At 37.4% G+C, this 57,671-nt stretch carries 55 protein-coding genes, 1 tRNA gene and 1 pseudogene (2 of these 57 cut by a window edge); 50 read left to right on the plus strand and 7 right to left on the minus strand.

The window, feature by feature from the left end; translation table 11 throughout:
* From mraY to ileS, 12 genes are all read left to right on the plus strand, one after another.
* Positions 1-420, plus strand: partial view of a phospho-N-acetylmuramoyl-pentapeptide-transferase gene (gene mraY, locus OS138_RS06580; RefSeq protein WP_002286639.1) — the 3' portion only. 543 nt of this gene lie to the left of the window's left edge; the window shows 420 of its 963 coding nt (coding positions 544-963); the start codon falls outside the window, past its left edge; the stop codon is at positions 418-420.
* A 13-nt stretch (positions 421-433) separates the two neighbouring features.
* Positions 434-1,795: a UDP-N-acetylmuramoyl-L-alanine--D-glutamate ligase gene (gene murD, locus OS138_RS06585; protein ID WP_087626507.1), complete on the plus strand. Its 1,362-nt coding sequence runs from the start codon at positions 434-436 to the stop codon at positions 1,793-1,795.
* Between the two features lie 25 nt (positions 1,796-1,820).
* The gene (gene murG, locus OS138_RS06590) at positions 1,821-2,909 is read left to right on the plus strand and encodes an undecaprenyldiphospho-muramoylpentapeptide beta-N-acetylglucosaminyltransferase (protein ID WP_002325465.1); all 1,089 of its coding nucleotides are present in this window, start codon (positions 1,821-1,823) and stop codon (positions 2,907-2,909) included.
* Between the two features lie 14 nt (positions 2,910-2,923).
* Positions 2,924-4,144, plus strand: coding sequence for a cell division protein FtsQ/DivIB (locus OS138_RS06595; RefSeq protein WP_127821270.1), 1,221 nt, complete (start codon positions 2,924-2,926; stop codon positions 4,142-4,144).
* 155 nt (positions 4,145-4,299) lie between these two features.
* The gene (gene ftsA, locus OS138_RS06600) at positions 4,300-5,625 is read left to right on the plus strand and encodes a cell division protein FtsA (protein ID WP_002286631.1); all 1,326 of its coding nucleotides are present in this window, start codon (positions 4,300-4,302) and stop codon (positions 5,623-5,625) included.
* Positions 5,626-5,647: 22 nt separating this feature from the next.
* On the plus strand, positions 5,648-6,889 hold the full coding sequence (gene ftsZ, locus OS138_RS06605; protein WP_002286629.1) for a cell division protein FtsZ: 1,242 nt from the start codon (positions 5,648-5,650) through the stop codon (positions 6,887-6,889).
* 16 nt (positions 6,890-6,905) lie between these two features.
* Positions 6,906-7,583: a YggS family pyridoxal phosphate-dependent enzyme gene (locus tag OS138_RS06610; protein WP_002324421.1), complete on the plus strand. Its 678-nt coding sequence runs from the start codon at positions 6,906-6,908 to the stop codon at positions 7,581-7,583.
* A 13-nt stretch (positions 7,584-7,596) separates the two neighbouring features.
* Positions 7,597-8,196, plus strand: a complete 600-nt coding sequence (locus OS138_RS06615; RefSeq protein WP_002286627.1) for a cell division protein SepF — start codon at positions 7,597-7,599, stop codon at positions 8,194-8,196.
* Positions 8,197-8,219: 23 nt separating this feature from the next.
* Positions 8,220-8,498: a YggT family protein gene (locus OS138_RS06620; RefSeq protein ID WP_395994511.1), complete on the plus strand. Its 279-nt coding sequence runs from the start codon at positions 8,220-8,222 to the stop codon at positions 8,496-8,498.
* Between the two features lie 48 nt (positions 8,499-8,546).
* On the plus strand, positions 8,547-9,329 hold the full coding sequence (locus OS138_RS06625; protein WP_002286624.1) for a YlmH family RNA-binding protein: 783 nt from the start codon (positions 8,547-8,549) through the stop codon (positions 9,327-9,329).
* Between the two features lie 20 nt (positions 9,330-9,349).
* Positions 9,350-10,057: a DivIVA domain-containing protein gene (locus tag OS138_RS06630; RefSeq protein ID WP_002286622.1), complete on the plus strand. Its 708-nt coding sequence runs from the start codon at positions 9,350-9,352 to the stop codon at positions 10,055-10,057.
* 261 nt (positions 10,058-10,318) lie between these two features.
* Positions 10,319-13,117: an isoleucine--tRNA ligase gene (ileS, locus tag OS138_RS06635; RefSeq protein WP_002286621.1), complete on the plus strand. Its 2,799-nt coding sequence runs from the start codon at positions 10,319-10,321 to the stop codon at positions 13,115-13,117.
* Between the two features lie 48 nt (positions 13,118-13,165).
* Here ileS and zwf read toward each other — a convergent pair whose 3' ends face one another.
* The 3 genes from zwf to OS138_RS06650 all read right to left on the minus strand — a co-directional run bounded on the left by zwf (position 13,166) and on the right by OS138_RS06650 (position 15,880).
* Positions 13,166-14,692 (minus strand): glucose-6-phosphate dehydrogenase, encoded by a 1,527-nt coding sequence (gene zwf, locus OS138_RS06640; protein ID WP_325069864.1) that lies wholly within the window; start codon positions 14,690-14,692, stop codon positions 13,166-13,168.
* A gap of 14 nt (positions 14,693-14,706) precedes the next feature.
* Positions 14,707-15,354 (minus strand): metal-dependent transcriptional regulator, encoded by a 648-nt coding sequence (locus OS138_RS06645; protein ID WP_002286616.1) that lies wholly within the window; start codon positions 15,352-15,354, stop codon positions 14,707-14,709.
* 184 nt (positions 15,355-15,538) lie between these two features.
* On the minus strand, positions 15,539-15,880 hold the full coding sequence (locus OS138_RS06650; protein ID WP_043902469.1) for a DUF4828 domain-containing protein: 342 nt from the start codon (positions 15,878-15,880) through the stop codon (positions 15,539-15,541).
* A gap of 164 nt (positions 15,881-16,044) precedes the next feature.
* Here OS138_RS06650 and sfsA point away from each other — a divergent pair, with 164 nt between their 5' ends.
* From sfsA to OS138_RS06705, 11 genes are all read left to right on the plus strand, one after another.
* Positions 16,045-16,773, plus strand: a complete 729-nt coding sequence (sfsA, locus tag OS138_RS06655; RefSeq protein ID WP_002286614.1) for a DNA/RNA nuclease SfsA — start codon at positions 16,045-16,047, stop codon at positions 16,771-16,773.
* A 15-nt stretch (positions 16,774-16,788) separates the two neighbouring features.
* Positions 16,789-17,802: a Gfo/Idh/MocA family protein gene (locus tag OS138_RS06660; RefSeq protein WP_325069865.1), complete on the plus strand. Its 1,014-nt coding sequence runs from the start codon at positions 16,789-16,791 to the stop codon at positions 17,800-17,802.
* Positions 17,802-19,079 carry a DEAD/DEAH box helicase gene (locus OS138_RS06665; protein ID WP_325069867.1) on the plus strand — a complete coding sequence of 426 codons (1,278 nt, stop codon included), beginning with the start codon at positions 17,802-17,804 and terminating at the stop codon, positions 19,077-19,079. The genes OS138_RS06660 and OS138_RS06665 overlap by 1 nt, the downstream gene beginning before the upstream one ends.
* A gap of 62 nt (positions 19,080-19,141) precedes the next feature.
* A complete protein-coding gene (locus OS138_RS06670; RefSeq protein WP_325069868.1) occupies positions 19,142-21,844 on the plus strand; it encodes a sigma 54-interacting transcriptional regulator in 2,703 nt (900 codons plus the stop codon).
* 151 nt (positions 21,845-21,995) lie between these two features.
* The gene (locus OS138_RS06675; RefSeq protein ID WP_002286606.1) at positions 21,996-22,313 is read left to right on the plus strand and encodes a PTS sugar transporter subunit IIB; all 318 of its coding nucleotides are present in this window, start codon (positions 21,996-21,998) and stop codon (positions 22,311-22,313) included.
* A gap of 29 nt (positions 22,314-22,342) precedes the next feature.
* Entirely contained in the window at positions 22,343-22,663 is a 321-nt protein-coding gene (locus OS138_RS06680; protein WP_002286604.1) for a PTS lactose/cellobiose transporter subunit IIA, read from the plus strand.
* 107 nt (positions 22,664-22,770) lie between these two features.
* The gene (locus OS138_RS06685) at positions 22,771-24,231 is read left to right on the plus strand and encodes a PTS sugar transporter subunit IIC (protein ID WP_002286601.1); all 1,461 of its coding nucleotides are present in this window, start codon (positions 22,771-22,773) and stop codon (positions 24,229-24,231) included.
* 67 nt (positions 24,232-24,298) lie between these two features.
* Complete coding sequence (locus OS138_RS06690; RefSeq protein ID WP_325069870.1) at positions 24,299-24,520, plus strand: hypothetical protein; 222 nt, start codon at positions 24,299-24,301, stop codon at positions 24,518-24,520.
* Between the two features lie 30 nt (positions 24,521-24,550).
* Entirely contained in the window at positions 24,551-24,733 is a 183-nt protein-coding gene (locus tag OS138_RS06695; RefSeq protein ID WP_002286596.1) for a DUF3188 domain-containing protein, read from the plus strand.
* Positions 24,733-25,146 (plus strand): DUF3284 domain-containing protein, encoded by a 414-nt coding sequence (locus OS138_RS06700; protein WP_087626515.1) that lies wholly within the window; start codon positions 24,733-24,735, stop codon positions 25,144-25,146. The genes OS138_RS06695 and OS138_RS06700 overlap by 1 nt, the downstream gene beginning before the upstream one ends.
* Before the next feature lie 122 nt (positions 25,147-25,268).
* Positions 25,269-26,450 carry a GNAT family N-acetyltransferase gene (locus OS138_RS06705; RefSeq protein WP_002286589.1) on the plus strand — a complete coding sequence of 394 codons (1,182 nt, stop codon included), beginning with the start codon at positions 25,269-25,271 and terminating at the stop codon, positions 26,448-26,450.
* Between the two features lie 70 nt (positions 26,451-26,520).
* On the opposite strand, the gene OS138_RS06710 is transcribed toward OS138_RS06705, so the two are convergent.
* Positions 26,521-26,685 (minus strand): hypothetical protein, encoded by a 165-nt coding sequence (locus OS138_RS06710; RefSeq protein WP_002286676.1) that lies wholly within the window; start codon positions 26,683-26,685, stop codon positions 26,521-26,523.
* Between the two features lie 153 nt (positions 26,686-26,838).
* Here OS138_RS06710 and OS138_RS06715 point away from each other — a divergent pair.
* A tRNA-Arg gene (locus tag OS138_RS06715) sits at positions 26,839-26,912 on the plus strand.
* A gap of 68 nt (positions 26,913-26,980) precedes the next feature.
* On the opposite strand, the pseudogene OS138_RS06720 reads toward OS138_RS06715, so the two are convergent.
* Together OS138_RS06720 and OS138_RS06725 are read right to left on the minus strand one after the other, a co-directional pair.
* Positions 26,981-27,178 (minus strand): annotated as a pseudogene (locus OS138_RS06720) (tyrosine-type recombinase/integrase); the annotation flags it as partial.
* 381 nt (positions 27,179-27,559) lie between these two features.
* Positions 27,560-28,792, minus strand: a complete 1,233-nt coding sequence (locus tag OS138_RS06725) for an aminopeptidase (RefSeq protein ID WP_002297964.1) — start codon at positions 28,790-28,792, stop codon at positions 27,560-27,562.
* 255 nt (positions 28,793-29,047) lie between these two features.
* Between OS138_RS06725 and OS138_RS06730 the strand changes: the two genes are divergently transcribed.
* Positions 29,048-29,617: a TetR/AcrR family transcriptional regulator gene (locus OS138_RS06730; RefSeq protein WP_325069872.1), complete on the plus strand. Its 570-nt coding sequence runs from the start codon at positions 29,048-29,050 to the stop codon at positions 29,615-29,617.
* Positions 29,618-29,794: 177 nt separating this feature from the next.
* Here the strand turns inward: OS138_RS06730 and OS138_RS06735 are convergent, their stop codons facing one another.
* The gene (locus OS138_RS06735; protein ID WP_002327156.1) at positions 29,795-30,235 is read right to left on the minus strand and encodes a flavodoxin; all 441 of its coding nucleotides are present in this window, start codon (positions 30,233-30,235) and stop codon (positions 29,795-29,797) included.
* A 157-nt stretch (positions 30,236-30,392) separates the two neighbouring features.
* Here OS138_RS06735 and map point away from each other — a divergent pair, with 157 nt between their 5' ends.
* From map to OS138_RS06860, 25 genes are all read left to right on the plus strand, one after another.
* Positions 30,393-31,157, plus strand: a complete 765-nt coding sequence (map, locus tag OS138_RS06740; protein ID WP_002292891.1) for a type I methionyl aminopeptidase — start codon at positions 30,393-30,395, stop codon at positions 31,155-31,157.
* A gap of 31 nt (positions 31,158-31,188) precedes the next feature.
* Complete coding sequence (locus OS138_RS06745; RefSeq protein WP_002286461.1) at positions 31,189-32,112, plus strand: YihY/virulence factor BrkB family protein; 924 nt, start codon at positions 31,189-31,191, stop codon at positions 32,110-32,112.
* Between the two features lie 75 nt (positions 32,113-32,187).
* Entirely contained in the window at positions 32,188-33,327 is a 1,140-nt protein-coding gene (locus tag OS138_RS06750; protein WP_002286457.1) for an MraY family glycosyltransferase, read from the plus strand.
* Positions 33,320-34,120, plus strand: coding sequence for a glycosyltransferase (locus tag OS138_RS06755; RefSeq protein ID WP_104884956.1), 801 nt, complete (start codon positions 33,320-33,322; stop codon positions 34,118-34,120). The genes OS138_RS06750 and OS138_RS06755 overlap by 8 nt, the downstream gene beginning before the upstream one ends.
* Positions 34,120-34,947, plus strand: a complete 828-nt coding sequence (locus OS138_RS06760) for a glycosyltransferase (protein WP_325069874.1) — start codon at positions 34,120-34,122, stop codon at positions 34,945-34,947. Before OS138_RS06755 ends, OS138_RS06760 begins: the two co-directional genes overlap by 1 nt.
* A 4-nt stretch (positions 34,948-34,951) precedes the next feature.
* Positions 34,952-35,659 (plus strand): glycosyltransferase family 2 protein, encoded by a 708-nt coding sequence (locus OS138_RS06765; RefSeq protein WP_002286451.1) that lies wholly within the window; start codon positions 34,952-34,954, stop codon positions 35,657-35,659.
* A 99-nt stretch (positions 35,660-35,758) separates the two neighbouring features.
* On the plus strand, positions 35,759-36,625 hold the full coding sequence (gene rfbA, locus OS138_RS06770) for a glucose-1-phosphate thymidylyltransferase RfbA (protein WP_104884958.1): 867 nt from the start codon (positions 35,759-35,761) through the stop codon (positions 36,623-36,625).
* Between the two features lie 13 nt (positions 36,626-36,638).
* Positions 36,639-37,211 (plus strand): dTDP-4-dehydrorhamnose 3,5-epimerase, encoded by a 573-nt coding sequence (gene rfbC, locus OS138_RS06775; protein WP_002286442.1) that lies wholly within the window; start codon positions 36,639-36,641, stop codon positions 37,209-37,211.
* Positions 37,212-37,232: 21 nt separating this feature from the next.
* Positions 37,233-38,261, plus strand: a complete 1,029-nt coding sequence (gene rfbB, locus OS138_RS06780) for a dTDP-glucose 4,6-dehydratase (RefSeq protein WP_002294532.1) — start codon at positions 37,233-37,235, stop codon at positions 38,259-38,261.
* Positions 38,262-38,358: 97 nt separating this feature from the next.
* Entirely contained in the window at positions 38,359-39,210 is an 852-nt protein-coding gene (gene rfbD / locus OS138_RS06785; RefSeq protein WP_002294531.1) for a dTDP-4-dehydrorhamnose reductase, read from the plus strand.
* A gap of 34 nt (positions 39,211-39,244) precedes the next feature.
* A complete protein-coding gene (locus tag OS138_RS06790; protein ID WP_104884959.1) occupies positions 39,245-41,278 on the plus strand; it encodes a DUF7657 domain-containing protein in 2,034 nt (677 codons plus the stop codon).
* Between the two features lie 43 nt (positions 41,279-41,321).
* A complete protein-coding gene (locus tag OS138_RS06795) occupies positions 41,322-42,602 on the plus strand; it encodes an EpaQ family protein (RefSeq protein WP_104884960.1) in 1,281 nt (426 codons plus the stop codon).
* Positions 42,603-42,811: 209 nt separating this feature from the next.
* Positions 42,812-43,618, plus strand: coding sequence for an ABC transporter permease (locus OS138_RS06800; protein ID WP_002289081.1), 807 nt, complete (start codon positions 42,812-42,814; stop codon positions 43,616-43,618).
* Between the two features lie 11 nt (positions 43,619-43,629).
* The gene (locus OS138_RS06805) at positions 43,630-44,850 is read left to right on the plus strand and encodes an ABC transporter ATP-binding protein (RefSeq protein WP_002289079.1); all 1,221 of its coding nucleotides are present in this window, start codon (positions 43,630-43,632) and stop codon (positions 44,848-44,850) included.
* On the plus strand, positions 44,840-46,426 hold the full coding sequence (locus OS138_RS06810) for a class I SAM-dependent methyltransferase (RefSeq protein WP_104884961.1): 1,587 nt from the start codon (positions 44,840-44,842) through the stop codon (positions 46,424-46,426). Before OS138_RS06805 ends, OS138_RS06810 begins: the two co-directional genes overlap by 11 nt.
* A 38-nt stretch (positions 46,427-46,464) precedes the next feature.
* Positions 46,465-48,603 (plus strand): glycosyltransferase family 2 protein, encoded by a 2,139-nt coding sequence (locus OS138_RS06815; protein ID WP_104884962.1) that lies wholly within the window; start codon positions 46,465-46,467, stop codon positions 48,601-48,603.
* 293 nt (positions 48,604-48,896) lie between these two features.
* A complete protein-coding gene (locus tag OS138_RS06820) occupies positions 48,897-50,288 on the plus strand; it encodes a sugar transferase (RefSeq protein WP_104884934.1) in 1,392 nt (463 codons plus the stop codon).
* Between the two features lie 19 nt (positions 50,289-50,307).
* Entirely contained in the window at positions 50,308-51,348 is a 1,041-nt protein-coding gene (locus OS138_RS06825; RefSeq protein WP_002323492.1) for a glycosyltransferase family 2 protein, read from the plus strand.
* 179 nt (positions 51,349-51,527) lie between these two features.
* A complete protein-coding gene (locus OS138_RS06830; RefSeq protein WP_002326485.1) occupies positions 51,528-52,400 on the plus strand; it encodes a LicD family protein in 873 nt (290 codons plus the stop codon).
* Entirely contained in the window at positions 52,397-53,098 is a 702-nt protein-coding gene (locus tag OS138_RS06835; protein WP_002297058.1) for an IspD/TarI family cytidylyltransferase, read from the plus strand. The genes OS138_RS06830 and OS138_RS06835 overlap by 4 nt, the downstream gene beginning before the upstream one ends.
* A 7-nt stretch (positions 53,099-53,105) precedes the next feature.
* On the plus strand, positions 53,106-54,173 hold the full coding sequence (locus tag OS138_RS06840) for an NAD-dependent epimerase/dehydratase family protein (RefSeq protein ID WP_104884935.1): 1,068 nt from the start codon (positions 53,106-53,108) through the stop codon (positions 54,171-54,173).
* A complete protein-coding gene (locus tag OS138_RS06845) occupies positions 54,166-55,143 on the plus strand; it encodes a glycosyltransferase family 2 protein (protein ID WP_104884936.1) in 978 nt (325 codons plus the stop codon). Before OS138_RS06840 ends, OS138_RS06845 begins: the two co-directional genes overlap by 8 nt.
* 11 nt (positions 55,144-55,154) lie before the next feature.
* Positions 55,155-56,546: an O-antigen ligase family protein gene (locus tag OS138_RS06850; RefSeq protein ID WP_104884937.1), complete on the plus strand. Its 1,392-nt coding sequence runs from the start codon at positions 55,155-55,157 to the stop codon at positions 56,544-56,546.
* Positions 56,546-57,370, plus strand: a complete 825-nt coding sequence (locus OS138_RS06855) for a LicD family protein (RefSeq protein ID WP_104884938.1) — start codon at positions 56,546-56,548, stop codon at positions 57,368-57,370. The genes OS138_RS06850 and OS138_RS06855 overlap by 1 nt, the downstream gene beginning before the upstream one ends.
* A gap of 46 nt (positions 57,371-57,416) precedes the next feature.
* Positions 57,417-57,671: the 5' end (the start) of a lipopolysaccharide biosynthesis protein gene (locus tag OS138_RS06860; RefSeq protein WP_104884939.1), read on the plus strand. The gene runs 681 nt beyond the window's last position; 255 of the gene's 936 nt are visible here — the first part of the coding sequence; its start codon is at positions 57,417-57,419; its stop codon lies off the right edge, out of view.

Genomic DNA, 57,671 nt, shown 5'->3' on the forward strand with positions numbered 1-57,671 from the left:
GGAAGTATCTCTTTTGCAGCTTACGGTCTAATTGCTTGGCATCAGCATCAGTATGATGTATTAATCATTTGCTTAAGTGTTTTAGGAGGTTTACTGGGTTTCTTCGTCTACAACAGAAAACCTGCCAAGATTTTTATGGGAGATGTCGGTTCATTAGCGTTGGGCGGACTTTTAGCGGCAATTTCTATAATGCTAAACCAAGAATGGACATTGCTTTTGATTGGTTTGATCTATGTTATGGAAACAGCAAGTGTGATGCTTCAAGTTACTTCCTTTAAGCTTACAGGAAAACGAATTTTTAAAATGTCTCCAATTCATCATCACTTTGAAATGTGCGGATGGTCGGAGTGGAAGATTGATACAGTTTTTTGGTTGATCAGCATTGTTACTTCGTTGATCACATTATGGATCGTTTGGTAGGAGATGACGGGAAATGAAAAAAATATCAACATATGAAAATAAGAAAGTGCTTGTCTTAGGACTCGCAAAAAGCGGAGTAAGTGCGGCCAAATTATTACATGAATTGGGCGCACTTGTCACCGTTAATGATGGAAAACCTTTTGACGAAAATCCGGAAGCACAAGAGCTGCTTTCTTTAGGGATAAAAGTAATAACAGGTAGTCATCCAATCGAATTGTTGGATGAAGAATTTTCATTGATGGTCAAAAATCCAGGGATTCCCTACAGTCATCCTTTAGTAGCAAAAGCCCAAGAAATGGGTATTCCGGTAATTACGGAAGTTGAGCTAGCTTACGAAGTAGCGGAATGCCCAATTATTGGGATTACAGGAACGAACGGAAAAACAACGACAACAACGATGACAGGACTACTACTGAATGCAGGAGCAGATCAAGGAATTGCACGTTTAGCAGGAAATATTGGGTATCCAGCAAGTGGTGTAGCGCAAGAAGCAAAATCAGAAGATAAAATTGTGATGGAATTGTCTAGCTTCCAACTCATGGGAATCACAGATTTCCGCCCTCATATAGCAGTGATTACCAATATCTATGAAGCACATATTGATTATCATGGTACAAGAAAAGAATATGTCAAAGCTAAATGGAACCTTCAAAAAAACATGACAGAAAAAGATTATCTGATCCTTAACTGGAATCAGTCAGAACTACAAGAATTAGCGCAAAGAACAAAAGCACGCGTACTGCCTTTCTCGACAAAAGAAGTGTTGGAAGACGGTGTGTATGCTGACGATTACTCAATATACTATAAAAAAGAAAAAATAATGGAAATATCTGAACTTGGCGTACCAGGTAAGCATAATGTAGAAAATGCACTAGCTGCTATTTCTGTAGCAAAATTGTATGGTATATCAAATGAAGCTATACGAGAAACGTTGCATTTTTTCCATGGCGTACCACATCGTACGCAATATGTAGGAGAAATCCAAGGCAGAAAATTTTATAATGATTCAAAAGCAACCAATATTTTAGCGACTAAAATGGCTCTAAGTGGATTTGAAACGACTAAGGTCGTGTTATTGGCTGGCGGATTAGACAGAGGAAATACATTTGATGAATTAATTCCTTCATTAAAAGGAATCAAAGCAATGGTCGTATTTGGCCAAACAAAAGAAAAGTTGATGGATGCTGGAAAAAAAGCAGGCATCGAGACAATAGTAACAGCCGATTCTGTAGAACAAGCAGTTCCTTTAGCATTAGAAAACAGTACAGATGGTGATGTAGTTTTATTATCACCAGCGAATGCCAGCTGGGATCAATACCCAAATTTTGAAACTAGAGGAAACAGATTCATGGAAGCTGTGAACCGATTAAAATAGAAAAAGTAGAAGCGAGCGATAAAAAATGAAAATTTTGGTTACAGGCGGAGGAACAGGGGGACATATTTATCCAGCTCTTGCCTTTGTCAATTATGTAAAGACTCAAGAACCGAATGCTGAATTCATGTATGTGGGAGCAAAACGAGGTCTAGAAAACAAAATCGTCCCTGATACAGGAATGCCTTTCCATACCTTGGAGATTCAAGGATTTAAACGAAAAATTTCCATGCATAACATCAAGACGGTCCGATTGTTTCTTAAGAGTATCCGTCAAGCAAAAAAAATCCTCAGTGATTTTCAACCAGATATCGTTATCGGTACTGGAGGATATGTTTCCGGAGCGGTAGTGTACGCTGCAGCCAAAATGGGTATTCCAACAATTATCCATGAACAAAACAGTGTACCAGGTGTTACCAATAAATTTTTAAGCCGATATGTGGATCGGATCGCTCTTTCATTTAAAGATGCGGCTTCCTTTTTTCCTGAAAACAAAGCAGTTCTTGTAGGTAATCCTCGAGCACAAGAAGTAGCAGATACTAAAAAATCAGATATTTTGAAAACATTTGGTTTGGATCCAGAAAAGAAAACAGTCTTGATTTTTGGCGGTAGTCAAGGAGCACTTAAAATCAATCAAGCAGTATCAGTTTTTTTAAGTGAATATATTCCTTCTTCTTACCAAGTTTTGTATGCTTCAGGAGATAGATATTATGAAGAGATCCTAAATAAAATAAATCCTGAAATACAAAATATTAGTGTCCAGCCTTATATCAAAAATATGGCAGAGGTCATGGCTTCCAGTGATCTGCTGGTGGGGCGTGCTGGTGCAACTTCGATCGCAGAATTCACAGCTCTGGGGTTACCGGCAGTGTTGGTTCCCAGCCCATATGTTACGAATGATCATCAGACTAAAAATGCAATGAGTCTTGTTCACGCAGGAGCAGCAAAAATGATTGCAGATAATGAACTAACAGGTGAATCACTAAGTCAGACAATCAACGAAATCATGGGTGATGAAGAATTGCAAAAGCAAATGTGCCGAGCTTCTAAAGAACAAGGAATCCCTGATGCTTCAAAACGTCTTTATGACTTAGTAAAACAAATAATCAAAAAATAAAGGCGGTGGTCTTAGTGAGTAAGAAAAAAGAACCAAAAAAATTGTCTCATCCGTCTTCTGATGAAAACAATTTGACTCCTTGGCAAAAGGCTAACCGAAAATATCTGGCAGAACAAGAGATGAAAAACCAAGAGCCAAAAAAAGAAGACATAACATTAGATGCACCCCTTTCAGATTCTGAAGAAGAAAAAACGGTTCAAGAGGAACACCAAGAAGAAAGCCAGTCCGAGAAAAAAATCGAATTTTTTGAAGAGATCAAGCAAAAGAAAAACGGTGGACCATATAACGGTTCTTTTTTGAACCGTCTGCCCAATTTAAAAAGTCAACGGCACAAAGTACTATTTCGTCGGTTAGCTTTGATCATCACTATATTGGGTATACCGCTGATTTTTTTGATCTATTATGTTTCTCCTTATAGCAAATTACAAGCAGTTGCAGTATCAGGCAATAAGACAGTCAACAGCCAAAAAATCATCTCTGATACAAAATTGTCATTAGGAGAAAATGTCTGGGGACAGTATTTTCATCGATCTACTTATATCGATCGGCTTAAAAAAGCACAGCCAAGAATCGAAACAGCAAGTATACATTTCAAAGGGATGAATGAATTCGATTTGGATGTGACAGAATATAAAGAGATTGCTTTGATCGCAAAAAATAATCAGTACTACCCAGTGATTGAAAATGGAACAGTATTAGATGAAAAAGTAGCAAATCCTACAAAAAATCTCCCTATCTTGGAAGAGTTCAAAGACTCTGCAAAAATCAAAGAATTAACAAAGCAATACAATCAGTTATCATCAGAATTGCAAAAAGCAATTTCTGAAATCAAGTACACGCCAAGAGCAAGCAATAAAAATCTGATCCAATTGAATATGAATGACGGCAATCAAGTTATTGTAAATATCAATAATCTTGCGAACCAAATGAAATATTATTCGCAAGTAGCCAAAGATATGGATGAAAAAGGTGTGATCGACATGGAAGTTGGTATCTTCTCGCATCCTTACGGTAGCACTCAAGAAACGGAAGAATCGGGCCAATCGGAAGAAACAACTGAAAGTGAAGAAAATGCGGATCAAACAAACGAATCAAGTGAAGAGGCAGAAACGCAAGAAGCACAAACACCTGGATCGTCTAGCACAAACGGATCATCTGATTCAAATGATTCAAGTGAAACAAGTCAAATAGAAGATAACCCAAGTACAACTCCGTCAAGTTTAAATGAAAATTGATAAAACAACTTTAAAAAGTAAGAATGTACTTTCTAAAAACCAGTAATTTATGGTAGAATTGGAAGCAGTGAATATATCTATTAATAAGTATATTTTAAAACGGACGCTAGTTGTTCGCTTGTATATGGAATAGTAAGTAGGAGGGAATCCCATTCATGGCAAAAACAGGAATGTATGTAGGCCTTGATATTGGAACGACATCTGTTAAAGTTGTCGTGGCTGAATATATCGACAGCCAAATGAATATTATTGGAGTAGGAAACGCAAAATCAGAAGGGATTAACCGAGGCATTATCGTTGATATCGATAAAACGGTCCAAGCGATACAACGAGCAGTACGACAAGCAGAAGAAAAAGCAGGTATCCAGATCAAAGGCGTAAGTGTCGGTTTGCCAGCAAACATGCTTGAAGTAGAAAATTGCCAGGGAATGATTGCAGTTAACGGAGATTCAAAGGAAATCACCGATGAAGATGTCAGAAATGTGGCTTCAGCTGCCCTTGTTCGTTCAATACCTCCTGAACGTCAAATCGTGTCAATATTGCCACAAGATTTTACTGTCGATGGGTTCGAGGGAATCAAAGATCCTCGTGGAATGATCGGCGTAAGATTAGAAATGTACGGTCTGTTGTTTACAGGACCTAAAACGATCATCCATAACATACGTAAATGCGTGGAAAATGCCGGATTAATCGTCAACGAAATGGTGATTACTCCTTTAGCGCTGACTGAATCAATTCTTTCTGACGGAGAAAAAGATTTTGGTACGATCGTCATTGATATGGGTGGTGGCCAAACAACAACGGCTGTTATGCATGATAAGCAATTGAAGTTTACCAATCTTGACCAAGAAGGTGGCGAATTTGTCACTAAAGATATCTCTATTGTATTAAATACGTCATTTAACAATGCAGAAGCGTTGAAAATAAACTACGGTGATGCATACCCAGAACGGACATCACCAGATGAAGAATTTCCAGTAGATGTGATTGGTCAGTCAGAACCAGTGAAAGTCGATGAACGCTACTTGTCAGAAATTATTTCAGCTCGAATGGAACAGATTTTCAACAAAGCAAAAGATGCATTGGACCAAATCGAAGCATTAGAGTTGCCAGGTGGCGTCGTATTGACAGGCGGAGCTGCTAGTCTTCCTGGTGTTGTGGACTTGGCACAAGAAATCTTCGGCGTAAATGTAAAATTGTATGTTCCAAATCACATGGGGCTGAGAAACCCGGTATTTACAAATGTAATAAGTATCGTGGATTATTCAGCAAACTTGAGTGAAGTGTATCAATTGGCAAAAATTGCTGTTACGGGTGAAACCTCAGCAGCTCGTCAAATGGTAGTTGAACAAGAAACAACAAACACATATGAGAGCTATGAAGCACCTGAAGAAACAATCTACGATGAGCCGGAACCAAAAGAGTCCGGAGAAAATGTAAAAAATAAAATCAAGGGTTTCTTTACAAATATTTTTGATTAATTCATCCTGGGAGGAATAAGATATGGAATTCTCAATTGATAATAATATCAATGACGGCGCAGTAATCAAAGTCATCGGAGTCGGTGGTGGCGGTGGAAATGCTGTAAACCGAATGATTGAAGAAAACGTTAAAGGTGTTGAATTCATTACAGCCAACACAGACGTGCAAGCATTAAAAAATTCAAAAGCTGAAACAGTTATCCAATTAGGCCCCAAATATACTCGTGGTTTAGGTGCTGGTTCTCAGCCAGAAGTTGGACAAAAAGCGGCAGAAGAAAGTGAACAATCCTTACGCGAAGCTTTAGACGGTGCAGATATGATTTTCATCACTGCAGGAATGGGTGGAGGAACCGGTACAGGTGCTGCACCAATCGTTGCAGGTATCGCGAAAGAATTGGGCGCATTGACTGTTGGTGTCGTAACACGTCCATTCACTTTCGAAGGACCGAAACGTGGCCGTTTTGCTGCAGAAGGTATCGCTCGTTTGAAAGAAAATGTGGATACATTATTGATTATCTCAAATAACCGTTTATTAGAAGTTGTAGATAAAAAGACACCGATGCTTGAAGCTTTCCGTGAAGCAGATAATGTTTTACGACAAGGTGTACAAGGTATCTCTGATTTGATCACAGCGCCAGGTTACGTTAACCTTGACTTTGCTGACGTGAAAACAGTGATGGAAAACCAAGGTACAGCATTGATGGGGATCGGTGTGGCTAGTGGAGAAGATCGCGTAGTAGAAGCAACGAAAAAAGCAATCTCCTCTCCATTGCTTGAAACATCTATTGATGGAGCTGAACAAGTACTTCTTAACATCACAGGCGGTTTGGATATGACATTGTTCGAAGCACAAGATGCTTCAGATATCGTAGCAAATGCAGCAACTGGCGATGTAAATATCATTCTAGGTACATCTATCAATGAAGAAATGGGCGATGAAATCCGTGTGACGGTCATCGCAACAGGTATCGATGAATCAAAAAAGGAACGCAAGTCTAGCCGACCAGCTAGACAAGCACAAATGCAATCACCTGCTCAAAAGACTGTATTAGATATGGATCAAGCTAAACCAACTTCTTCAGAAGAAGAAAACAGTTTTGGCGATTGGGATATCAGACGTGAACAAAATGTTCGTCCTAGAGTTGATGATTCCAATTTTGACAATATCGAAAAAAAAGAATTTGATACATTCAACCGCGAAGAAACAAAATCTCATGGCGATGATGAATTAAATACGCCACCGTTTTTCCGTCGTAAAAAATAAAGGAGAGGAAGAGCACATGATTGCTGACAACTTGCAGAAAATCAAGCAAGAAATTCAGGATTCGTGTGCTCTTGTTCATCGTGATCCGAAAGAAGTTACATTAGTAGCTGTAACAAAATCTGTTGAATCCGCTCAAGCTGAAGAATTGGTTAGAGCTGGCGTTATGAATTGTGCAGAAAACCGAGTAGATAAACTATTACAAAAGAAACAAGATTTATTTGATTTTCCTGAAATAAAGTGGCATTTAATTGGTAATTTACAGCGCAGAAAGGTAAAATTGATTGTAAATGAAATTGATTACTTTCATGCGTTGGACAGTTTAAGATTAGCAGAAGAAATCCAGAAGCGGTTAGAGAAAGAATTATCCTGTTTTATTGAAGTAAATGTTTCTGGTGAGGAATCAAAACATGGAATTTCACCAGATGAGCTTTTACCGTTTGTGGAATCTTTAGCTGCCTGCACAAAAATCAAGGTTGTTGGGTTAATGACTATGGCGCCTAAAGAAGCTTCTGATGAGCAAATCCATAAAGTGTTTGGTACGCTGAAAGAATTGCGTGATCTTGTTCAAGCAAAAGGTTATGCCCATGCACCATGTAGTGAATTAAGTATGGGGATGAGTCAAGACTTTCAAATTGCGATTGAAGAAGGTGCAACATTTATCCGTGTAGGAACAGCGCTATTCAAAGACGAATAAAGGAGGAACAAAAATGCCGCTTTTAAACAGAGGAGCAATTGCTAATTTTTTCGGATTAGCTGATGAGGAAGAGTACGAATACCAAGATTATCCTGAAACAACAAAAAAGGCTGTACAGCCAACTAAAAAAAATACAACACAGAATCAATCAACTCATTCTGTATCTGCTGCGAATACTCATGAAAAACAAAAAACGGCGACTTCACGTCCTGTAACGCATGAAAGTATTCAGCCGGCTGAAAAGAAAAAAGTAATTGAACTACATCAATCACCTACAAAAACTGTAGCGAAAGAAAGAACAGCTTCAAGAACCTCTACACAGCCTAAAGCAAATCTTGCTGGAAAAATCACTGTAATGGAACCAAGAGCTTATTCTGAAGCTATGGCGATTGCTAAACGAATCATTGCTGGAGAAGCAACCTTAGTGAATTTTCATTTAGTAGAAGAAAAACAAGCGAGAAGAATCGTTGATTTTCTAACAGGAACAGTTTATGCACTAGATGGAGATATTAAACGTGTTGGAGATGAGATTTTTCTTTGTACACCGACTGGGATGGAGATTGACAGTTCAACCGCTCAATCTTTTGCAGATGCGAATTTGTTTGATCTGTAAGAGGAGGAACTACGATTTATACTATTGCACTATTACTTCATTTACTTCAACGGGCAGCCTATTTCTATAGCATTATCTTGATGGTATATGCATTGCTCTCTTGGTTTCCAGGCGGGTATCAATCAGGGCTAGGACGATTATTAGCTAAGATCTGCGAACCGTATATCGGTTTGTTCGATCGTCTGCCTTTGAGGATTGGACCCTTGGATTTCACAATTTTAGGGGCAATCCTGATATTGAACTTAGCCGTACAAGGTTTAGCACAGATCGTTATATGGATAACTGTCCATTTAGTTTATTGATTGAAGCAACAAAATCTTTATTCTCAGAATAGATAGGAGGGGGAAATTTTGGATGCAAATGTATACCAGCACTTTCGGGCAGATGAACGTACATTTATCGATTCGGTAGGCGATTGGATTGAACAAGTTCAAGGACAATATGCACCCTATCTGACCGAATTTCTTGACCCAAGACAATCCTATATTTTAGAAACACTGATTCGACAAAGCAGTGATTTGCGTTTCATGTTTTATGGCGGATATGAACAGGCAGAAAGAAAAAGATGTTTGATTTTCCCCGATTATTACGAACCTGTAGAGGAAGATTTTGAAACAGCATTGTATGAAATCCATTATCCTAGCAAATTTGCCAGCCTAAGTCATGGGAAAATCCTTGGAACTTTAGTGGGAACGGGGATCAAACGCTCTTACTTTGGCGATATCATCTCGGACGGTGATCGCTGGCAAGTATTTATTGCAAATGAGGTGGATCATTTTGTTGCTGCACAAGTAACAAAGATTGGAAAGGTTGCTGTACGCTTGGAACCAATCAAATACACAGAAATGATTATGCCGAAAGATAGCTGGACACAAGAAAGAGGAACAGTTAGTTCCATGCGACTAGACAGTGTGATCTCTGAGATTTATAATATTTCCAGACAGCGGTCCAAGCAGCTGATCGAAGCTGGTAAAGTAAAAGTGAACTGGACAGAAAATACAAGACCTGATTTTGTACTTGAACTATTAGATATTATTTCAGTCAGAGGTTATGGCAGAGTCCAGATCCAAGAACTTGAGGGGAAGACGAAAAAAGAAAAGTACAGGGTACTGTTCGGTGTATTACGTAAATAAAATAAAAAGGTGGTTTACTCATGGCTTTAACTCCATTAGATATCCAAAATAAGACATTCCCGACAAAAATGCGGGGATATAATCAAGACGAAGTAGATGATTTCTTAGATTTAGTTGTTCGTGACTATGAGGAATTGACTCAAAGAAATCGAGAATTAGAAAAAGCAGTCAAACATTCTGAAGAAAAACTTGAGTACTTCAATGAATTAAAAGATGCTTTGAACCAATCAATCATCGTAGCTCAAGATACGGCTGATAAAGTAAAAACAAGTGCAAGCAAGGAATCCGAAGTGATCGTTACTTCTGCACAAAACAAAGCAGATGAGTTAGTTGCGAACGCTGAAAAACGTGCACATCAATTAACAACTGATGCAGAAGAAAAAGCAAGAAAAATCTTGACAGATGCAACAGAAAAAGCAAGACAGCTTGCGACAGAAACTGAAGATCTTAAGAAAAAAACACGAGTATTCCATCAACGTATCAGCTTGATGCTTGAGTCTCAATTAGAACAAGTGAAAAGTCCGGAATGGGATGAAATTTTACAACCATTCTCCAGCTACGTGACTGACAGCCATGAAGTGATCAAAGAAGTTTTAGCAAAACAGCTTGACAATGAAAATGATACTGATGTAAACTCAGACACAGGAGTCATAGAAGCACCTATGACGGCATTTGATACACAGGCTATTGATATCTCGATCGTGCCTGGTGAAAATGAAAACGAGTAGAACAGAAAAGCACTTTGTTATTCTTAAAGCGAGCCGATGAGAGTGGAAGTTCGGTAAGACACTGCATGGTGAAAGATCCTCTACTTGAGACCTGCTTTTCCGAAATTAAAGTAAGAAGCAGCGGCTGACCTCGTTATTGGTCACAGAGAGTTTGCACTAGATAGATGCAACTAAATTTGGGTGGTACCACGGCATGTTCGTCCCTTGCGGCTGAACATGCTTTTTTGTGTCCGGAAAATAAATAAAGGAGTGTATGGTTGAATGAAAATGAAAGAAACCTTGCAATTAGGAAAAACAAAATTCCCTATGCGTGGTAATTTGCCAAACCGAGAAGGCGAGTGGCAAAAAGAATGGGAAGAAAATCGAATCTACCAAAAAAGACAAGAGTTGAACGAAGGAAAACCTAGCTTTGTTCTTCATGATGGACCTCCATATGCCAATGGTAATATCCATTTAGGACATTCATTGAATAAAATCAGTAAAGACATTATCATTCGTTCAAAATCAATGTCTGGCTATCGTGCACCATATGTTCCAGGATGGGATACACATGGATTGCCGATTGAACAAGTATTGGCTAATAAAGGCGTGAAACGTAAAGAAATGTCCATGGCAGAATACTTGGAAAAATGTCGTGAATATGCACTTTCCCAAGTAGATAAGCAACGAGCAGATTTCAAACGCCTAGGAGTTGCAGGAGATTGGGAACATCCTTATGTTACATTAGATCCTTCTTATGAAGCTGCACAAGTACGCGTATTTGGTAAAATGGCTGAAAAAGGCTATATTTACAAAGGATTGAAACCAATTTACTGGTCTCCGTCAAGTGAGTCTTCTTTAGCGGAAGCTGAAATTGAATATAAAGATGTAAAATCTCCATCTATTTTTGTAGCTTTCAATGTCAAAGACGGCAAAGATATTCTTGATGAAGATACAGCTTTTGTCATTTGGACGACAACACCATGGACATTGCCAGCAAACCAAGGTATTGCTGTAAATCCAAAATTTACGTATGTATTGGTGGAAGCCGATGGCCGTAAGTTTGTCGTAGCGAAAGATTTGCTAGAAACAGTCCAATCAGAAATCGGTTGGGAAAATGTAACAGTTCTAAAAGAATTTGCTGGACAAGAAATGGAATATATGACTGCAAGTCATCCATTCTATGAACGTGAATCACTTGTGATTTTAGGCGATCATGTTACTTTAGACGCTGGTACTGGATTAGTCCATACTGCTCCAGGACATGGGGAAGATGACTATATCGCTGGTAGCAAATATAAACTATCTGTAGTGTCACCTGTAGACTCAAAAGGATTGTTTACAGAAGAAGCACCTGGATTTGAAGGAATCTTTTATGACAAAGCAAATCCTATGATCACTGATCTATTAAAAGAAAAAGGAGCTTTGCTGAAGCTAGATTTCTTTACTCATAGTTATCCTCACGATTGGCGGACGAAAAAGCCTGTGATCTATCGGGCAACTCCACAATGGTTTGCATCTATCGATAAATTCCGTCAGAATATTTTGGATGAAGTAGAAAAAGTAGAGTGGGTTATCCCATGGGGTAAAACACGTTTGTATAATATGATCCGTGACCGCGGCGATTGGGTAATTTCCCGTCAGCGTGCATGGGGAGTACCACTTCCGATTTTCTATGCTGAAAATGGAGAAGCAATCATCACACCAGAAACAATCGAACATGTGGCAAAATTATTTGCTGAACATGGATCAATTATCTGGTTTGAAAAAGAAGCGAAAGAACTTCTTCCTGAAGGATTTACCCACCCAGGTTCTCCTAATGGCGAATTTACAAAAGAAAAAGATATCATGGATGTCTGGTTTGATTCTGGTTCTTCTCATGAAGCTGTTTTACGTCAGCGACCAGAATTATCATTCCCAGCAGATATGTATTTAGAAGGATCAGACCAATATCGTGGCTGGTTCAACTCAAGTATCACGACTAGTGTGGCTATCAATGGTGTAGCACCATACAAATCAGTTATTTCTCAAGGATTTGCTTTAGATGGTGAAGGCCGTAAGATGAGTAAATCTTTAGGAAACATCATTGCACCAGAAAAAGTGATCAAACAATTTGGTGCAGATATCCTTCGCTTATGGGTATCTAGTGTAGATTATGAAGCAGATGTTCGTGTTTCTATGGATATCTTAAGTCAAGTGGCAGAAGTATATCGTAAAATCAGAAATACGATGCGTTTCTTATTAGCGAATACAGAAGATTTCGATCCTAAAAAAGATACTGTTTCGTACAATGATTTACGTTCTGTAGACAAATATATGACCGTTCGATTGAACCAAGTAATCAAAGAAATCCGAGAAGAAGGGTACGACAAATATAACTTCATGCATATTTACCGTACAGTTATGAACTTCTTGACGGTTGATCTATCGTCATTCTACCTGGATTTTGCTAAAGATGTAGTTTATATTGAAGCAGAAGATGATTATCAACGTCGTTGCATGCAAACTGTTTTCTATCAAACAGCTGTAGCTTTGACAAAATTATTGACTCCTATCATTCCGCATACAGCAGAAGAAATCTGGTCATTCCTGAAAGAAGAAGAGGAGTACGTTCAGTTAAGCGAGTTTCCTGGTTATGAAGAGTTTGCAAACCAAGAAGAATTGATGGATACCTGGACTGCTTTCATGGACTTCCGTGATAATGTCTTAAAAGCATTGGAAGAAGCAAGAAACAGCAAATTGATTGGTAAATCTTTGGAAGCAAAACTAACTGTTTATCCAAAACAACAAGTTCGTGAAATGTTAAAAGCTTTGGATGCAGATATTGCACAATTATTGATCGTTTCACCAGACTACTTTGAAGTTATGGCAGCAGATGAACAAGTGCCAGATAACGCTATGGTATTTGATGATGTTGCTATTACAGTGGAAAAAGCAGACGGGGAAACTTGCGATCGCTGTCGCCAAGTTCGTAAAGATGTAGGAGTAGATGAAAAACTTCCTCATCTATGCGGTCGTTGTGCAAAAATCGTTGAAGACTTCTATCCCGAAGCTGTAGCTGAAGGATTCGAAGAAAAGTAAAAGGGAAAAGGGGGTGTGACATGTTCTTTGTCACACCCCCTTTTGTTATCAATCGTTTAATTTTCCACGTTCACGATACCAGTTATCTGGTTGCCAGATCCATTCGAATCCGTCTTTTTCAAGTAGTTCGAAAGCTGCTTTAGGTCCCATTGATCCAGCTTTGTAGTTGGGAAAATCCGGTTGTGTTTGGTCCCAAGCTTTTCGAATGACATCCACGATATGCCAAGATTGAGCGACTTCTTCCCAATGAGAGAAGTTCGTTCCATCACCATTCAACGCATCTAATAGTAATTTTTCGTAAGCTTCTGGGCTATTTTCAACCATTTCTGCACTATTTCTAAATTCCAATTTGATTGGTTCCGTTTCAAATCCTTGCCCTACTTCTTTCCCATTCAAGGATAAAGAAAATCCTTCAGTTGGCTGAATATAGATCGTTAGAACATTAGGTGGAAGTGTCGTATCGTCACATGGTTCATCGACAGATGTTTTGAATACATTAACAGGAACTTGTTTGAATACGATGTTGATCCGAGTCCCTTTTTCAGTCAAACGTTTGCCTGTACGTACATAGAAAGGAACACCTGACCAACGGAAGTTGTCGATAGTGAATTTGCCTGCGACGAATGTTTCAGTCTCTGATTGAGCATCCACTTTGTCTTCTTCGCGATAGCCCTTGAATTGTACACCATCCAATTCACCTTGAGCATATTGCCCGCGAACGAAGTTTTCTAACACTTCTTCTTCGTTATAAATGCGGATAGCTTTCAATGCTTTGATCTTTTCTGTACGGATTTCTTTTTCGGAAAATGCTACTGGCGGTTCCATTGCAAGTAATGCTACAACCTGTAAAATATGATTTTGCACCATGTCTTTAAGTGCGCCACTATGATCGTAGTAGCCCCCGCGATCTTCTACACCGAGGTTTTCGCCAAAAGTAATTTGGATATTGTCGATATAGCGATTGTTCCATTGAGCCTCAAAAATATTATTGGCAAAACGGATAGCTGAGATGTTTTGGATCATTTCTTTTCCTAAATAATGATCAATCCTAAAAATATCTTGTTCTGGGAATACTTCTCTGATTTGCTGGTTCAATTCAAAAGCAGACTGGTAATCAGAACCGAACGGTTTTTCTATGATCAAACGATTGAAGCCATTTTTTGTCATAATATTTTGTGATTTCAAATGAGAAACGATCGTTCCAAAAAATTGAGGTGCCATAGCCAAATAATAGACACGATTACCGTTTAATTGATAGTGTCCATCTAATCGGTCAGACAATTCTTTTAATGTCTGATAATGCGTTGAATCATTTACATCATGGGATTGATAGTAAAAATGGCTTGCAAAGGTAGTTGCTTCTTCATCTGAAGGATTCAATGCGCGGATTGTTTCTTTGATAACTTCACGGTAGTGCTCATCGCTCCAGGGACGGCGAGCGGTTCCGATTACAGCAAAATGCTCGCCTAAATTTCCTTTTCTGTAAAGGCGGAACAAAGACGGGTACAATTTACGCTGGGCTAGGTCACCTGTACCGCCGAATATCGTAAACAATACATTTTTTTCATTAGACATGTGGATACACTCCTTTATATTTTATCGACAAAAATCGTGCTGGCCGCCTTGAAGCTGACGGGGATTTTCTTTCTATCATTTTGGATAGTGATCGGTCCTTCATAAGCTGCGATGTCAACGATCTCATATTCTTCGTTGATATTCAGGTCAATAGTGACTAAGTAATCCAACAATTCTTTTTCATCAAGCACTCGTGCGATACGCACTTTTGTACCGACAGGATAGGACTCCAATGTTTGTCGGCGTTCTTCATGGACAACTTCCTCTTTTTTAGGAATCGATCCTCCATGAGGACAATGTTCAGGATGATTCAAATAGTTTTCTAAATGATCTGCAAGATGTTCCGAAGTCACATGTTCCAATACTTCAGCATCATCATGGACTTCATTCCAGCTATAGTCTAAATGTTCAACTAAAAAAACTTCCCATAAGCGATGTTTGCGAATCAGACTGCTAGCTTTTTGCAGTCCGCTTGCAGTCAATTGTACACCTTGATAAGGGGAATGTTCTACAAGCTCTTCTTTCACAAGTTTAGAAATCATTTCACTGACAGATGCAGCTGAGACATCTAGACTAGATACGATTTGTTTATTGTTGACTTTCGTTGTATCTCCACCTAGTTCTAAAATGATTTTCAAATAATCTTCTCGATTTGGTGTCATATTCGATCATCCTTTCATGGTAAAAAAACCATCATTAGTAAGTGTAACAAAAAAAACGTTAATTGACTATTTTTCTAAATAAAAAACAAAGGATTTTTAGACGTTTTTACAACAAAAAACGAAAGATGATAGAGAAGACTCATTCTTTCGTTTATAAAGGATATATATATACATTGGGAGGGATCTATTTTTCAGATAACAACTTATATGAAGTGTCTGCAGATTCGTCATAAAGAGTTTGTTCGGGATAAGAAAAGATAAGATAAAAACCATACTGATCACGTACGACTAAACGATATTCATCTATTTCTACCACAGATGTGCCAAGAGACTGACCGTTGATCAAAAACGTGTAATCAGATGTAATCTGTAATTGTTGTTTTTGCTGGCTATCACTAAAGAACCATGTACCTTGATACTTTGAGAGTCCTTCTGACTTTTCCGCTTGTTTTTTCTTTTTCAAGTAAATAAAACTTGAGAAAACGGTAATGAGTGAACCAAGAAAATAGATCATTTTTTTTATCACCAAATCACTCCTTTATGAGAAAATAATCGTATAGAAACATTCTTTCTTCTTTATTTTATTGTACCGAATAAAAGCTAAAATTTCTCTAAGACTTTCGACTGGTTTTTTTACTGTTTTTCTACAAATTATGATAGGATACATAGTAGGAAGAAAGGTGACATAATTTGAAGTATCAGCAAGTGGAAATAGCTTTTTTTATTGACCGCCCGAATCGGTTTATAGCACATTGTATGAAAAAAGACGGAGAAATAATTATTGCGCATGTCAAAAATACAGGTAGAGGAAAAGAGGTCCTGATACCAGGCGCTGAAGTGGCTATTGTATTTGCTCCTGGACCTAAACGGAAAACCGCCTATGATCTGATTGCTGTAAAAAAGAAGGGTGACTGGTTTAATATCGATAGTCAATTGCCTAATCGGCTGGCAATTGATGGTATTTTAGACGGCACGATCCTTTTACCAGGATTAACTGGTCCATTTACGGTCTACAAGCGTGAAGTAACTTATCTTCACTCCAAATTTGATATTTATTTAGAGACGGTGGTCGGACAAAAAGCATTTGTTGAAGTCAAAGGTATGACACTTGAAAATAAAGCGATTGGTGCTTTTCCTGATGCGCCCACACTCAGAGGATTGAAACATATAGGAGAATTAACGTATGCCGCACAAGATGGTTATGCCGCTTATGTCTTGTTTATTGCTCAATTCGAACATCTTCATCTGGCAACGATCCATGAAGAAATGCAACCAGCACTAGCTGATATGGTTCGACATGCGCAGCAAAGCGGAGTTCAAATCCTCGCCTATAATTGTCAAGTATCGGCAGATGAGGTAACTGTCAAGCAGGCCATTCCATTTGATGTAGATATCCCTTTTGAAGATCCTATACAATAGAAAGAAGGTAAAATAATGATCAACTTAGGTATTATCGGAACAAATTGGATTACTCATCAATTTGTCCAAGCAGCTTTAAGCACAAAAAAATATGAATTGACAGCGGTATATTCTAGACATTTGGAAAAAGCACAGGAATTTGGTTCTCATTATGAAGGGGATATCGAATTTGCAACAGATTTGAAGACTTTTTTCAATATTACTCATATGGACACCATTTATATTGCTTCTCCGAATAGTCTTCACTTTAGTCAAGCTAAGCAAGCAATTTTGGCAGGAAAAAATGTGATAGTTGAAAAGCCAGCTTTTTCGACGCCAAAAGAAATGGATGAAATCATCCATTTGGCAAATGAACACAATGTGTATTTTTTTGAAGCAGCAAGAAATATCCATGAATCAGGTTTTAAAAAGATTGCCGATTACTTACCATTAAAAGACGAGATAATCGGTGCAAATTTCAGCTATATGAAATATTCTTCGCGCTATGACCAAGTATTAGATGGAGAAGAACCGAATATCTTCTCGACTCATTTCTCAGGTGGCGCATTGATGGATTTAGGTGTTTACCTTGTATATGCAGCTGTTGCTTGGTTTGGAATGCCAAAAGAAGTCCATTATTTCCCAAGAAAGATTTCTACTGGTGTAGATGGTCTTGGATGGGGGATCTTACGTTATGAGAATTTTGATGTATCGATCCAGCCAGGTAAAATCGGTGATTCTTATTTACCGTCAGAGATTTATTTTGACTCAGGCACGCTAGTGATGAATGGAGTCAATGCAATTGAACAAGCACAATTTCATGATCGCGCGCACAAAGAAATCATTGATTTAGCGGTAACAGCTGCAGAAAATCCAATGGCAGATGAAGCAGAGGATTTTGCCAATGTCATGACTCATCCGAAAGATCCAGCTTGGGGATTGTTGTATGAAGAGTGGATCGAGCTAGCTAGAAATGTGAACCAAGTGATTTATGATTTAAGAAAAAATGGCGGCATCAAATTCGATGCAGATAATGAGGACGATTTTTAATGAACGAATTTGTACAAGTATTTCCCGAAAATTGGCAGAAAAAATATGAGGATAAAGGGTTTGTCTCACCTTCTCTTATTCAACGAGCAGTTTTTCAGCCACTAAGTAATAGACAAAGTATAGTAGCGGTTTCTCCTACAGGTTCAGGTAAAACACTGGCTTATCTTTGGCCTCTACTACTAAACTTGGAACCAGGTGAAGCAAGTGCGTTGGTCATTTTTGCTTCTTCTCAAGAACTAGCTATTCAAGTAGCAGATGTTGCACGTGAATGGGGAAAAGACAAAGAGTTGAAAGTCCAATCTTTGGTGGGCGGAGCCAACGTCAAACGTCAGATTGAGGGTTTGAAGAAAAAACCAGAAATCTTGATTGGTACACCAGGAAGAATATTGGAATTGATGAAAGCAAAAAAAATAAAAGCACATCAAGTGAAAACAATGGTATTTGATGAAGCAGACCAGCTATTTGACGCTGGGAATAGCCAAATCATTGATCAAATTCTTCATCAAGCTCCAACAGAGTATCAGCTAGCTTTTTTTTCAGCGACAGCAGATCGTTCCCTTGAAAGCATTGAAAAAATCACTGGGAAAACGTTTGAGACAATTGACGTGACAGCAGAGGACGATTCTCGAAAAGGACTGAGACATTACTTTTTACGTGTACCGATACGAAAGAAAGATGACTACTTGAGACGTCTCACGCATATAGAAGATTTTCATGGTCTGATTTTCTTTAATCAACTGACTGAATTAGGCGTAATGGAAGAAAAATTGCTGTATAGAGGTGTACCGGTAGGAAGTCTGGCCTCTGATCAGAACAAGCTACTCCGAAAAGCAGCGCTAGAACAATTCAAAAAGAAAATGGTCAGAGCACTTTTGACCACAGATGTGGCGGCTAGAGGTTTAGATATTACAGGTCTTCCTTATGTAGTGAATGCAGAAGTTCCGTTAAGTGAAGAAGCTTATTTGCATCGTTCGGGAAGAACTGGTCGAATGGGTAATGAAGGAATAGTAATTACACTCGTACAAGATAATAATCTAAGAGATTTAAAACGGCTTTTACGTCCATCAAATATAACACTTGAAGAGATTTTTTTATACGGAGGTAAGCTGCAAACTGAGCAGCCAACCAAAGAAGATGCAGCTCCTGCAGTAAATAAAAAGTGTGCTAAAACTTTTTCTGGAAAGGAGCAGAACCCAGAATATAACAAAGAAAAAATAAGAAAAAAAGTTAAAAATAAATCAAAAAAAGAGAGAAATAAAGGAGCAAGGCGCAAATAAGCGCCTTTTTATGCTATGATTATGAAAACGGGAACAAAATTGGTTGCCAGAGGAGGGGTTATGTGAAAGAACGTCAAGAAGAGATCTTGCAGCTATTGACAGAAAACCAACAAGGATTGACAGCAAGTGATGTAGCTGAGCGCTTAACTATCGATCGAAGCAATGCAAGCCGATATTTAAGTGAACTATACAAGGCCCATCATATTGTAAAAACCGCTGGCCGACCAGTCGTTTACTCTTTGCCAACGGAAAAGTCAAAATCTGATGAAGTGCATGTCGACTCTTCTACGCAAGTGACTTTTGAAACACTCGTTGGAGAAAATGATTCTTTAAAAGTCAGCATACAGCAGGCAAAAGCTGCGATTCTTTATCCACCGCGGGGGCTGCATACGATTGTTTTTGGAGAAACTGGTACAGGGAAGTCGATGTTTGCTGAATGTATGTATCATTTTGCAATCGATTCAGAGATGCTTTCTGCAGATGCGCCATTTGTTTCTTTCAATTGTGCGGATTATGCTCAAAATCCGCAACTGCTCTTTGGACACATCTTTGGGATCAAAAAAGGGGCTTACACAGGAGCAGCTCAAGATAGTCCCGGTCTAATAGCCAAAGCAGACGGCGGTATATTGTTTTTAGATGAGATCCACCGTTTACCGCCGGAAGGGCAGGAAATGCTGTTTACTTTCATTGATAAAGGTATTTACCGTCCGCTTGGAGAAAGTGCACAAGTACATGAAGCATCTGTTCAGATCATTGGGGCGACGACTGAATCTTCAGAAAGTTTCTTATCTACGTTCAATCGACGGATTCCTATGGCAATCACCTTGCCGAATCTTGCTTCACGTTCACTGGATGAGCGTTATGAAATCATCTCTCTTTTTATCAAACAAGAAGCGAATCGTTTGAATCAACGTATCGATATCGAAAAAGAAGCGATTCTTGCCTTCATGCTTTATGATGCGGAAGGAAATATCGGTCAAGTGAAACGAGACTTGAAACTAGTCTGTGCAAAATCTTTTTTACATTACCGTACTCATCATGAGAAAAAGCTAATCATTCGAAAAGAAGAACTTTCCCTTCAAGTACAAAAAGGATTACTGAAAATCAAGGAAATACCGGAACGTCTCGACCGATTCATGGACAGCAAAAGTCAGTATTTGACATTTGAACCAGGATTTGCTGATGTTGTCTGGTCACAAGATCCAGAACGAAACATGCAGGTCTATAACGATATTGAGGAAAAAGTCACTTCTCTTTCCGAAACCGGTGTGGAGAACATTGATCTAGAGACCCTCATTTCAAAAGATGTGGATGCTTATTTCCAGACATATGTCAAAGAATTGACTAAAAGTTCGATTCCCAAAGATCTTTTGCCAGATGAAATCTGGCGGTTAACCAATCAATTGTATGATGTGGCTGAAAAACGGTTAGACCGTATTTATAATGAAAAAGCTCGTTTTGCTTTTGCTTTGCATCTGCAAAGTACATTGGATCGTGTGAGAGAAGGTCATATGATCGTCCACCCAGATTTGAATAACGTACGGAAAAATTTTAAGAAGGAATTTCAAGTAGCAATCGATCTTTCAACGATCATTGAAGAAGAAGAACAAGTTGAGATTCCTTTTGATGAAATCGGCTTTATTAGTATGTTTCTTTCTATCAATCTAGGAGAAAGTGAGCCTGTTAAAGAAAACAAAGTAGATGTTCTCGTATTGATGCACGGCAGACAGACTGCTTCAAGTATGTTGGAGATGGCGCAAGAACTATTAGGAACAAAAGTAGGGAAAGCTTTTAATATGCCACTGGTTATGGAAGTTCAAACAATGTATGAAGAAGTGTTACAATATGTCAAAAACTATCAAGAGCATTTGACGAATGGCCTACTCTTGTTAACAGATATGGGATCATTAAACACCTTCAGTGATTTGATTTATGAAGAGACTGGCATTCGGACGAAAGCTATCACGATGACAAGTACCATGATTGTGATAGAAGCGATACGGATGGCAAGTGTTGGAAGAAGCTTAGAAGACATCTATCAAAATATCCAGCTTTCCTTTGAATCGATCGTACGTGATCAGTTCAAAGCGGAAAAATCTGAAACTTTACAGCGTAAAAAAGCCGTAATCGTGACATGCTTTACTGGTGAAGGAGTAGCTGCCAAATTATATCAGCGTATTATGCCAGTGATTAATCAAAATAAGGTAGAACTGATCCAGATGCAGTTTTTAGAACGTGAATCATTCAAAAAACACATCGATGCCTTATTGGAAGAATATGAGATCAAAGCAATTGCGGGAACAGTTGATGTTGATTATCAAAATATCCCATTTTTTTCAGCCTATGACGTTTTTGATGATGAAAAACTAAATATTTTAAAGCGTATAGCTGATGATGAGATCCCGACAGCTAAAATTGTCGATTCACTTTCTGGATCATTAAGCGATGTCTTTTCTATTGATGAACTGATCCGTTCATTGCAAAAGACAGTTCAGCAGATCCAGACCGATTTGTCGATTATCGTGGAACCTGGAGTAGATACTGGAATCGTTATCCATTTAGCCTTCATGTTAGACGGATTGATCAAACAAGAAAGCCATCGGCAATTTGAGAAACTGTCTATTTTCTCAAAAATTTATCGTTTGGAAATGGATATCGTTCGGGCAAACTTGATGGCACTAGAACGAAAATATCAGGTAAAAATTCCAGAAGATGATATCGCATTTCTTACACAAATGTTTCTTGAAAATAAAATAAAAAAATGAACACACTAATCATACTGTTTACACACTAAACATCTGTGTGCGCACTATAAAAAAGAGCTAAAAAGCATGAAAACGCTATTTCAGCTCTTTTTTTTATTGGCATGCTTCTTGCGTTATATAAAAGTGTAAAAAAATAAAAGGAGTGTTAAAAATGGCAAAAAAAACAATCATGTTAGTTTGTTCAGCAGGGATGAGTACGAGTTTATTGGTCACAAAAATGCAAAAAGCAGCAGAAGAAAAAGGGATGGAAGCCGATATTTTTGCGGTCTCTGCCTCAGATGCAGATAATAATTTAGAATCTAAGAATGTCGATGTATTATTATTAGGTCCTCAAGTACGTTTCATGAAAGCTCAATTTGAACAAAAACTTGCGCCTAAAGGTATTCCATTAGATGTCATCAATATGCAAGACTATGGCATGATGAACGGAGAAAAAGTTCTTGCACAAGCAGAAAATCTAATGAAATAAATCAAGTATGCAGTTGGGGGTATAACAACGTGGAAGATCAACAAAATCTAGAAGCCATCATGGGGTTAATCATGTTTGGTGGTAATGCAAAGAGCGATGCAATGGAAGCGATTGCGGCTGCTAAAATCGGTGATTTTGAGTTAGCGGATAGAAAAATCGCTGATGCAGAAGAATCACTTATACAAGCGCATCATGCACAAACAGACATGTTGACACAAGAAGCACAAGGAAATCATATGCAAGTGACGTTATTGACTGTTCACAGTCAAGATCACTTAATGACATCTATTGCGTTTACTGATTTAGCAAAAGAAATCATCGAACTTTATCGTCGCGTATACAGCGAATAAATACAACTTCTTTTTTGAACGGAAGAAGAAAAATTTTTGAACGGATTTTTTATTTTGTTATAAAGAGAACTCTCTTTATATAAAAAACTTATAGGAGGAAGTAAAAAATGAACGGACTATCAAGTTGGATGGAGAAATACATCCTGCCGGTTGCCGCAAAAATCGGAGCGCAAAAACATTTAGTTGCTTTGCGTGATGCTTTTATCGGCACACTGCCCGCAACAATGGCGGGATCAGTCGCTGTAATGATCAATGCAATTATTCGTGATTTACCGCAACAGTTTAACAGTACCTATGCTGACAGTTTAGCAGCAGACAAAGGAATCTTTGCCGTATTGAATGTCATCATCGGAATCAATGGTTTTGTCTGGAACGGTACACTAGCAATCGCCGGATTGATCTTTGCCTTTTCTTGGGGGTATAATCTTGCCCGAGCTTATGGAGTAAATGATCTAGCTGGGGGGATCGTTGGTTTAGCTACCTTGATTCAAGGTATTTCCTTTGGTCCAGCATTATCAGCAGCATTAGATGTGAATGTTCCTTCAAATGTCGCAGATGCAATTAATAGTTCTGAGATTGGTGCAACGATTGCAGATGGCACACTGTCAGTTGGATTATGGGGTTGGCTAAAACTAGATCATTTGAATGGAAACGCTTATTTTACAGTTATGATCATGGGAGCTATTTCAGTCATTATTTTTTGTAAATTGATGCTTGCCAACATTACGATCAAAATGCCTGATTCAGTACCACCAGCAGTATCTAAAGCATTTGCAGCCATTTTACCAGCGACGATCGCTTTATACGTCATTGCTATTATCAATTATATCGTAGGTCGTGTAGCTGATGGGCAACTGATCATTGATTTGGTGCAAAAATATATTGCAGAACCATTCCTAGGATTATCTCAAGGGTTGGGAGCAGTATTGATCGTCACAGTATTTGTTCAAGTATTCTGGTTCTTTGGTATTCATGGACCAAATGTATTGGCACCAGTGCTAGAGGGAATCTGGGGACAAGCACAACTAATCAATATTGATATTTTCCAAAAAGGTTATAACGGAAAAACTGGTACACCAGCCGTGTTAGATGCAATCGAAGATGGAAAAGCTTATATGTGGGTCCGCGGATCGTTCGATGCTTTTGCATGGTTTGGCGGATCAGGCGGAACGATCGTCTTACTGATAGCTATCTTGATTTTCTCTAAACGTGCAGATTATCTAACAGTAGCTAAATTATCCATTGGGCCTGGTATCTTCAATATCAACGAACCAGTGATGTTTGGTCTGCCAATCGTATTGAATGCAATCATGTTTATCCCATTCTTGATTGCTCCAGTAGTAGCAACAGCAATTGGATGGACAGCTACTTATCTTGGCCTAGTCGCTCCGGTATCGCAGCAAGTCACATGGGTAGTACCGCCGTTCTTATTGTCATTCTTAGCAACAGGTGCGGATTGGCGGGCACCGATCGTAACATTAGTATGTATGGTCGTGACTTTCTTGATTTGGGCGCCATTTGTCATCTCTGCAAACAAAATGGACCCTGCCGCAGGAGAACAACAATAAGATGAACGTGAGGAGCGGAACGCTTTAAGTTTCGTTCCTCATAATGAATTTTCGAGGAGGAACTGAAATGATTACAATTGCCAGTGCAATGCAACAAGATGAAATCAAAGAATTGTTAGAAGGATACAATGAAGAAGGAATGACTTTTACATTTAAAGAAAAACAAGGAATCAAGCTGTTCTTTGAAACAAGTGCAGAAGATCCGGAAGTTGCGGCTAAAAAAGCAAAGGAACTGATCAAAGCACAGCCTTGGGGAACAATCCTTTATTTTCAATCAACAGCTGTTTAGAAAATGGTTTAAAAAGATAGGATGGTTGAGATGATAAAAAACGGTTTATTTTTATGTAGTATTGGTTCTTTGATCGTGTTGTATAGTTTGAATCCACATTCGCAAAGGTATGATTTGTATAGTATGGTCACAGGTCTTTTTCTGACAGGATTAGGAATCTATTTCTTCATGAAGGGGAAAAAAAGAGAAGAAGCAAAGGAGAAAAATAACTAATGGAAATCACGAAAAAATTAAATATTCCAGCATCGTTTTTTTACGATAAAGTTATGGACTCTGTCCTTTTCGATGTACGTAAAGCGTCCGGCAAATCAGTAACTAGAAAACAGCTGAAAAATTTGGAGTACGTCAAACAATTTTCGCAAAATAACCGGGCTCGCATAAAAATCGAAGAAGTCATTGAAAACCAGTCTTATAAGTTTCGTACATCGACAACGAAGAATGAATTCGTCGTTCATTATCAAATCAAACCATTGGATGATTCTACCTGTGAGGTCCATTACACAGAAAAAATGGAGTCTTATGGCATGCTTCAAAAGTTGAATGATATGCTTTTAGGAACAATCTTGATGTATTTTAAACGGAGACGTTTCAAAAAAATGCTAGATATGATCGAAGCAACGTATTAAATCAATGAAACATGGTACTATTTAGTTATTGAAAAATGAAGTAAGCTAGAAGGAATTTTTCATAGGAAGATAGGTCTTTCCTGTGAATCCTCACTAGCTTTTTTGTAGGAAGGGGCAGCAAAATGACAAACAAAGTAAGAGAGCTAGGTGTATCTTCGATTGAGGAAATGTTTGATTTAGCCACTTATGCATTTAATGGGGCAGATACACCTGAAAGGCGAGAACGTTTTCGTACACTTGCGGAGAATTCTTGGAATTACGGATTTTTTGATGAGGAGGATCGGCTAACAAGTCAAGTCATGGCAACCCCTTTTCCAGTGAATTTTTACGGACAAGAGTACCTAATGGCCGGCATTGGCTATGTTGCTTCTTATCCAGAAGCAAGGGGACAAGGCGGGATCAATCAGATCATGGAAAAGATCCTTGAAGATTGCCGTGATCGTAAAGTAAGCTTATCTTATCTGGCGCCATTCTCCTATCCCTTCTATCGGCGCTATGGCTATGAACAATCATTTGATAAAATCAGTTATCAACTAAACAGTCGTGATGTGCCGTTTATCAAAAAAAAATCTGGAAAAATAAAGCGTATGGATTTTGAAGATGCAAAAGCTGCAATCAGAAGAATTTATGAACAGATGCCGGAAAACCAACGAGCTGGTCTGAAGCGCGAAGACTGGTGGTATACGTATAAATTCAAGCAAAAAGGCAATTACCAGTTTGCTTTGCATTTTGATGATAATGAGGAAGCAACGGGATATATCGTTTATCAGCTTGCAACGTCTTCCTTTATTATTGCGGAGTGGGGATTTTTGGATCATGATGCTTTTTGCAGCCTTGTTCGCTTCGTAAGTTCTCACAATGGTGCTTTTGAAACATTTGAATATTCATGCGGCTACGGCGGTAATGATCAAAATTATCTATTAGAAAATCCATTTGCTTCTGTAATGATCACACCTTATATGATGGCGAGGATCGTAGATATTTCTTTGTTTTTGGAAAATTATCCATTTAAAAAGAGACAAGCTGCATTTGCCCTACAAATAGAAGAAGATCATTATGCGAAATGGAATGAAGGAATCGTGGAAGTAACAATCGAAAATGGAAAAAATCATCTCTCAAAAGTAGAACAAACAAAACTCCCAATCGTTCGAGGAAGTATCCAACATATCACGCAGCTATTATTAGGGTATCGTAAAGTGGAAGAGTTGGTATTCCAAGAAAGAATACAGGTGACAAAAGAATATGAAGAAACGTTAAGCTCAATCTTGCCACAGCAACAGCCAATTCTTAATGACTATTTTTGATAAAAAACGGGTGATGACAATATTTTTGTCACCACCCTTTTGTTTTTCATTTGGCATTTGAAGGAAAATGTTAAAGTAAATCCTCTTTTTTCGTAAATTTGAATTTTTTGTTTTCTTTTGTTTTAGGGTTTTCTTTTTTGTGGTCTTGGATTGCTTCTTTCGTAATCTTTTCCCGATTTTTTTTAGATGAATCTAAGCGTTCTGCGTATACTTTTTCTTTTGGCTTATCATTCATTGGAAAGAACCTCCCTACATTATTTCATTCTACCTCTAGTTTATCATCTGTTAAGGACTAGTGGAAACGTTTTGCCTAACTTATAAGCTGATTTTTTTAGCAGATAAGCTTGCAAGTAAAAAACAAACAAGCTACAATTGATTTATTGAAATTGTTCCTGTAGCTCAGTAGGATAGAGCAATCGCCTCCTAAGCGATAGGTCGCTGGTTCAATTCCAGTCAGGAACGTACAAATAATCCCTGTATCCTTTGCGGTACAGGGGGTTATTTTGTATTTGTGCCAAAAATGTGCCGAACTAGTTATCATTTTTATATAAACTATCGAACACAGCATTGATTTTTTCTTTATCCTGATCTTCAAGTTCTCGAACAATATGAAGATAAGTAGACATTGTAGTTTCTAAACTGCTATGGCCTAAACGTTTCGATACGCTAAGTATATTTACTCCTTGATAAAGTAAAATAGATGCATGCGTATGTCTTAGTCCATCAATAAACAGTCGAAGAGAAAATAGGCAAAAATTGATTACTAAAGAAAAACTTAATAGGTCGACGTGTAGTTGATTTTCATACTTCAACAGATTCGAATTAAACGATTTCGATTGGCTTATACCAGTCCTATCCAACGAAAGATATATCGTTCTTAACTCTAGCGGTATAACTTGAAGCTTTACGTAAAGCCAATGGGAATGAACTGGAGATGACTTTTTATTATTTTTAGTAATAGCTGATGGGTTAATACTTACAACTTTCCTTTTCAAAGTACCATATAAAAAAACGGTGGGGTTGTTTAGCGAAATAAAGGATCTAAGCCAATAGCTTAGATCCTTTATTCTATGCTTTATATTATTTTTTGCATGTGTGCGAAAGTATACTCAAGCCCAATCGCCATTTCGGAAAATCGGTACTGTAGAGCCATCTTCACGGATTCCGTCGATATCCATCTTGTCAGATCCTACCATGAAATCTACGTGGGTTTGACTTCTATTCAATCCAGCTTCTGCTAATTCTTCATCGGACATTTCTGTACCGCCTTTCACACTGAAGGCATAAGCAGAACCTAGTGCTAAGTGATTCGATGCGTTTTCATCAAATAATGTATTGAAAAAGATGATGCCAGATTGAGAAATAGGTGAAGGGTCAGGTACAAGTGCGACTTCTCCTAAACGACGCGCACCTTCATCTGTATCAAGCAGTTTTGCTAAGACATCTTCTCCTTGTTCGGCAGAAAAATCAACGACTTTTCCATCTTTAAAAGTAAATTTCATACCCGAGATGATGGTGCCAGCATAACTCAGTGGCTTTGTACTTGAAATGTAACCATCTACTCGATGACTGTCAGGTGCTGTGAACACTTCTTCCGTCGGCATATTTGCCATGAATTTTTCTCCACGAGCATTATAGCTTCCAGCGCCTTCCCAAAGATGGTTTTTAGGCAATCCGATAATGATATCTGTACCGGGAGCAGTATAGTGCAGGGCAGAAAATTGTTCTCGATTCAATTCTTCTGCTTTTTTTGCTAATTTTTCATCATGCTTCTTCCATGCTAAGACAGGGTCTTCTTCATAGACACGAGTCGTTTTGAAAATCTGATCCCATAATGCCTCAACTTGTTTTTCTTCTGGCAGTTCTGGGAAGACTTTTGCTGCCCATTGTTTACCAGCCGCAGCCACGACAGTCCAACTGACTTTATTTGCTTGAGTTGCCTTGCGTAAATTCATTAGTGCTTTGCCAGCCGCTGATTGATAAGACGCTACTCGATGGCTATCTACACCGGCAAATGCATCGGGATCGGCAGAAACAACACTGATCCTGCTTGCTCCTTTTTCAAGCCATTCATCCGCTTGATCGATTTTAGATTGTGGTACATTCTCAATACGATCCGTTGCAGCATGTAAAAGAAATTCTCTTTGGATCTGGTCGTCAGTCCATTGAACGATAACCTCAGCGGCTCCTAGTTTATAAGCTTCTTGTGTGATCAATCGAGCAAGGGGGGCCTGTTCCACGCTGATCTGTAAAACAACTGTGTGTCCTTTTTCTGTAGCTACGCCAGTTTCTGCGATTAAGCGTGCATATTTTTTTAGAAGTTCATTAAAATCAGATAACATAATAAAAATTCCTCCTCACCATTTTTTTTGGTAACTATTAGCATGATACCATTTAATTATGATTCAAACAATGAGGCTTTAAATAAAAAAAGGAGGTTATTTTTTTAAGGTTAAGTTTCATGATATATGTTACTACTTGCTATTTCAGCTTGTGAAGAAAATTAAAAACTAATTTTGCATATCAAAAAAAACATGTTACAATGAAATTAATCAATGATGGAAGCGTTATAAAAAAATTAAGGAGATTAAAAAAATATGGAAAGGAAAAAGACGATTACTAGAGAACAGATTTTGGCAGCTGCTTATGAAGTAGCTGCCACCGATGGATTTACACGATTTACTGCGAGAAACATCGCGAACAAAATGAATTGTTCCACGCAACCGATTTATCTTGAGTTTAAAAATATGGATGACTTGAGACAAGCTCTTTTTGAGCAGATCTATGATCATTTACAATATGAAGTGTTCACTGTTGAGCATACAGGGAATACGATTGTCGATCTTGCTTTTAATTATATCCATTTTGCAAGAAGAGAGAAGAAGTTGTATCGTTCACTGTACTTAGAAGAATATGGTGGAGGAAAAGAGATGCAGAATTTTTCTTATACTTACTTTGTGAATACAGTGAAACGCGATCCAGCTTATGTGAATCTTTCAGAAGAGCAGATCGAATCTTTGTATAATGGGACATGGATCATAGCTACTGGGATCGCAGCTTTGATGTCTTCAAGCATCATCCATCCAACTGATGAACAGATTGAAAAGATGATCCAAGACAGTATAGATGCTATCTTGAATTTCAAAGAACCAATCGAAATCGATTGAATAGGCTCAAAAGTTCCACAAATCAGTAGATAACAAGAGATTTTTCAAAATAAGGAAAAGTTCGTTTTTCTTACAGCGTATGCATTTTTAACTCCCGAAGAACTCTTCCATGAATGCAATGAATAAAAGAGCCGTACAGATTGAATAAATCTGGATGGCTCTTTTATTGCAAGTATATTAAATTTTTGCGACTAGTTCTTTAGCGAAAGCTTCTAAATTTTCGATATCTTCTTCTTCAGCATTCAGATCCACTTTAACATTTTCGGCTCCTTTTGATGCACCTGTTTTTGCAAAAGCAGTATCGAAATCATCCACCGATTTGCAGAATTCATCGTAAAAAGTATCACCAGATCCGCAGACGCCGTATATTTTCCCCGATAGATCCAATTCTTGCAAGTCTTCATAAAAGTCTACGATCTCATCAGGCAAATCACCATCATCGTATGTATAAGTAGCTACTACGCAAATATCTGCCTCCTCGAATTCATCTGCATCTACTTGGGTACATTCGTTGATTTCGACTTCGATATCCAGATTTTCAAATGCTTCTGCAACAATATCGGCGATTTCTTCAGTGTTTCCTGTCATGCTAGCATATACGATTTTTGCTAAAGCCATGATGTGCCTCCTCGTTTATAATTATTTAACAATTATGAATTATACCAAAACATCATTGAAAAGAAAATAAAACCTAGAGACAACTGGGAAATGTCATTTGGCTAAATGTATGCCGCTATGTTAAAATGAGAGGGATTTGTAAAAAGGAGACGAAAATATGATTACTTTAAAATCAGCACGTGAAATTGAAATGATGGCAGAATCTGGAGCTTTATTGGCAGATGTACATAAAAATCTGCGTGATTTTATAAAACCAGGGATCACAAGTTGGGATATTGAGGTATTTGTCAGAAACTATATCGAGAGTCATGGCGGAATCGCTGCGCAAATTGGCTTTGAAGGATATGAATATGCGACTTGTATCAGTATAAATGATGAAATTTGTCATGGATTCCCTCGTAAAAAACCTTTGAAAAGCGGTGATTTGGTAAAAGTCGATATGTGTATCGATTTGAAAGGCGGCATTTCTGATTCTTGTTGGGCCTATGTAGTTGGAGAATCTACACCTGAGATCGACCGATTGATGGAAGTAACGAAGAAAGCTTTGTACATCGGTATTGAGCAAGCACAAGTGGGGAATCGGATTGGTGACATCGGTCATGCTATCCAAACTTATGTAGAAGGCGAAAATCTAGCGATCGTTCGTGATTTTATTGGTCATGGCGTTGGTCCTACGATTCATGAAGAACCAGCAGTTCCTCATTACGGAGAAGCTGGAAAAGGGTTGCGGTTGAAAGAAGGCATGGTTATCACGATCGAACCTATGGTTAATACCGGAACTTGGAAAATGAAAATGGATCCTAACGGCTGGACTGCTTATACAAGAGATGGCGGACTTTCTTGCCAATATGAACATACATTGGCTATTACTAAAGATGGTCCAAGAATCTTGACATCACAAGGAGAAGAAGGCACTTATTGATCTAGCCAGTCAATAGGTACGGGAGAGGTACATGAAAGTTTGGAACAAAATAAAACAAAATGAAAATCTGATGCGCTTTATTGAGACGACTCAAAAGCGCATCACTGATTCAGAAATGAGTACGACCTCTGTCGTCGTTGCTTATTATTTACTCTTGTCTTTATTTCCATTGATTATTGCTTTTGGTAATATTTTACCGTTTCTCCACATCGATCAAGAGACTGTACTGACCTATTTACGAGAAGTGATTCCTGAGACCGTTTACCAGTTTATCGGTCCTGCAATCAAAGACCTTTTGACACAAAGTTCAGGAGGCTTGTTATCCGTTTCTGCATTAGCGGCTTTATGGTCTGCAAGTCAAAGTATCAATGCTTTGCAAATTGCGATGAATAAAGCGTATGGCGTAGAAAATAGAAAAAATTTTTTGATCGTCCGTTTCTTCTCACTAATTGTCATTGTCTTGTTCATGATTGCTATTAGTGGGGTAACTATCGTTCTTGGGTTGGGACAGCTGATTTTGGATGCTATTCAGCCAATCGTACAAATACCCGTGAACTTTATCGATCAGTTCCAAACTTTGAAGTGGCCAATCACATTGGTAGCTTTATTTGTCATCATGTTCTTGATTTATTTAATTGTCCCTAATGCTCAGTTGAAGTTGAAGACGATCATTCCGGGCACGATCTTCGCTACTGTCGGCTGGATGCTGTTATCACAAGTGTTTAGTATCTATGCTAGGTATTTTGCAACGAGGATTAGCGGTTACCAGATCATAGGAAGTTTTATTGTACTCATGCTTTGGCTTAATTTTGCTGCTACGATCATCATTTTGGGCGGAATCATCAATGCAGTTGTTCAAGAATACGTGACGGGTCATCAAATCAAAAAACGTCGAGATCCAAGCCGAAAATGGTTCAATAAATTGAAAACTAAATTTTCTCATAAAAAAAAGTAGAAACAAGAGTTCTTATTGTAAATTTATATCAGTAATTTATAATAATTATGACTCTTAATTAAAGTAGGTGCCCATATGCTTGTTTCTTTTAGTATGGTTATAAGATTTTTTCTGACAATTTTATTATCACTGATATTAACACCTGTATTCAAAATCATTTCAGTACAAACAGGTATGGTCGACAAACCAAATGAAAGAAGAATAAATAAAGTTCCAATGCCTTCAGCGGGCGGACTGCCTATCTTTATTTCATTTGTTATATCGACTTTATTCTTATTCCGTAAAATTATCCCTCAATCGTATATTGTACCGATCTTGATTGCTTCTTTAGTAATCATAGTCACAGGAGTGCTCGATGATAAATATGAGCTGACACCTAAACAAAAAAGTATAGGGATCTTGATTGCTTCTCTTATTATTTATTTTGTAGCAGATATACGTATTGATTCCTTCACGCTTCCTTTTATTGGATATATCCAACTAGGCTGGCTTAGTTTTCCCGTAACGATTTTTTGGATCTTCGGTATCACGAATGCGGTCAATCTGATTGACGGTTTGGATGGGCTGGCGGCAGGGATTTCATTGATCGGTTTAATTACGATAGGAATCATTGGATATTTTTTTCTTCATGCTTCTACAGTGTATATTCCAGTTGTTATTTTCTGTCTTGTAGCAAGTATTATCGGTTTTTTTCCTTACAATTTTTATCCGGCAAAGATTTATTTAGGCGATACAGGAGCTCTATTCCTAGGGTTTATGATGGCCGTCCTTTCACTACAAGGGCTGAAGAACGTGACTTTTGTTTCATCGATTTCTTTGCTGATCGTCATGGGAGTGCCGGTAACAGACACGTTTTTTGCTATCATTAGGAGAAAAGCAAACCGTGTTTCTTTTTCTACAGCAGATAAAAAACATCTTCATCACCGACTAATCAGTTTAGGCTTTACTCATAAAGGTGCTGTCCTGACGATTTATGCGATGGCTTTGATGTTTTCTTTCACAGCTATGGTCATGAATTATACTGGAAGAATCGGAACGATCATATTGATTATTGCCATGTTGTTTGCTGCAATTTTATTATTTGAATTGATTGGTCTGATCAATGAGAAACATCAGTTTATTTTAAAAACATTGCGATTTTTAGGGAATAAAGAGTACCGTACGCAAGTAAAACAGAAATATTTGAAGAAATGGAACCGTCATATAGATGAATAACAAATTAAACCAGCCGATCCTTATTAGTATTGTGACGGCAAACAGTGATAAAATTTTTCGGACACTAGATAATTTTATTTCAACTGTAAAAGATGAAACAGCAATAAAAATCCGAATTTTTGACAACAATTCACTTCCCGAGTACAAAAAAAGACTAACAGAGTATAGGAAATATCCCTACATCGATATCTATTTTCATGATGAAAATTCCGGATTTGGTTATGGACATAATCACAATCTGATAGCTAGCGATTCTCGCTATGGCATTATTTGTAACCCAGATATTTTAGTGGATGAAGAGACAGTTACAGCATTGGTCTTGTTATTGAAAGAACATCCGGAATGTGCGATGTTAGCACCTAAGATTCTTAATGAAGATGGAACAACTCAGCACCTCATACGTGAGCAGCTGGCTGTTTTTGATTACGTTTTGCGCTTTGTGCCTTTCAAATGGGTCAAAAAAAAGTTTGACAAACGACTGGCTGTGTTTGAATGCCGAGGATTGCCTACTGATGCTAATAGTTATGTACGGATGATCTCAGGTAGTTTTATGGTAGCTGATATTGATAAATTTAAAGAGATAAAGGGGTTTGATGAGCGTTTCTTCATGTACTTTGAAGACAACGACTTGTGTTTGAGTTTTGAAAAAGCAGGTTACAAGTTATTGTACACACCCTTTTATGCAGTTATCCATTTTTACGGGAAGGGTGCGCATCGAAATGCAAAACTGTTTCGCGTGTTTTTGACTTCTATGATGAAATTTTTCAATAAGTGGGGGTGGCGTTTTTTCTGATGAAACCAGAAATATTAGTAGTCGTTGTGCTTTATCAGCAACTATTCAGTCAATCTCCAGCTTATGGACCATTAAGCAAAGCACTTATCGAAAAGCAAATTCAGCTTATTATTTACGATAATAGTCCTCAAAGGCAGCAAAATGAGATGTTTGAAAAAGAAAATATCGTTTACCATCATGATCCGCAAAATCCTGGTTTAGCGGTGGCTTATAATTTTGCGTTGTCTCAAGCAGATGAAGGAACACGTTGTCTCGTCACTCTGGATCAGGATACGAGGCTAGTCGACGATTATTTTGAACTATTGCGTAAAGTAACCTTTACAGATGAATGTGCTGCTGCAGTTCCGATGATTTTTTCTGGGAGCCGACAAGTTTCTCCCCTATATTCAGATCGTTATATCAATCGTACAGCTCAAGCAGTAGAAGTTGAAGGCCCAACAGCTGAACGAATCATGGCAATCAATTCAGGTGTTGCCTGGTCTGTCAAATTTCTAAAAAAGATTGGCGGGTTTAATCCTGCTTTTTCTTTAGATTTTTTGGATCATTGGCTGTTTTGGAAAGTGGATCAGTTGGAAAAAACTGTGGAGATCCTTCCTGTACGAATGGAACATGATCTTTCGGTTTTAGACTATGAAAAAGTTTCAAGTAATCGATACCGTTCTATTTTACAAGCAGAAAATCGATTTTATCATGAATATGATCAAAGGCATTTATCCAGTCACCGACGACAATTATTGTTAAGAACAGCTAAACAGTTCTTGACCGTCAAAAACCGGCATATCTGGCGGATGACTTTGCGCTCATATGTTAAGAATTGGAAGGTGTGAATTCGTGCGTTCGGTTTGTATAGCTACCTTTAATGGAGGCAGATATTTAAGAGAGCAGTTAGATAGTATTTTATCTCAGCTTTCAGCAGAAGATGAAGTAGTCATTTCTGATGATGGGTCAGTAGATGATACATGGGATATATTAACTGAATACGCAGAAAAAGATAAGCGAATCCAGCTTTTTTCGGGGCCTCGTCAAGGATTGATCGCTAATTTTGGTTATGCGATCCAGCAGACGAAAGGAGATCTAATCTTTTTGGCAGACCAAGATGATGTTTGGTTGGAGACAAAAGTGAAAAAGATCACTGACTATTTTGAGCAGAATCCGGATCAGCTAGTAGTAGTTTCTGATTTGATCATTGTGGACAGCGAGCTGCAAGAGATCCATGATTCGTATTTTTCGTTTCGAAATTCCAAAGAAGGATGGCTTAATAATGTGATAAGAAGTCACTATATTGGTGCTGGTATGGCTTTCCGGTCTTCTTTAAAACCCGATATTTTGCCGATCCCGTCAGAAGTGCCGATGCATGATATGTGGATTGGTTTACTGGGAGGAAAGAAGACTGGGTTCCTAAGAGAACCGTTAACTCTGTACCGAAGACATGATTTAAACGCGAGTGAGATTGAAACACATTCTAAATTACGGCAAAAAATTTCTTGGCGTGTTCATCTGATTACGGCGTTGATCAAACGAAAATGGTTTAAACGTTGATAAAAGATGTTTAAATCCTTAATATTTCCATGACAAATATAACAATTGATGAGATAATAACAAAGTGAAATTTGAAATCAAAAAGGAGAGCATATATCCATGAAGGGAATCATTCTTGCTGGGGGCAGCGGAACACGTCTGTACCCTTTAACAAAGGCAACATCGAAACAATTGATGCCGATTTATGACAAACCAATGATTTATTATCCAATGTCTACTCTGATGTTGGCGGGAATCAAAGAAATTCTGATTATTTCAACGCCACAAGATACACCACGTTTCAAGGAATTATTTGGAAACGGAAATGATTTAGGACTGCAGATCGAATATGCAGTACAAGAAAGTCCAGATGGATTGGCACAAGCGTTTATCATTGGAGAAAAATTTATTGGAGATGATAGTGTCTGCTTGGTATTAGGGGACAATATTTACTATGGTGGCGGTCTGTCTAAAATGTTGCAACGAGCAGCTTCAAAAGATACAGGCGCGACAGTATTTGGCTATCATGTCAATGATCCAGAACGCTTTGGTGTAGTAGAATTTGATGAGAATATGCAAGCTTTGTCGATTGAAGAAAAGCCTGCTCAGCCAAAATCAAATTACGCTGTAACTGGCCTTTATTTTTATGACAATGAGGTAATTTCGATCGCTAAAGGTATCAAACCTTCAGAACGTGGAGAACTAGAGATTACGGATGTCAATAAAGCATATTTGGATAAAGGAAAACTATCCGTAGAACTTATGGGACGCGGATTTGCTTGGCTTGATACAGGAACACATGAATCATTGCTTGAAGCATCTACCTTTATCGAAACAATTGAAAAACGTCAGAACTTAAAAGTGGCTTGTTTGGAAGAAATTGCTTACCGTATGGGCTACATCGATAAGGAACAATTGCTGGCCCTTGCACAGCCATTGAAAAAAAATCAATACGGTCAATATTTATTGAATTTGGCCGCTGAATAAGGAGTCCTTACAGATGAAAGTAACAGATACAAAATTAACAGATGTCAAAATCGTAGAAATGGACGTCTTTGGCGATCATCGCGGTTTCTTCACAGAAAGTTATTCAAAAGCAAAATTTGCAGAACATGGATTGAAATATGACTTTGTTCAAGACAACCATTCACTATCAGCTGAAGCTGGTGTCCTTCGGGGGCTTCATTTCCAAAAAGGAGAAGCTGCACAGACAAAATTGATTCGGGTAGTCACTGGAGCAGTTTTAGATGTAGTAGTGGATATCCGCAAAGGTAGCCCGACTTATGGTCAATGGGACGGATTTATCTTATCTGAACATAATCATCGACAGTTGCTTGTACCTAAAGGATATGCCCATGGATTCGTTACTTTGACACCAAATGTGAACTTCCTTTATAAGTGTGATAATTACTATAATGCAGAAGCAGATGGGGGCATCGCATTTGATGATCCAGATTTAGCGATTGATTGGCCAATTGATCCATCAAGAGCGATTATGTCGGAAAAAGATCACCGTCATCCGACATTAAAAGAATTTGAAGCAGAAAATCCATTTGTTTACGGAGAAATCTAAGAATTAAGGAGAAATTTTCTTATGAAAAACATCATTGTTACCGGAGGTGCCGGATTCATCGGCTCTAATTTCGTTCATTACGTGGTAAACAATCATCCAGAAGTGCATGTCACTGTTTTGGATAAACTAACTTATGCAGGAAACAAAGAGAACTTGGCTGGACTTCCTAGCGATCGCGTAGAATTGGTCGTAGGAGATGTTGCAGATGCAGAATTAGTGGACCGTCTAGTAAAAGAAGCGGACGCAGTTGTTCATTACGCGGCAGAATCCCATAACGATAATTCATTAAAAGATCCTTTCCCATTTGTACAAACGAATATCATTGGTACGTATACACTTTTAGAAGCTTGCCGCAAGTATGATGTACGCTATCATCACGTATCTACTGACGAGGTTTACGGCGATCTTCCATTACGTGAAGACCTGCCAGGACATGGGGAAGGCGAAGGAGAAAAATTCACTGCGGAAACACCATATAATCCTTCAAGTCCATATTCTTCTACAAAAGCTGGTTCAGATCTGTTAGTAAAAGCATGGGTGCGTTCTTTTGGCTTACGTGCAACCATTTCAAACTGTTCAAACAACTATGGTCCTTATCAGCATATTGAAAAATTTATTCCTCGCCAAGTAACGAATATCTTAAGCGGTATTCGTCCAAAATTATATGGCGAAGGAAAGAATGTTCGTGACTGGATCCATACAAATGATCATTCTTCAGCAGTGTGGCTGATTTTGACGAAAGGCAGAATTGGGGAAACCTATCTTATCGGTGCAGACGGTGAAGAAGATAATAAGACCGTGATGGAATTGATCTTAGAAATGATGGGTCAACCAAAAGATGCGTACGACCATGTAAACGACCGTGCAGGACACGACTTGCGTTATGCAATCGATTCGACAAAATTACGGGAAGAGTTAGGATGGAAGCCTGAGTTTACGAACTTCCGTGATGGGTTGGCTGACACGATCAAATGGTACGAAGAACATGAAGATTGGTGGAAAAAAGAAAAAGAGGCCGTTGAAGCAGCATATGCCAAAAATGGACAATAATACAGAGAAAATGTCACTGTATTAATGGAAAAACACATGTGAGGCAGGCGCTCGCCTGTCTCTTTTTTAAAATAAAAATTAAGGAGCGGATAATCATATGTTTTTATTAACTGGAGGAAATGGGCAACTAGGTACAGAATTGCGCCATTTATTAGATGAAAAAAATCTGCCATATGTTTCAACAGATGCAAAAGACTTGGATATCACAGATGCCGAGAAAACAATGGCTTACATCACAGAATTAAAACCTGATGTTATTTTCCATTGTGCAGCTTACACAGCAGTAGATAAAGCAGAAGAAGAAGCAAAAGAATTAGATGAGAAGATCAATGTTGATGGTACAAGAAATGTAGCACTTGCAGCAAAAGCTGTGAATGCTCAATTCGTCTATATCAGTACAGACTATGTTTTCGATGGAAAAAACAAAAATGTAGAATACGAAGTAGACGACCAAACGAATCCACTAAATGAATATGGTCGTACGAAATTATTAGGCGAAAAAGCAGTAGAAGAGATTTTAGAAGACTATTATATCATACGAACTTCTTGGGTTTTCGGGATCTATGGACACAATTTCGTCTTCACGATGCAACGCCTAGCGGAAACCCGCGACAAACTGACTGTAGTAAATGACCAGTTTGGGCGACCAACTTGGACACGTACTTTGGCAGAATTTATGGTATATGTCATCGAAGAAAAAGCACCATTTGGTATTTATCATTTGTCGAACGAAAATAGCTGTTCTTGGTATGAATTCGCAAAAGAAATATTGAAAGATACAGATGTAGAAGTTGCACCTGTTACGTCAGAAGAATTTCCGCAAAAAGCAACACGTCCGCAGTATTCAGTCATGAGCCTGAAAAAGACAGAAGCGTTAGGATTTGTCATACCAACTTGGCAAGAAGCACTTGCGCAAATGCTGGAAGCTGCCAAAAAAATGAATAAGTAATTTCCTTTTTATCAAATAGAATTTGGAGCATGATATGGAAAAACAAACAAGAAGTGCACGACGAAAAGAAAAGCCAAAAGCGAACCAGGCAGATTCGAATTTGGTGCTTGACCTGTTTCTAAAACTCCGCTATCTTATTGGCGTTTTAGTCATCGTGGTCATCGTTACTTTTAATTTAAACGGAAGTTCACTTGGTGTTTGGGATAAATATGTGTCGCAAAGAGACGATGGGAAAAAAACTGATGTGATTTTTGGACAGAATCGGGAAGTGCGGTCAGACGAATGGCTGGTGCAGACACCTTTTTACCTCTCACAAGCTGAAGAGGACTTTCCGTTGGTGAACGAGGATTATTCATTAAACGGACAAAACATGATCATTGCGTATAATTCTCCTGTAAAGGATATTACGGTTATCGGAAAACCATTCAACTGGGGATTCTTTTTCCTCGGAAGAGATCGAGGACTTTCCTTTTATTGGGCGATGAAATTAGTCGTCATGGTCTTGCTTGGATTCGAAGTACTGATGATATTAACGAAGAGAAAAAAAGCTCTATCGCTAATCGGTGCATTTGCGCTGACATTTTCTCCAGCAGTCCAGTGGTGGTTCATGCAACATGTGGGCGATTTGATTTTCTTTACTTTGGGACTGATGACTGCTTTTTATCATTATTTCTACAATCATGATAAAAAATGGCTACGAACGTTGATGATGCTTTTGGTGGTTATTTTCGGTATTGGGTTTATTTTAGTGATTTACCCAGCCCATCAAGTGATGCTGGCGTACTTGCTGATTTTTTATTTTGTTGGCCTGCTTATTTACTACAGCAAGAAAGTTTCATGGGATCTGTTGGATGTAGTGTTGATTGGAGGGGCAGTTTTATTTATTGGCGGAGTCATGGTTCATTTCTGGCTAACGTCAAAAGACGCATTGTTAGCTTCTTTGAATACCTTATATCCAGGAAAACGGGTAAGTACTGGAGGAAAGTGGACGATTGGCGAATTTTTTTCTTTCCTTACAAATTGGAAAATTCCTTTTGAAGATATTAACTATTCGAATAACTCTGAAGTGGCCCTGTTCTATCACTTTTTTCCAACTGTATTCCTAGCAAGTCCATTTGTGTTATTTGGCAAAAAAGATAGCGAACAAAAGTTACTGGGACGTATTTTGATGATTTTTTGTCTGTTTTCTATCTTTTGGATTACCGTTGGGTTGCCAAAATGGCTAGCAGAAATCACTCTGCTGTCTTATGTTCCTCCATTAAGAGCCATCCTTACTTTTAGTTTTGCGGCTTGTTTATTATCGATCTGGTTTATCGCTTATATTTGGAGAGAAGATGTTATTCCTATTTGGTATAAATTCATTTTGTTGGCAGTAAATGCATGGTCTTATTTCTATGCGATTACGCATTCGAAAATGGATAATTATTTTTCGGATTTTGAAACCATCGCAGTTGCTGTGTTGGGAACAGTGATTTTAGCTTTTGCATTATTTGGCTGGAGACGCTTGTTTTACCTCGCTTTTGCCGCCTTAGTTATCGTATCTGGCTTTTTCGTCAATCCAGTCGTAGAAGGTACAGGAGCGATTTTTGAAAAAACACTGGCAAAAGAAATCCAAAAAATCGATCAACAAGATCCTGGTAAAGTTTGGTTGTCTGAAGATGAATTATATAACTTCACCCCAACATTGGGAGTGAAATCCTTCAATACAGTACGCTTTTATCCAGATATAGCTGCATGGAAGAAAATCGATCCGAAAGAAGAATACGAGAAGTATTATAATCGGTATGCTCATACAAGAGCTTTTATCGCTAAGGAAGACACAAAGTTCATTTTAGATCGTCCAGATATGTTTTCGGTCACGTTGAATTTTGAAGACGCAAAAAAATTAGGGATCGACTATGTGATCAGTAAACGACCATTAACTGATTACAACCAATTATATGAAGCGCAGTTCACGCAGCTATATGGACCGGATAAAGACGGTTATATGATTTTTAAAGTAGAATATCCGGATTATCCAGATGTACCACAAACACAAACTCAGGAAAATCAGCTAGTCGTACAGTAATAGGCTAGCTGAGAATAATCCTGAAATATTAGTAGAAAGGAGAGTGGAGATAATTCAAGCAATCGTACAAAAATTTGTCAACAAAATGAGTGTCGGTTTCTTGCTTTTGTTGCTGACGCTAGTCTTTTTTGTTTGGACAGCGGGGTTAGGTTTTCCAGCAACTTTGTTTATATATAACAATAGTTCATTACTTATCGCTTTTAGTGTGACTATTTTGCTCATTTTAAATATTTATAAAGCAAAAGGTGCCGATTTTCTTTATCTAGGTATTGCGCTTGCCCTTTTCATTTTCTTTTCTTACTTTCGGGAATTAAGAAATGAGTCTTTATTTGGTGATTTGCTGTTTCCTTTGATTATTTTATTTTGTTTAGTAATTAAATGGATCGAGTGGACAAAATGGGATCGCGGTATTTATCTGATTGTCTTTTCGGTCTTTCTTGGAATCACTTTATATCGTGTATTTACAGAGATCCAAGTACCAAAAGGACAAAGTATCTGGGCTCCGGGTAATACACTTTCTGATATTTGGATCAATACGAATACAATCGGAAGTTCTTTGATGACTCTTGCTTTATTGATCAGTGGATTTGCCAGTTCTTTTGAACGATGGTATGTTCGAATCATCGGTGGGATAGCAGTCGTTGCAGCCTTTTTAGGTATTTGGGTCTGCCAATCAAGAGGCGCATTAGTCGCGTTGCTTGTTTTTGCGATATTGGATCTTTTACCTAAATCATTGATGCGTGTCATTCGTGCACCGTTTATTGCCTATACGGCTACGATTCTTTTGGCTTTACCGATTTCTTATCTAGCCGCTGTTTCCGAAAAAGTCAATTTGTTTACCGGTCGAGAAGATATTTGGCATAAATTCTATCAGACGCTAGGAGAAAAATCTGAGCAAGTTTTACTAGGTATGAAAACATTCATCTTCCAACGAGGAAACCAATTTTTAGGAAACCACAATAGTTATAATTCTATTTTGAATATCTATGGATTGATAGGATTTGGGATTGCTGCTTTGCTGCTTATCCTTTTTATTGGTCGCTTAACGTTGAAAGCAGATTTATCCAACGGGCAGGTGACTTTTATCTGGGCCTTTTTTGCGGTGATGATGCAGTCATTTATGGAGGATACATTGACTTCATACCCATGGGTTCCGATTATTTATATCCTGTTGGCTATGTCCGTTCATCGTTATGATGAACCAGAAGTTGCGGAGGAATTCTATGTTATGGAAGAGGCATATGACGATATGACTCATGATGATACATCTTATGAGGAACAACCAGATAGCGCTCATTCTTCCAGGATCCAACGCTATCATTGATAGGCACAAAATACGAGAGAGGCTGTGACAACCGTCGCAGTCTTTTTTGGTTTATTGCAATTGTCTAGCATCTTCTGTAAAATAGAAACGTTAGAGAAAATCTTGTATCTTAGAAAATTAAGAAAGAAATAAGAACGCAGCTCGGTACCAAAAATATGGTAAAATGGCACTTGACTGTAATTCACTGAAAATCGCTTGGAGGAACACAAATGTTTAAAGATTTGTATTTATTTATGAAGGACATTTATCAGAACAGAAAATTACTGCTACAGTTTTCGATCAATGACTTCAAATCAAGATATGCAGGATCGTTTTTAGGAATCTTATGGGCGTTTATCAATCCGCTATTTACTGTATTGATTTATTGGCTGGTATTTGGTGTTGGACTGAAAGCACAAATGATCGATGCAAAATACCCATTTATCGTATATTTAGTTACCGGGATGATTCCCTGGTTCTTCTTCTCAGATGCATTTGCATCAACTACGGTTGTTTTTCGGGAATATACTTATTTAGTAAAGAAAGTCGTATTCAATATTCGTATCTTGCCCACGACGAAAATCCTATCCAATCTGTACACCCATTTATTCTTCATTCTGATTGGCATAGCTGTCGCACTTATAAATGGTATATATCCTTCAGCCATGTCTTTACAGCTGATTTATTATTTATTTTGCATGTGTGCTTTCTTGACAGGATTGACTTGGCTGACAGCATCCATCCAACCATTTTTACCAGACATCATGCAATTGATTACGATCGTTTTGCAGTTGATCATGTGGACATTACCGATATTATGGAGTCCTAATCAATTTGATTCAGGTCTTGTAAGCATATTGAAATTAAATCCGCTGTACTATGTTGTTCAAGGTTATCGTGAGTCATTTTTAAGTGAAGCTTGGTTCTGGGAGCATGGAACATATACTTTGTATTTCTGGGTTTTCACGTTAGTAATGTTCGTAATCGGCTCTGCAGTGTTCCGTAGATTGAAACCACATTTTTCAGATGTGCTGTAAGGAGAATAGCTATGACAGAATATGCAATTAGACTAAAAGATATCACAAAATCTTATAATATGTACGCAAAACCTTCGGATCGATTTCGTGAAGCACTTAATCCTTTTAAGAAATCCTATCATGATGTATTTTATGCGTTGAAAAACGTGAATGTAGAAATAAAAAAAGGTGAGATGATCGGTTTCGTGGGAGAAAACGGATCGGGAAAATCTACAATGTTGAAAATCATTACGGGAGTACTGACACCAACATCCGGCACGATGGAAATCGAAGGAAAAATCTCAGCTTTGCTAGAACTAGGATCAGGATTCAATCCTGAGTATTCTGGCTATGAAAATATCTATTTAAATGGAATGGTTCTAGGATTTTCAAGAGAAGAAGTCGATGAAATGGTCGATGATATCATTGAATTTGCTGATATTGGCGACCATATTTATCAACCTGTAAAAACCTATTCAAGTGGGATGTTCGTTCGTCTAGCTTTTGCTGTAGCGATCAATGTGAATCCTGATATTTTGATTGTGGATGAAGCATTGGCAGTAGGAGATCTTGAATTCCAACTGAAATGTATGGAAAAATTTACAGAAATTAAGAACTCGGGAAAAACGATTTTATTCGTTTCTCATGATATTAGTTCGATTCGCCGTTTTTGTGATCGTTCCTATTGGTTGAAAAATGGAGAAGTTGTCGAATATGGTGATACGATGGAAGTAACGACGAATTACGAAAACTTTTTGAAGAAAAAATCAGTTAAAACAGTAGATCGAAATAAAAACCAAGTAGAACGCTTCGCAGCTCCAGATATCGTAGACGTGACGAAAGCCGAATTGTTGGATAAAGATAAAAATCCAGTGGATATGCTGGAACAAGGAGAAAAACTATACGTTAAAGTAACCTATGAAGTAAAAGACGATACAATAAAAAATCCAGTTTTAGGAATTGCTCTGCGTACAGTCGACAATTTTTATGTGTGTGGACTCAATACTCTACTAGATGGTATCAAGATCCCTTGGAAAAAAGGTGAGAATATCTTTTATCTGGAGTATGAAAAGTTAGGTTTGTTAGCTGGTGAATATTATTTTGACGTTGCGGTCTTTGAAGAAAATGCAACGGTTCCTTTGGTATACAAGACAAAATACATGAACTTGTTTGTCAGCGGTTCTTATATCGGAGAAGGCATCGTGGTCTTAGACCATAAATGGGAAGAAGGGACTCATAGCAATGAAATATGATTTTGAAATGGACCTAGATGAACAAAGCAGTGTGGGAAAAATTGCCGCACAGATCAAACCAGGAAGTAAAGTTTTAGAGTTTGGTCCTGGAAACGGCCGATTAACGAAACATTTGATCGGAGCAAAACAATGTGAAGTGAGCATTGTCGAGCTAGATAAGGAATTGTTCGATTTTGTCAGCGAGTTTGCCCAAGATGGATTTTATGGAGATATCGAAAGTTTTGAATGGGCAAACTATTATGCTGGACAAACATTTGATTACGTTTTGTTTGCCGATGTTTTAGAACATTTGGTAGATCCTGGAAAAACGTTGAAGAAAGTTAGAAAATTTTTGAATGAAGAAGGAGAGATCCTGATTACATTCCCTAACTTGGCGCATAATTCTGTCATGATTGATTTGTTCAATAATCAATTGCCATGGGCTTCTTATGGTTTGCTAGATGAAACCCATAATTCTTTTTATACTCATGATGGCTTCCAAAAAGTTTTTGAAAAAGCAGGATTATACATCAATATTGAAGATTATTTGTACTTAGCTGTAGGTGATACAGAATTAAAATCAACTTATGAAGAATTGCCGGAAGCTGTACGTTATGATTTCAAAATGCGACCATTTGGCGAAGTCTACCAATACTTTTTCTCATTGATGAAACATCCAGTAGCACAAAGTTCCATTGCGCAGCCGCAAAATTCTAATTATGTGAAAGTATTAGAAGTAATCCAGCAAACGAAACAAGATGAAATAATTCAACAAATACCATTCAATAATTTCACAGGGGAAAATGAGACACTAAGTTTCCATGTATCAGAATTAGCAGAACGAATGGTGTTTCGCTTCGCGCAGCAACCTAGCTTTATCGAATTCAGCGCGGAAGCTGCTGGAGAAAAACTCACATTTATCAATTCAAATGCTGTAGTCAAAACAGTAAATGATTGTTATTTGTTTGATGGTAAAGATTTACCAGAGTTCTTTTTAACGGATATTGCAGGGAAAGAAGTGACTATCCATTGTCACTATCGTTTTATCGGAGAATTGACACCAACAATGAAAGAATTGCTGGAAACGATCCGTCCAATGGCTGAAGTTACAAAGCAGCTTTCTGAGAAAAATGATGAATTAGAAAGAGAAAATCATCATTTTATTGAGAATAATACAAGATTAGATCAGACGTTGAAAACAACCATAAATCGCTATTGCACGTTGTTGGAAAGTGATGAATGGACAATCAAACATAGATTAGGGCGACGTAAGAAAGAAACATCGAAAAAAATCCAAGAAAAAGAGCTTTCTCTATGTATTGACGAAAAAATCTGGGATGCAGAAACAAAGATATTGAAAATCATCGGGTGGGGAATCGCTAATTCGGATCGCCAACCATTGTCCTATAAGTTATCAGCCGACCAATCACCATTTTTTGAAGCAATTCCTGTTTTTCGAGAAGAAGTCAATCAAGCAAAACAGCTAGCTGAAGGAGCAAAAGCAGGATTTGAACTGCGGATCCTTTGCGAGAAGGAACGTTCATTCTTAGTGGAAGCAGTGGCTCAAAATGGTCAATCATGGATCATTGAAATGTAAATAATGATTAACTTATAAAGATAAGGAGTAAACGAATCGTGCAAAAAAAAGAAATTGCCGTATTTATCGATCAAATCACTCGTGAACGGGCCACTGGCGATTTGCTTATTGTGGGCTGGGCAATTGATGAAGTGACCAAAGAAATCCCTACGATAAAGGTAGAAAAAGAAAATGTGATTGCTGAAGCAACACATGTCGTAAGATTGGATATCAATCATTTATATAATCTTGATGTTAAGACCCAAAGCGGTTTTAAGGTACGTTTATCAGGGAAAATGAGAGGAAAAGCAATCTTAGACTTCCAAACAGCAAGACATCAAAATGGCATAGCTGTGAAATTAAACGGTAAATATCCTTATGATGACGGCATTGAATCTTCATGGGAAAGAAAAAAAAGATTACTGAAAAAAGGGATAAATTATGCAAGGACTCATGGCGTAAAAAAAGCAATCCGCCGGGTCAAACTGGAATTGAAACCAGGATCGATCGACTATGCAGAGTGGATCAGTCGTCATGAGAAACCTGATCTGAAAGAGCAAAGGAAAGAAGTACAAGGATTTGCCTACCGCCCATTGATTTCCATACTTATGCCTGTCTATAACGTTGAAATCAAATGGCTCGAAAAATGCATTGATTCGGTACTTGATCAAACGTATGATCACTGGGAACTATGTATCAGTGATGATGCTTCTACTGATCCAGCTATCCGAAAGTGTCTGGAATTCTATCAAGCAAAAGATGATAGAATCAAAGTCGTTTTCCGACAAGAAAATGGACACATCAGTCTGGCAACTAATTCTGCATTGGAAATGGCAGAAGGAGAGTTTATAGCGCTCTTAGATAATGATGACGAATTACCCCCATTTGCATTATATGAAGTGGCAAAAGTGCTAAACGTACATCCAGAACTGGATTTGATCTACAGTGACGAAGATAAAATCGATGCAGATGGGAATCGCTTTGACCCGCACTTCAAAGCAGACTGGTCTCCCGATACATTGATGGGAAATAATTATATCTCTCACTTAGGCGTATATCGGACAAGGATTGTTAAAGAACTTGGCGGTTTCCGTAAAGGATATGAAGGCTCTCAAGATTATGATTTGGTTCTTCGTGTGACAGAACAAATTCCTGCAGAACACATTTACCACATTGACCGTGTCTTGTATCACTGGCGGACGATCCCGGGATCAACTGCAAGTAATGGAGAAGCTAAAAGCTACATCTATGATTCTGGAGTGAAAGCATTGACAGATGCTCTATCTAGAAGAAATATCAAGGGAAGCGTACATCCTGGCAGAATTTCTGGTTTTTATGAAATCACTTATGATGTTTTGCAAGAAGACTTGGTCAGTGTGATCATTCCAACTAAGAATGGCTATGAAGATCTAAAAACTTGTGTGGATTCGATCATCGAAAAAACGTCTTATCCAAATTATGAAATCATTATTGCAGATAATGGAAGTACAGATCCTAAAATGCAAGAATTATTTGCAGAATACAAGCATCAGCTGAAAGACCGATTTATCGTCGAATTAATTGACATTCCATTCAATTATTCACGTATCAACAATCTGGCAGCGAAAAAAGCAAACGGCAAATACTTTTTATTCTTGAATAACGATACAGAAGTGATTGAACCTGACTGGATGACAGCGATGGTTTCTTATGCACAGTTTGATCGAATCGGCTGTGTAGGAGCAAAATTATTTTATCCGGATGATACAACGCAGCATGCAGGTGTATTATTAGGGATCGGTGGTGTTGCAGGACATGCATTGAATAACTATGATCGAACACATTGTGGTTACTTTGGCCGATTGGTGATCGATGTCAATTACTTAGCAGTCACTGCAGCCTGCATGATGGTCAAAGCAATTGATTTCAATGCTGTTAACGGGTTTGATGAAACATTAGAAGTAGCATTCAACGATGTTGACTTATGCTTGAAAGTTTATGAGCTAGGTCGTTACAATGTCTATGCACATCAGGCAGAATTGTACCATTTCGAATCTAAATCAAGAGGTTATGAAGATACACCAGAAAAACAAAGACGTTTTGCTGGGGAAATCAAAAAAATGCAAGATAAGTGGCCTTCTTATATTGCTCATGACCCATTTTATAACGATAATCTAACTAAAGAAGGAATCGGCGATTTTTCGTTGAGACCTGATTGATTAAAAGAACTGTATTTTCATTAATAAAAATGAAAATACAGTTCTTTTAATTTAATTATATGAATATTGTAACTTGTGAATAAGGAATTAGCAGGAGAATACTAGTTCAGCATAAAGGAAGTGATGGGACTTCTGTGACAACTTGCTGTTATGCAGAAATACACATATAAACAGACAATAGTCGCTTTTCCCCGTTTCTTTTAATTTCCTTTACAATTTGGTTATTCACTAGGTTTTTAAACTTTGCTATGGTAAGATGATAGAGGCATTATTTTATGGTTAGGAGTGTATATATGAATAAAAATGGGGAGTGGAATGCGGCACGCAGAATATTCATTATTCTTATGGATGTACTTGTATTAAATGTGTCGATCTATCTTAGTTTTTTGCTGAAATTCCAGGGAGAAGTACCAGTGAGAAACTTAGAGACCTTTCAGCATTCAGCAATTTTTATTTCCATCATCTTTATTGCGTTGAATATTTTGTTAGGGGCTTATGTATTCTATAACCGAATGATCAGCGATATTGTCTTCATTACTGTTATTGGACAAGTACTAATGGCATTGGGGATCATGGTAGTTACTTTTGCTGGCCGATGGTTTGCATTTCCGCGTGGCGTCATTTTGATCTCGTTTATCCTAGGTACGATATTACTTAGTGTTTACCGGATAGTTGTTTACAAACTGTACTTAAGAGTCAGTCGTGATAAGAAAGTCCTTATCGTAGGTTTGGAGAAAGATGTCGCACCAGCTATCCAAAATTTTCAATCTAAGAAAAACAATAAACATAAGGTTGAGGCAGTGGCAATCGATAATTATTACGAAAACACAAAAAAATTGATCGATGATATGGATATCGTCTATTTGGCTTCTAAAATCCCAGAAGATGAAAAAATCAACATTTATCAATTAGTGACTAAAAAAGAGAAAAAGTTATTTTTAAATACGACTTTTGAGAATCTGACAATGATAAATCCGAATATTATGAATTTTGAAGATGAAAGCATCATTGAAGCTTCTGGTTTCAGAATCCAACCAGAATACGAACTATTTAAGCGTCTCTTTGACATCATCGTTTCGCTTATTTTACTGATCCTCGCCTCACCTTTTATGCTAATCACAGCGATTTTGGTAAAAACAACTTCACCTGGACCAATCATCTATAAACAAGTACGTATTACGAAAAATCAAAAGGAATTTTCAATCTATAAATTCCGTTCCATGAGTGCGACAGCTGAAGCAAAATCAGGACCAGTCTTGGCTAAAAGTAACGATGCACGTGTGACACCAGTAGGTAAATTTATCCGTGCCGTACGTTTTGACGAATTACCTCAAATCTTTAATGTATTGAAAGGCGATATGTCGATTGTCGGTCCAAGGCCAGAAAGACCATTTTTCGTTGATCAGTTCAATGAAGAAAATCCTTATTATTATCTAAGACACAATGTACGTGCGGGAATTACCGGATATGCACAAGTATATGGAAAATATGTATCAGATTATAACAGCAAACTACGTTTTGATTTGTTGTATATCAAAAAATATTCATTACTATTAGATTTGAAGATCTTACTTCAAACAATCAAAATCTTATTTGATAAGATGTCATCTCAAGGACTAGATGAAGATGAAAATATTAGTTCATTAGCAGAAATCGACTTTTCACAAGAGAAAATTTATCGCTAGGCTGGAGGAAAGAAATGAAATGAGCCATCCGATATTTAGTATAATTATTCCGATTTATAATGCAGAAGACACGATTGCTCATACAATAGAAGTTTTAAAAAATCTGGCATTCGAAGAATATGAAGTGATTTTGGTCAATGACGGTTCAACGGACAAAACAGAAAAGCTGATTCAATCAGCTATCCAAGGAGATAGTCATTTTCAACTTTTTACAACCGAAAACCAAGGCCCTGGACTTGCTCGGAATGAAGGCATCAAGCAATCTACAGGAAAATATGTATTATTTTTCGATGCAGACGATGAGCCAGTCAAAGAAATTTTGGCAGATTATCAGCAGTTATTTGAACAGCATCCTGAAGCAGATTTGCTTATCAGTTCTTTTACATTCCGTACGTTAAGCGGGGAAGAAATCATTTCGGAAAAGGACTATCTTGTTCCAGAATATCAATATACAGATCATAAACAGTTCGTGGATGATATGTATCAACTGATGAATCAACAGCTGATGTATGTAGTTTGGAACAAATGTTACAAGAGGGAAATCTTGATGGAAAAACAGATTCTATTCAAAAATTACAGCAGTTGTGAAGACCGTATCTTCAATTTGAACTATTATGAACATTGTCAGCAAGTAATAATGAATCCAAGAATCGAGTATATCTATCACTTTGAAGGTGGAAAAGGGATAACCAACCAATACAAACCCAATAAATTTGAAACCTTTAAAGAATTTTATGAATTGGCAAATGTGGTGACAAGTGATAAAGATAAATCAGGTATGGCTTCTCTTCTATTAAAAGGAACAACCTCTGTGATTTTTTCTATTTATGAGAATTCTGAGCGAACTGCTAAAGAAAAAAGAGAAGAAGCCATGCATATTTTGAATGATCCAGCCATCCAAGAAGCTAAAAAGATTGCATTGACTGATTCTAGCGCGAAAAAAGTAACAAAATGGCTGTATAATTTGCCAGCTCCTCTCTTATTATCTGCGGTGAAAGCTGGCAGCTTTGTGGAAGTGAAAATGCCAAGCATCATGGCATTGTTGAAGAGAGTTTATTAAAAAAGTCGGAATAAGGGGTTGTGACTGTCTTTTGTCACAACCCTTTTAAAAATAAAAAATAGCTATTTATCTATCAGTTTTCAGTCAGTAAAGAAAGAACCATTTGCATAAGATTGAAAACCACCTCTATTTATGAGAAAATAGGGAAGATTAATAAAAGAATGGTTGAGGCAACTATAATGTACAGTACAGATCCTGAATTAAAAAAAGTTCAAAAAGTAAATCTCGAAATGGCACAATACTTTGTAGATTTTTGTAAAAGTCACGATTTGTTGTGTTATTTTTGTGGTGGCGGCGCAATCGGAGCAATCCGGCATAAAGGTTTTATCCCATGGGATGATGATTTAGATTTTTTTATGCCTAGAAGGGATTATGATCGATTAGCTGAATTATGGGAAACCGGTCCACAAAAAGATAAATTTGTTTTATTAAGACCAGCTCTGACGAATCATGATCGAAACTCCTTTACAACTATCCGTAATGTTCAAACGACCTTTATCAAAACGTATCAGGAAGATTTAGATATCCCTCATGGTATCCAATTAGATATTTTTCCGTTAGATACTGCACCTGAAAAGCAAACTGAACGGAAAAAGCAAAAGATATGGGCAATGATCTATGCGATTTATCGAAGTCAGCAAGTACCGCAAAACCATGGGAAAGCGATGGAATTAGCTGGAAAGCTATTGTTAAATAGTGTACCTGCAAAAACGAAGTATAAAATATGGAGATATGCTGAAAAGCAGATGACCAAATACAATCATAATCCAACGAATTTCGTTACAGAACTTTGTGTCGGACCTCGATATATGGGGAATGTTTATCCTGCAAAAGACTTTGAATCTGCTGTGTGGGTGCCATTCGAAGATACAGAGATGCCAGTACCAGTTGGTTATGATAATTATTTAAGTCAAGTTTTTGGTGACTATATGCAGCTTCCGCCTGAAAAAGATCAGGTTTCTCATCATGAAGCAGTTTATATTGACCCAGAACATTCATACAAAATGTACAAAGGAAAATATTATTTAACTAAAGGAGCAGAAAAAAAATGATTACAGCTATTATTATTGCCGGCGGTGTCGGTAAACGTATGGGACAAGATATCCCAAAACAGTTCATTACAATTGAAGGAAAACCTATTATTATTTATACATTGGAATCATTTCAACACCATCCTCAAGTTGACCGGATTTTAGTCGTTTGCAAATCTGGTTGGGAAGAAACGATGTGGGCGTATATCAAAGAATTCAATATTAGCAAAGTCAAATGGGTCATTACAGGTGGATCAAAAGGACAAGAGTCGATCAATAATGGTGTTCAGTTTTTGAAAGACTATTCTGAAGATGATGATACGATCATCATCCATGATGGAATCCGTCCACTAGTAGACGAACTGGTATTGTCAGATGTAATCGTTAAATGTAAAGAATTTGGTAACGGTGTAACCTCTCTACCTTACAACGAACAAATTTTTATCAAGAAAACAGAAGAAACGACGGAACAGTATGTCGATCGTAACACATTGAGGCGTGTCTCAACTCCACAAGCTTATCAATACGGAAAACTACGGGCAGCATATGACCGGGCAGTGAAAGAAGACATCGGTATGACTGATTCTTCTTATACGAATACCATGATGGTAGATTTGGGAGAAACTTTATATTTTGCTGCTGGTTCTGATAAAAATATCAAATTGACAACAACAGATGATCTAGAATTGTTCAAAGCATATTTAAAAATGAAAGACTAGGTGAAAGATGATGGCGTTGATTAAACAACCAATGTACCAAGAAGATTTGGCAAAAGTAATCAATCATACACCAAAAATAAAACAGCTACATGGAAAATCCGTTCTGATGATTGGTGCTTCTGGAATGATCGGCTCTTTTTTGATTGATACGTTGATGGCTGCTAATGAACAACTAGGCATCAAAATCAAAGTTTATGCAATGGGCAGAAACCGTCAGAAGCTTGAAAAAAGGTTTACCAGTTATCTTGAATTAGATACTTTCGAAATTGTTGAAGGTGACGTCACAGAACCTTTATCAAAAGAGATTCAAGCTGACTATTTGATACACGGTGCAAGTAACACACACCCTAAGGCTTACGCAACTGATCCAATTGGTACGATCATGACTAATCTTGCAGGTACAGAGCAAGTATTGAAACATGCAGTAGTAACCCAGCCTGAGAGAGTATTATTTTTATCAACAGTAGAAATCTATGGCGAAAATCGAGGCGATATAGAAAAATTCACAGAAGATTACTGTGGATACATCGATTGTAATACACTGAGAGCAGGGTACCCTGAAGGAAAAAGAGTCAGTGAATCATTATGCCAAGCCTACATCGCAAAACACGACCTCGACATCGTGATTCCACGGCTTTGCCGTACGTTTGGTCCGACGATGCTTTTATCTGATACGAAAGCATCCTCACAATTTATTTTAAATGCAGTCGAACAAAAAGATATTGTTTTAAAAAGTGAAGGAAACCAATATTTTTCGTATGTATATGTTGGAGATGCTGTTTCTGCTATTCTTCATTTACTGCTTGAAGGAGAAAAAGGAGAGGCGTACAACGTTTCTTCAGAAAACTTTGATTTACGACTAAAAGAATTAGCCCAACAGCTAGCTGATATCAGCGGCAAACAAGTAATTTTTGAATTGCCGGATGAGATTGAACAAAAAGGTTTCTCAAAAGCTAGCACAGCGATACTTGATAACAAGAAAATCAAAGAAAATGGTTGGTATCCAATATTTGAATTGAAAGAATCATTGATACACACAGTAGAATTAGTTAAAGGTGAGAAGCAAAATGTGTGAGATTAGTATTATTGTTCCTGTCTATAAAGTAGAACCTTATTTAAGAAAATGTGTAGATTCAATCTTAGCACAAACATTTACTGATTTCGAAGTGATATTAGTAGATGACGGTTCTCCTGACAACAGCGGTAAAATATGTGATGAATATGCATCGAAAGACAGTCGTGTCCGTGTTATCCATAAAAAAAATGGCGGATTAAGTAGTGCAAGAAATGCCGGGATTGATGTGGCACGAGGAAAGTATTTAGGTTTTGTTGACAGTGATGATTATATCGAAAAAGATATGTATGAACTTTTGTACGACAACATTGTCAAAGAACAAGCAGATCTTTCTATTTGTGGCGTATATGATTTATATGCAAATAGAGAACCTAAAATTCTAAAGACGCAATATATGGTTTTATCGAAAATAGAAGCGATGAAAATGATTCTAGAAGCAAAAGTTGTTTCTGTCCAGGCTTGGAATAAACTATATAAAAAAGAGATTTTTGATACTATCCGCTATCCTGAAGGTGTTATCACGGAAGATGCTGCTGTTATCCTTCCTGTATTAGATAAAACAGAAAAAGTAGTTATTGATACTCAGCAGAAGTATTATTATTTTCATCGGGAAAACAGCATTACAAGTAGTCGCTTTGGTGAGAAAGATCTTGATACAATCAATGTTTGGAAAGAAAATGAAATCTGGATTAAAGAACGCCATCCTGAATTATCTTCAGTTGCACATACTAGAACCTGTTGGGCGCATTTTATCGTTTTAGATAAGATTGTAATTAGTAATCGAGAACGTAACTATAAAGGAACCAAAGAAATATTAAACTTTTTAAGGAGCAATTACTTCTTCATCTTAAAAAATCAATATTTCACTAGAAATAGAAAAATAGCTGCAACTGTATTGCAGTTGAATGTGAGATTGTATAAGAAGCTTGCAATTTTGGAAGATGAGAAATACAAAAGTAAAAATAGTTAGGTGAGTGGAAAATGGATGTAAAAAAAATAAAGTTTTTTTCTGATAAAAGCAAAAAAATTTTTATAGTTGTCTTTGGAGTCGCATTGACCATTCGGTTAATTAATTTTTATAGTCTTTTACCTTCAAAAATCGATACAGCATTATTTTCGTTGATAACTATATGGGCCTTTGCCATTTTAATAATTGATGCGTTATCTAAGGACGTAAAAATTTACAAAACAGATTATCTTTTATTAGGATTTATATTAGCTGTTTTGTGTTCTACGTTCTTTAATGGACCTAGTGGGATAATTGAAAACATTAAACTAGTCATTTGGCAGGTTATTTATTTATTTGTTGTTTATCGTATTGGAAGAGATAGTATTGATTCTGAATTTCTTGCAAAATTCGAAAAATTAATTATAGGTATTTGGAATACTTTGGTTATCATTTCTTTAGGAATGTTCTTTACGCACTATTCTTACGTAGCACCTTTTGATAAATTTTATAATGGGTTTAGAGCAGGATTTGTCGAAAACCGTTTGTATGGTATTTTTTCTGATCCTAATTTTGCCGGTGCAATTTCTGTAGCAGTCGTTTTTCTTGCTATAAAATTATTAATGACGAAAAAAAACAAAATGTCAAAAATATATAGCATAGTTACGATCCTTCTTCAATTTGCTTACATCATTTTGTCTGGATCAAGAACAGCAGAGATTGCTTTGGTATTGTGTGCTTATTTTGCTATCTTCTTTATTGTCTATAATCGATTTGGGAAGACGATTGCTTCTAAATTATTATTGGCAGTAATCTGTGGGGTTATTGGAACTGGAGCTGTTTTAGGAATTGCTGAAGTAGGGAAATATGCTGCCCCTAAATTAATCAATATAACAGCAAGATATGTTCCTAGAAAGTCTGAAAATCCGGATAAAGATCAAAATTCTATCAGTTTAAAACGTGATGATGTTGTAAATAAGGACGATGTGTCTAATAATCGTTTTGCTTTATGGAAAAGTTCGTTTGAGATTTTCCAAAGTAGTCCGCTTGTCGGGAGTTCACCTCGTAATTTGGTTAATTATGCTCAAAAAGAATTACCGAATACGTTCATTGCAATAAAAAAACAAACTTCCCATAATTTTATCTTCTATTTATTAGCAACAACAGGTCTGTTAGGGACTATACCGCTACTTGTATTTCTTGGAATTAAGATTTGGAATACATTGCGCCAACTATTTATGCGTACTATAAAAGACTACGATTCGTATGTATTAAATACCATGGCAGTACTTGCAATTTTGATTTCTGCTATGTTTTTAACAGAACTAGTATTAGTAAATAAATTAGGAAGCCTCATCTTTTGGCTATATTTGGGATATATATCAAAAAAACATCCTGTGGTAGATAAGGGAGGTATATCAGAATAATGAGAGAATTAAAGATTAAAGATATCCAACGTATAAGCGTAGAAATCCTTGTTTATATAGACCAAATTTGTAGAGAAAATCAGATTGAGTATTCATTGTTTTATGGAAGTTTAATTGGTTCAGAGCGACATCAGGGTTATATTCCTTGGGACGATGATTTGGATATTATTTTGACCAGGCCTAATTATGAACGATTAATCCAACTTCTTAAAAATGATAATTCGTATAAATTATTAAGTTTTGAAACGAGAGATAATTATAGATATTGTTATGCAAAATTAGTTGATCCTAATACAAAAGCGGTAACGAAGCAATATTATAGTAGTGAAGATCCTGATTTAGGAGTCTTTGTAGATATTTTCCCCTTTGACGGATTTCCAGAAAATCCAGAAGAACGAAAACAATTTGGCGATTTATGTGAACTCTATCGTGCAAACATGATGTTTACATTAAACCATTCGTACGCTATATCTAGATCAAAAGTTAAAGCAATGGTTAAAAGGGTGATTTATTATCCTAAGTACCGTCGACTGTTGAAAAAAGGAAATTACTCATTCTGGAAAAATAAATATGAAGAATTAGTGCGTAAGTATCCGATTGAACAGACGAAGTATTGTGGGTACATGGAATTTATTAATGAAGTATGGGGAGTTTTTCCGATAGAATGGTTTGAGCATTATGACGACGTAGAATTTGAGGGACATCAATTTAAAGCGATTAGAGATCGGAAAAAGTTTTTGGAACTGAGATACGGGGACTACATGAAACTCCCGCCAAAAGAAGAAAGAATTTCACATCATCCCTATAAATTTTATGAAAAGTAACTAGATGAATTAAATTAATTTGTATTCGAAGTAAGGATGAATAAGAATGATAGACTATAGCAAGATAATGATTATTACCCTAGATAAAAAATCTGTCCTTTATTCAACAGACGCAATTGAACTTGGAATAGACGTAAACAGTTATTTTAAAAAAAGAAATATGTTTGTCAAGTGTTTAAATCATCTTGACAGATATATTAATACTACTTTTTCCGGAATAGCATATGGTGACTGGAAAAAAAGATTAAATGGAATAGAATTACTAATACTAAATTCACATTTTTTTTCAAAATCAGTTATC

The sequence above is a fragment of the Enterococcus sp. E5-37 genome (assembly GCF_035726925.1).
Classification (GTDB): Bacteria; Bacillota; Bacilli; order Lactobacillales; family Enterococcaceae; genus Enterococcus_B; species Enterococcus_B faecium.

What these genes read in the sequence shown, in the direction of transcription:
- murD (WP_087626507.1), top strand. Translation starts at nt 434, where the DNA reads ATGAAAAAAATATCAACATATGAAAATAAGAAAGTGCTTGTCTTAGGA.
- murG (WP_002325465.1), top strand. Translation starts at nt 1,821, where the DNA reads ATGAAAATTTTGGTTACAGGCGGAGGAACAGGGGGACATATTTATCCA.
- ftsA (WP_002286631.1), top strand. Translation starts at nt 4,300, where the DNA reads ATGGCAAAAACAGGAATGTATGTAGGCCTTGATATTGGAACGACATCT.
- ftsZ (WP_002286629.1), top strand. Translation starts at nt 5,648, where the DNA reads ATGGAATTCTCAATTGATAATAATATCAATGACGGCGCAGTAATCAAA.
- OS138_RS06610 (WP_002324421.1), top strand. Translation starts at nt 6,906, where the DNA reads ATGATTGCTGACAACTTGCAGAAAATCAAGCAAGAAATTCAGGATTCG.
- OS138_RS06615 (WP_002286627.1), top strand. Translation starts at nt 7,597, where the DNA reads ATGCCGCTTTTAAACAGAGGAGCAATTGCTAATTTTTTCGGATTAGCT.
- OS138_RS06630 (WP_002286622.1), top strand. Translation starts at nt 9,350, where the DNA reads ATGGCTTTAACTCCATTAGATATCCAAAATAAGACATTCCCGACAAAA.
- ileS (WP_002286621.1), top strand. Translation starts at nt 10,319, where the DNA reads ATGAAAATGAAAGAAACCTTGCAATTAGGAAAAACAAAATTCCCTATG.
- zwf (WP_325069864.1), bottom strand. Translation starts at nt 14,692, where the DNA reads ATGTCTAATGAAAAAAATGTATTGTTTACGATATTCGGCGGTACAGGT.
- OS138_RS06645 (WP_002286616.1), bottom strand. Translation starts at nt 15,354, where the DNA reads ATGACACCAAATCGAGAAGATTATTTGAAAATCATTTTAGAACTAGGT.
- OS138_RS06660 (WP_325069865.1), top strand. Translation starts at nt 16,789, where the DNA reads ATGATCAACTTAGGTATTATCGGAACAAATTGGATTACTCATCAATTT.
- OS138_RS06665 (WP_325069867.1), top strand. Translation starts at nt 17,802, where the DNA reads ATGAACGAATTTGTACAAGTATTTCCCGAAAATTGGCAGAAAAAATAT.
- OS138_RS06675 (WP_002286606.1), top strand. Translation starts at nt 21,996, where the DNA reads ATGGCAAAAAAAACAATCATGTTAGTTTGTTCAGCAGGGATGAGTACG.
- OS138_RS06685 (WP_002286601.1), top strand. Translation starts at nt 22,771, where the DNA reads ATGAACGGACTATCAAGTTGGATGGAGAAATACATCCTGCCGGTTGCC.
- OS138_RS06690 (WP_325069870.1), top strand. Translation starts at nt 24,299, where the DNA reads ATGATTACAATTGCCAGTGCAATGCAACAAGATGAAATCAAAGAATTG.
- OS138_RS06695 (WP_002286596.1), top strand. Translation starts at nt 24,551, where the DNA reads ATGATAAAAAACGGTTTATTTTTATGTAGTATTGGTTCTTTGATCGTG.
- OS138_RS06700 (WP_087626515.1), top strand. Translation starts at nt 24,733, where the DNA reads ATGGAAATCACGAAAAAATTAAATATTCCAGCATCGTTTTTTTACGAT.
- OS138_RS06705 (WP_002286589.1), top strand. Translation starts at nt 25,269, where the DNA reads ATGACAAACAAAGTAAGAGAGCTAGGTGTATCTTCGATTGAGGAAATG.
- OS138_RS06710 (WP_002286676.1), bottom strand. Translation starts at nt 26,685, where the DNA reads ATGAATGATAAGCCAAAAGAAAAAGTATACGCAGAACGCTTAGATTCA.
- OS138_RS06725 (WP_002297964.1), bottom strand. Translation starts at nt 28,792, where the DNA reads ATGTTATCTGATTTTAATGAACTTCTAAAAAAATATGCACGCTTAATC.
- OS138_RS06730 (WP_325069872.1), top strand. Translation starts at nt 29,048, where the DNA reads ATGGAAAGGAAAAAGACGATTACTAGAGAACAGATTTTGGCAGCTGCT.
- OS138_RS06735 (WP_002327156.1), bottom strand. Translation starts at nt 30,235, where the DNA reads ATGGCTTTAGCAAAAATCGTATATGCTAGCATGACAGGAAACACTGAA.
- map (WP_002292891.1), top strand. Translation starts at nt 30,393, where the DNA reads ATGATTACTTTAAAATCAGCACGTGAAATTGAAATGATGGCAGAATCT.
- OS138_RS06745 (WP_002286461.1), top strand. Translation starts at nt 31,189, where the DNA reads ATGAAAGTTTGGAACAAAATAAAACAAAATGAAAATCTGATGCGCTTT.
- OS138_RS06750 (WP_002286457.1), top strand. Translation starts at nt 32,188, where the DNA reads ATGCTTGTTTCTTTTAGTATGGTTATAAGATTTTTTCTGACAATTTTA.
- OS138_RS06755 (WP_104884956.1), top strand. Translation starts at nt 33,320, where the DNA reads ATGAATAACAAATTAAACCAGCCGATCCTTATTAGTATTGTGACGGCA.
- OS138_RS06760 (WP_325069874.1), top strand. Translation starts at nt 34,120, where the DNA reads ATGAAACCAGAAATATTAGTAGTCGTTGTGCTTTATCAGCAACTATTC.
- rfbA (WP_104884958.1), top strand. Translation starts at nt 35,759, where the DNA reads ATGAAGGGAATCATTCTTGCTGGGGGCAGCGGAACACGTCTGTACCCT.
- rfbC (WP_002286442.1), top strand. Translation starts at nt 36,639, where the DNA reads ATGAAAGTAACAGATACAAAATTAACAGATGTCAAAATCGTAGAAATG.
- rfbB (WP_002294532.1), top strand. Translation starts at nt 37,233, where the DNA reads ATGAAAAACATCATTGTTACCGGAGGTGCCGGATTCATCGGCTCTAAT.
- rfbD (WP_002294531.1), top strand. Translation starts at nt 38,359, where the DNA reads ATGTTTTTATTAACTGGAGGAAATGGGCAACTAGGTACAGAATTGCGC.
- OS138_RS06790 (WP_104884959.1), top strand. Translation starts at nt 39,245, where the DNA reads ATGGAAAAACAAACAAGAAGTGCACGACGAAAAGAAAAGCCAAAAGCG.
- OS138_RS06800 (WP_002289081.1), top strand. Translation starts at nt 42,812, where the DNA reads ATGTTTAAAGATTTGTATTTATTTATGAAGGACATTTATCAGAACAGA.
- OS138_RS06805 (WP_002289079.1), top strand. Translation starts at nt 43,630, where the DNA reads ATGACAGAATATGCAATTAGACTAAAAGATATCACAAAATCTTATAAT.
- OS138_RS06810 (WP_104884961.1), top strand. Translation starts at nt 44,840, where the DNA reads ATGAAATATGATTTTGAAATGGACCTAGATGAACAAAGCAGTGTGGGA.
- OS138_RS06820 (WP_104884934.1), top strand. Translation starts at nt 48,897, where the DNA reads ATGAATAAAAATGGGGAGTGGAATGCGGCACGCAGAATATTCATTATT.
- OS138_RS06825 (WP_002323492.1), top strand. Translation starts at nt 50,308, where the DNA reads ATGAGCCATCCGATATTTAGTATAATTATTCCGATTTATAATGCAGAA.
- OS138_RS06830 (WP_002326485.1), top strand. Translation starts at nt 51,528, where the DNA reads ATGTACAGTACAGATCCTGAATTAAAAAAAGTTCAAAAAGTAAATCTC.
- OS138_RS06835 (WP_002297058.1), top strand. Translation starts at nt 52,397, where the DNA reads ATGATTACAGCTATTATTATTGCCGGCGGTGTCGGTAAACGTATGGGA.
- OS138_RS06840 (WP_104884935.1), top strand. Translation starts at nt 53,106, where the DNA reads ATGATGGCGTTGATTAAACAACCAATGTACCAAGAAGATTTGGCAAAA.
- OS138_RS06845 (WP_104884936.1), top strand. Translation starts at nt 54,166, where the DNA reads ATGTGTGAGATTAGTATTATTGTTCCTGTCTATAAAGTAGAACCTTAT.
- OS138_RS06850 (WP_104884937.1), top strand. Translation starts at nt 55,155, where the DNA reads ATGGATGTAAAAAAAATAAAGTTTTTTTCTGATAAAAGCAAAAAAATT.
- OS138_RS06855 (WP_104884938.1), top strand. Translation starts at nt 56,546, where the DNA reads ATGAGAGAATTAAAGATTAAAGATATCCAACGTATAAGCGTAGAAATC.